This is a genomic window from Variovorax sp. GW821-FHT09B01, assembly GCF_059418345.1.
The window spans coordinates 1-56,636 of sequence record NZ_JBWKPQ010000033.1; the positions used below are offsets into that span (position 1 = coordinate 1).

The window sequence follows — 56,636 nt, forward strand, 5'->3', positions numbered from 1 at the left end:
CTCCTAGCGTGTGCGGACGCACACGCGTCGTCGCGCGCCTTGATGGGCGGGCTTTGGCGAGCTTCGCGACCCCTTGAATAGTGTTAACAGGCCCTAGTCGGCGTCTTCGTCCGACGCGTTGCGGATGCGCAGCGCCGTGTCGTAGAGCGTGTTGCGCGGCGCGCCCGTGATCTCGGCCGCGAGCTTCACGGCGGTCTTCACCGGCAGCTCGGCCAGCAGCAGGCGCAGCACGCGCTCGCCCTCGGCGCCGTCGTCGGCCGCCACCGCCACCGGATGCAGCACCAGCGCGAACTCGCCGCGCGTGCGGTCGCGCTCGGCCGCGAACCAGCCGGGCAGGGCGCTGGCCGCCAGCGTCGCGATCTCCTCGAACTGCTTGGTGAGCTCGCGGCCCACGGTGACGCGGCGCTCGCCGAGCACGGCCAGCGCGCGCGCCAGCGGCTCGATGCGGTGCGGGGCCTCGAGCAGCACCACGGCGCGCGGCTCGTGCGCGAGCGCCTGCACGGCGCTGTCGCGCTCGCCGGCCTTGCTCGGCAGGAAGCCCGCGAACACGAAGGCGCTGCTCGCGCTGTCGCCACCGCCATCGGACACCAGCCCGGCCGCGCCGACCAGCGTGGTGACGCTGCTGGCGCCCGGCAGCGGCAGCGCGCGCAGGCCGGCGGCATGCACCGCGGCCACCAGCCGCGCGCCGGGGTCGCTCACGCCGGGCGTGCCGGCGTCGCTGACATACGCGATGCGCTCGCCCTGCGCGAGCCGCGCGACCACGGCCTGCGCGGCCTCGGCCTCGTTGTGCTGGTGCAGCGCGAGCAACTGCGCGCCGGGGCGGTCGATGCCGTAGGCGCGCAGCAGGCTCTGGGTGTGGCGCGTGTCCTCGCAGGCGACGGCGTCGACCAGCTGCAGCACGTGCAGCGCGCGCAAGGTGATGTCGGCCAGGTTGCCGATCGGCGTGGCGACCACGTAGAGGGTGCCCTGCGGATAATGCTGCGCACCGGCGGCGTCGCGCGCGGCCCCGAGGGCGGCACCGAAAGAGGCGGGTGCGAGTGAGGCCAAGCGCTTTTCTCCGAGGGACGTCGACACAAGAACAAACGGGAACAGGGAGCGGTCATGAAGACCACGACGACGGCGTCGGCCGTCACGACCAAGGGCCGCGGCGACGCGGCCGAGGACGCCGCACTGGCGCACCTGGAGCGCGCGGGGCTGCAGCTGGTCGCGCGCAATTATCGGACGCCGGGCCGAGGCGGCGGCGAGATCGACCTGATCATGCGCGATCCGCGCGACCGCACGCTGGTGTTCGTCGAGGTGCGCCAGCGCAGTTCCACCGGCCATGGCGGCGCGGCCGGCAGCATCACGGCGGCCAAGCAGCGGCGCATCGTGTTCGCGGCGCGCCACTATCTCGCGCGTTTGCGCGAGCCGCCGCCGTGCCGCTTCGACGTGGTGCTGGTCGAGGAGCGCATCACGTGGCTGCGCGCGGCTTTCGACGCGGGCTGACAAGGTGTGAATAAACCTACTGCGCGCCCCGATCTCGCACCTGCGGTCCTCACCGTACGTGAGTACGGCTGCGGTCCTCGGCACGACCTCGGGGCGCTCGCTACGGTTTCTTCACACCTTGTGAGCGGCCCGCGCACCGGCGCGCGATGCATGAAGGTGTAGGGCGGATCACAGCGCGGGGTCTTTCGCTGCATCCCCGCAGTTATCATCCCGCCCCATGCTCGAGCAACGGATTCAGCAGCACTTCATCGACAGCGCCGACCTCAAGTACCAGGCCGGCCCGATTCTGAGCAAACCCATTTCGCAGGCGATGCAGGCGATCCTGGCGTGCGTGACCAGCGGCGGCAAGGTGCTGGCCTGCGGGTCGGGCGTGTCGGGCCTGCTGGCCACGCAGTTCGCCTCGCAGTTCGTCGGCCGCTTCGAGCGCGAGCGGCCCGAGCTCGCGGCTATCGCATTGCCCGGCGACAGCACCGACCCCGCGGCCGACGGCGCGAATGCCGTCGACGGCGACCGTTTCGCGCGCCAGGTGCGCGCGCTCGGCCAGGCCGGCGACGTGCTGCTCGCGCTCAGCGTCAGCGGCCAGTCGGCCCCGGTGCTCGCAGCGGTGCATGCCGCGCACGAGCGCGACATGACCGTGGTGGCGCTGCTCGGCAATGCCAACGCGGGCGCCTCGGCCGCGCCGGGCACCGGCGGCGTGATCGGCCGCGCGCTGCGCGAGACCGACGTGCAGATCAGCGTGCCGCACGAGCGCGGCGCGCGCATCCACGAGATCCACCTGCTCGCGCTGCATTGCCTGTGCGACGGCGTGGACGCGCAGCTGCTCGGCGATCCGGACAGCGACGTGCTGTCGCCGTCGAGCTGAACCCTTCACGCACGACGCTCCCCGGCGCGCGGGGGCATGCGTTTCGCTGCGCCGGGGTCTGAGTTTTTCTCAGAACGATTTCATAAATATGTTGAACAAAGTTCATGTGATTGACATGGCGGCTTCCTAGCATCGCGGCCGAGCGCGCTCGCTCCTCAACTCTCCGGCGCGCCGCCCCCCATGAAACTCCCGAACTTTCCCTCCCTGCCCGCGGTCCGCGGCAGGCTGTCATCGACCCCTTCCACGCGCCGCACGCCACGCGCCGCGCTGGCCACCCTGAGCGCCGTCTGCGTGCTGGCACTGAGTGCCTGCGGCGGCGGCAGCGGTGGCGGCGGCGGCTTCTTCGGCTTCGCGCCGCCCTCGGGCGGCGGCCCCGCGCAAGGCGACAACGGCCAGGATGGCGGCGCGCAGCCCGCGAGCTTCGCGCTGTCGCTCGCGGTCGAGGGCAGCGGCGACGTCGAATCGCTCGACGCCAGGCTGGCCTGCGGCCCCGGCAGCTGCACCGGCGCCAGCGCCGACTACGCCGAAGGCAGCACCGTCACGCTCAACGCCACGCCCGCGCACGGCTTCGTGTTCGCGGGCTGGCAGGGCACCTCGTGCGAGAGCGGCGACACGCGCTGCGTCGTGACCGTGAAGGCCGCGCAGCGCATCGCCGCGAAGTTCACGCAGGCCGCGCCGTCGATCCCCGCCGGCACCTGGCTCAAGGGCGACACGCACGTGCACGACGACCACTCGTCCGACGGCAGCGCGGCGCGCCAGCTCAACGACGACAAGGGCCCGGGCAACACCGGCATCGCCGACCAGATCGGGCAAGGCACGCGCATGGGCCTGGAGTTCATGCCGCTGACCGACCACCGCACCTACGACCAGCACTACGACTGGAACTGGGAGTCGCCCTCGCTGCTGCTGGTGCGCGGCGAGGAGGCCAACGGCAGCCCGCACGCGACGGTGCAGGGCGGCGTCGACTCGATCGTGCAGGGCGCCGCGCGCGCCGACCGCCAGCCCTTCACGCACCTGCAGCAGTCGATCTGGGACGCGCACAGCCAGGGCGCGAACTGGACCGTGGCGCACCCGAACGACGGCGAGACCAATGCCGACGGTTCGTTCAATGCCTACGCCAACGTGCAGGGCGTGGACCTGGTCGAGACCTGGAACGGCACGCCGAGCCCCGAGACCGTGCTGGCCGACGCCTATGCCGAGAAGCTGTGGAACGCGGGCTTCCGCTTCGGCATCGCGGGCGCGAGCGACAGCCACATGCGCGAGCTGTGGGACGGCGAGGGCACGGTCTATCCGATCTCGAACCCCGGCATGCCGGCCACGCAACTGCTGTCCAGGGCCTACAACGAGCGCGCCATCGTGCAGGCGCTGCAGCGCGGCCACACCAGCCTCTCGTACGACCCGAACGGCCCCTTCGTCTCGATCGCCACCGACCTGCGCGGCGGCGGCTACACCGCGATCGGCGGCGACGAGGTGTTCGTGCCGGCCGGCACCGCCGGCCACCTGCGCATCGACGTGCGCCGCGCCGCGGGCCTGGACGTGTTCGTCTACCGCGCGCCCGGCAAGAGCGCCGGCCCGCTCAAGAGCTTCAAGCCGAAGACCGATGCCGAGAGCTTCATCGTCGACATCGCTGCCGGCGACAAGCCCGACTGGTACCGCGCCGAGGTGCGCGGCATGAGCACGCCCCAGCCCTGGGCGCCGGTGTCGGTCGACGAGGTCAAGGCCACCGTGTCGCCGATCTTCGTCTCGCCCGCGCCGGTCGAGGCCAAGCCCGCGACGCCGATTCCCGCCGATGCCGGCGCCGAGGACGACGCGCTGCGCGTGGCGGGCGCGCGCGGCGGCTTCGCGGGCTTCCCCGACATCGCGGTCGCCGACGGCGCGCTGCACTTCGTGGCCGAGCTGCACGGCGCCTCCAGCAGCACCGTGGTCTATCGCCAGCGCGACGCCAAGGGCGTGTGGCGCGACGCGGGCCGCACGCTCAGCGGCCAGGGCCAGGCGCGCTTTCCGCGCGTTGCCGCGCGCGGCAACGAGGTCTGGGTGGCCTGGGAGGAGGACGCGGTGCAGGTGCCGCACCGGCCCGAGATCAAGCTGCGGCATTCGGCCGACGGCGGCGCCAACTGGGACGCCACCGTGACCGTGCGCGCGGTCGAGGGACGCGCCGAGCATCCGGCGATCGCGCTGTCGGCCGGCGGCAAGCCCGTGCTCGCATGGCAGGAGATCGCGGCCCATCAGGCCTTCGACATCCTGGCGCAGGAGATCGGCACCGACGTCCAGCCGCGCAACCTGTCGGCCGCCGGCAAGGTGACCGATCCGGGCATCGCCAGCGACACGCGCACCCCGCGCTATCCGGCCTCGGTGCTGCCCTCGGTGGCGGTGGCGGCCGATGGCCGCGTCGCCGTGGCCTGGCAGGACGACCGCGGCGACAAGGATCCGCTGTGGACCGGCGCCGCGAGCTACGGCGAGGGCACCACGCCCGACGACTGGCAGGTGCAGGTGCTGGTGCGCGAAGCCGGTGGCGCCTGGGCCGCGAAGCCGGCCGAGATCGGCACCTCGGACCGCGCCGACCGCCATCCGCAGATCGCGTTCGGCGCCAAGGGCGAGCTGGTCGCGGTCTGGGAGAGCAAGGAGCTCGCCGCGAGCGGGCGCAACCTGTCGGTGCGCGCCGCGGTCTCGGGCGACGGCGGCAAGTCCTTCGCGGCGCCGGTGGTGGTCGGCGCCGACGACAAGACCATGAGCGAGCGGCCGCGCCTGGGCGTCGATGCCGACGGTGCGGTGCGCGCGGTCTGGTACGACTCGCGCTCGGCCGACTGGCGCTGGCGCGTGATGACCGCGGTGTTCCGCCCCGACAGCGGCTGGGAGCCCGGCACCCTGCTGATGGCCCGCGGCAACAACACCTGGCCCGTGACCGCGGGCGGCCAGGTGGCGTTCGCCAGCACGCGCAACGCGCAGCGGCTGCAGCGCGATCCGACGCAGCAGGTGTTCCTGCTGTCGCTCGCCAAGCCCTGAGCTGAAGACGAACTGAAGAAGCGGCGGCGGCCGCATCCGGCGCGGGCCGCGGCGTTCCCTCGGGAACTCCGCGGCCGTCTTCATTTCTACCAACAAGCCGTAACGGAGCGGCAAATCCGCTGGGCTAAACTCGCCGCGAACCCGGGCCAGGGCCTCGCGGCAGCGCCCATCTCGCACCTCCATTCCAGGGAAATCACACATGCAGAAGACCGCCTCGACGCCTCGCGCCATGCACCGCCTCGTTCTCGCACTCGCCTCGGGCGCGGCATTGGTCGCGGGCCTCTCGGCCTGCGTGCCGCTGGTGGTCGGCGGCGCGGCGGCGGTGGGCGTGGGCATGGTGGCGACCGACCGCCGCAGCTCGGGCGCCCAGCTCGACGACCAGGGCATCGAGCTGCGCGCCGCGGCCCGCGTGCGCGACATCGCCAACGACCAGATGTACGTCAGCGTGACCAGCTACAACCGCCAGGTGCTCCTGACCGGCGCGGTGGGCAACGAGGCCGACCGCCGCCGCGTCGAGGACGTGGTGCGCGGCGCCGAGAACGTGCGCTCGGTGGTCAACGAACTCACGCTGGGCACGCCGAGCACCTTCCAGGACCGCTCCAACGACCTCTACGTCACCGGCAAGGTCAAGGCCTCGCTGCTCGACGCCAAGGACATCTTCGCCAACTCCTTCAAGGTCGTGACCGAGCGCGGCACGGTCTACCTGATGGGCATCGCCACGCGCCGCGAGACCGACCGCGCGACCGAGGTGGTGCGCAGCGTGACCGGCGTGCAGAAGGTGGTGCGCGTGGTCGAGATCGTGAGCGAAGCCGACCTGACCGGCGCGCAGCGCGGCGGCACCGGGGTTTCCGCGCCCGCGCCCGTGGTGCCGGCCTCGCAGCCGCAGCCCGGCACCTCGTCGCGCGTGCCGCTGCCGCCGATGGAGCCGCTGCCGAATTCGGCACCGGCGCCCGCGCCGGCCGGTGGCGTGACGACCAGCCCGATCCGCTGAAGCGTATCGATGCCCCAAGAAGAAAGGCCCCGTTCAGGGGCCTTTGTCATTCACGGGGCATGCGCCTTCACTTCAGCCGCGTGATCAGGCTCGAGGTGTCCCAGCGCTGGCCGCCCGACTGCTGCACGTCGGCATAGAACTGGTCGACCAGCGCGGTCACGGGCACGCGCGCGCCGTTGCGCTTGGCCTCGTCGAGCACCAGGCCCAGGTCCTTGCGCATCCAGTCGACCGCGAAGCCGAAGTCGAACTTGCCCTGGATCATGGTCTTGCCACGGTTGTCCATCTGCCAGCTCTGGGCGGCGCCCTTGCCGATGACCTCGAGCACCGCCTGCATGTCGAGCCCCGCGCGCTGGCCGAAGGCGATGGCCTCCGACAGGCCCTGCACCAGGCCCGCGATCGCGATCTGGTTGACCATCTTCGCGAGCTGGCCCGCGCCGCTTTCGCCGAGCAGCGTGACCGCGCGCGCGAAGGCCGCGGCCACCGGCTTGATGCGATCGAAGGCAGCCGCGTCGCCGCCGCACATCACGGTGAGCGCGCCGTTCTGGGCGCCGGCCTGGCCGCCCGACACCGGCGCGTCGATGAACTGCAGGCCGCGCTCGAGCGCGGCCTTGGAGAGTTCGCGCGCCACGTCGGCCGAGGCGGTCGTGTGGTCGACGAAGACCGCGCCCTTCGCCATGCCGGCGAAGGCGCCGTCGTCGCCGAGCACCACCGAGCGCAGGTCGTCGTCGTTGCCGACGCAGCAGAACACGAGGGTGGCGCCGGCCACCGCTTCGCGCGGCGTGGCCGCATGGCGGCCGGGGGCGCCGAACTCGTCGACCCAGGCCCGGGCCTTGGCTTCGGTGCGGTTGTAGACCGTGACGCTGTGGCCGGCCTTTGCCAGGTGGCCGGCCATCGGCCCGCCCATGACGCCGAGGCCCAGGAAGGCCACCGTCTGCGCGGGAGTGGATTCGTAGGTGCGGGGGTTGATGCTGCTCATGGGCCCGAGCTTAAAGCCATTCGGCGACAGCCTGCACCCCGGGGGACATGGCCGTGCCGGTCCAAACCTGTACGTGAACGTACACGTTGGAGTAGAATCGCCCCATGAGCTCCCCGGCCCCCCCGCCCAAGTCCCTCACCGTTCGCGATGCCGCGGCGCGGCTCGGCGTGACGCCGCGCACGCTCAAGTACTACGAGGAGCTGGGCATCGTGGTGCCGGTGCGCAGCGAGGGCCGCTACCGGCTCTACGAGCCGGCCGACCTCGAGCGGCTCGCGCGCGTGCTGCGCATGCGCTCGCTGGGCTTCTCGCTCACCACCATCACCGAGATGCTGCGCCAGCCGATGGAGGCGCCGGCCGAGGGCGGCCGGCCGCGGCTGTCGAATGCCTCGCTCAAGTCGCTGCGCGAAACGCTGGGCGCGCAGCTCGCCACGCTCGATGCGCGCGTGGCCCAGGTGCGCCGCGAGCTCAAGGAAGCCGCGGCCCTGCAGGCCCAGCTGCGCCGCGACCTCGACTACGTCGAACGCCGCCTGGCCGGCGAACCGGTGGAGGAGGCCCTCGCGCAGCGGCGCGCGGAGCGCCCGGTGTCATGACCGCACCGGCCCTCGCCCGGCATCCGCGCGGCCTCTCGGCCGTGGCGTGGATGCCCTGGGCGATCGGACTGGTCACGGCGGTCGACTATTTCGACAACGCGCTGTTCGCGTTCTTCGCGAGCTACATCGCGGGCGGCGTCAACGCCTCGCCCGATGAGCTCGTGTGGGCCTCGAGCGCCTACGCGCTGGGCGCGGTGCTCGGCATCCTGCAGCAGCATGCGTGGATCGAGCGGCTCGGCTACCGCCGCTACCTCGCGCTGTGCATGTTCGCCTTCGCCGCGGGCGGCCTCGGCGCCGCCTGGTCCGACAGTTCCACCCAGCTCGCGCTGGCGCGCGGCGTGCAGGGCTACTTCGTGGGGCCGATGCTCGGCGCCTGCCGCATCCTGATCCAGATCGGCATGCCGGCCGAGCGCCGCGCCAAGGCGCTCAAGGCCTTCATGGTGCTGATCGTCTTCGGCGGCGCGCTGGCGCCGGTGGCCGGTGCCTTCCTGGTCTCGAACTTCGACTGGCGCTGGCTGTTCGGCTGCACCGTGCCGGCGGCGGTGCTGATCGGCCTGCTGGTGCTGTGGGCGCTGCCCGACCTCGGCGACGTCGAGCCGCACGAGCGCACCGCGCCGCACCATGCGCCCTACCTGGTGTTCGCGCTGGCGCAGGCGGCGCTGCAGGTGGTGCTCACGCGCACCCACTTCGAGCTGTTCACCGGTTCGCCCGCGCTCGTGGGGCTGGCGCTGGCCGGCCTCGCGGGGCTTGCCTGGTTCGGCTGGCACCAGTGGCACCATCCCGCGCCGCTGGTGCGGCTGCATGCGCTGCGGCAGCCGGGCTTTCGCGTCGGGCTCGCGCTCTACGTCGTCTACTACTACCTGTCGACCGGCTTCAGCTACCTGCTGCCGCGGCTGATGGAAGGCGGGCTCGGCTTCAGCGTGGGCAACACCGGCTACTTCACGGGCGCGATGTCGCTCGCCACCGGGCTGCTGGTGTTCGTCTACCTGCGCTACTCGGCGCGCCTCGCGCACAAGAAGTGGCTGATCGTCGCGGGCTTCGCGATCGCCGCGCTGGCGTCCGCCTGGCTCGCGCGCGTCACGCCGCAGTCGGGGCGCGAGGCGCTGGTCGGGCCGCTGCTGCTGCGCGGCCTGCTGATGCTGTTCGTGGTGCTGCCGGTCGCGAACCTCACCTTCCGGCCCTTCGCGGCCGAGGACTTCGCGCACGGCTACCGGCTCAAGAACCTGGTGCGGCAGCTCGCGATCTCCTTCGCCACCTCGAACGTGATCGCGCTGCAGCAGCACCGGCTCGCGCTGCACGAAACCCGGCTCGCCGAATCGGCCAACGCCGGCAACACGGGCTTCATGCAGGCGCTCGACGGGCTGACGCGGAATTTCGCGGCGCTCGGCCATGCGGCCGGCGAGGCGCATGCGATGGCGCTCGGCACCCTGTGGCGCACGCTCGAGCAGCAGGCCACCTTCATGGCCTCGCTCGACGGCTTCACGGCGATCGCGGTGGTCGCGCTCGCGGCGGGCGTGTTCGCCGCCTGGCAGCGGCAGATCGACTGAAGGCGGCGCGCCGGCTCAGACGATCGCGAAGTGCTCCGTGCCCGCGGCCAGGTCGGTGCTGCGCGCGCGCTGGCTGTTGAGCTTGATCTGCAGCCGCAGGTCGTTGGCCGAGTCGGCATTGCGCAGCGCATCCTCGAAGCTGATCGCGTGGCCCTCGAACAGGTCGAACAGCGCCTGGTCGAAGGTCTGCATGCCGAGGTTGCGGCTCTTCTTCATGATCTCCTTGATCTCGCCGACCTCGCCCTTGAAGATCAGGTCGGAGATCAGCGGCGTGTTCAGCAGGATCTCGACCGCCGCCACGCGGCCCAGGCCGTCCTCGGTCGGCACCAGGCGCTGCGAGACCAGCGAGCGCAGGTTCAGCGACAGGTCCATCAGGAGCTGCGCGCGGCGCTCCTCGGGGAAGAAGTTGATGATCCGGTCGAGCGCCTGGTTGGCGCTGTTGGCGTGCAGCGTGGCCATGCAGAGGTGGCCGGTCTCGGCGAAGGCCACCGCGTGCTCCATGGTCTCGCGGTCGCGGATCTCGCCCATCAGGATCACGTCGGGCGCCTGGCGCAGCGTGTTCTTGAGCGCCGCCTCCCAGCTGTCGGTGTCGATGCCCACCTCGCGCTGCGTCACCACGCAGTTCTTGTGCGGATGCACGAACTCCACCGGGTCCTCCACCGTGACGATGTGGCCGAAGGAGTTCTCGTTGCGCCAGTCGATCATCGCGGCCAGCGTGGTCGACTTGCCCGAGCCGGTGGCGCCCACCAGGATGCACAGGCCGCGCTTGGTCATCGACACGTCCTTGAGCACCTGCGGCATGCCCAGGTCGTCGATGGTCGGCAGCTTGGCCGGAATGGTCCGCAGCACCATGCCGACCTTGCCCTGCTGCACGAAGGCGTTGACGCGGAAGCGGCCGATGCCGGTCGGGGAGATCGCGAAGTTGCACTCCTTGGTGCGCTCGAACTCGGCCGTCTGGCGGTCGTTCATCACCGAGCGCGTGAGCGCCAGCGTGTGCTGCGCGCCCAGCGCCTGCTGCGAGACCTTGGTGACCTTGCCGTCGACCTTGATCGCGGGCGGGAAGTCGGCCGTGATGAACAGGTCGCTGCCGTTGCGGCTCACCATGAGCTTGAGCAGGTCGTTGATGAACTGGCTGGCTTGATCGCGTTCCATGAGGGGCTCCGGAGGGCTGGGGTCAGCCGGGGAAGTTTTCGGGGATCTTCGCTTTGCTGCGGGCTTCGGCTGCGGAGATCGTATTGCGCCGCACCAGGTCCGTGAGGTTCTGGTCCAGCGTCTGCATGCCCTGGCCCTGGCCGGTCTGGATGGTGGAGTACATCTGCGCCACCTTGGCCTCGCGGATCAGGTTGCGGATGGCCGGCGTGCCCAGCATGATCTCGTGCGCCGCCACGCGGCCCAGGCCGTCCTTGGTCTTGCACAGGGTCTGCGAGATCACTGCCTGCAGCGACTCCGACAGCATGGCGCGGATCATCTCCTTCTCCTCGCCCGGGAACACGTCGATGATCCGGTCGATGGTCTTGGCGGCCGACGAGGTGTGCAGCGTGCCGAACACCAGGTGGCCGGTCTCGGCCGCGGTCATCGCGAGGCGGATGGTCTCGAGGTCGCGCATTTCGCCGACCAGGATCGCGTCGGGGTCCTCGCGCAGCGCCGAGCGCAGCGCGTTCGCGAACGACAGCGTCATCGGCCCGACCTCGCGCTGGTTGATCAGGCACTTCTTCGACTCGTGCACGAACTCGATCGGGTCTTCCACCGTGAGGATGTGGCCGTACTCGTTCTCGTTGAGGTAGTTGACCATCGCGGCCAGCGTGGTCGACTTGCCCGAGCCCGTGGGGCCGGTCACCAGCACCAGGCCGCGCGGCTTGAGCGCGAGTTCGCCGAAAATCTTGGGCGCATTCAGCTGCTCGAGCGTGAGGATCTTCGAGGGGATGGTCCGGAACACCGCGGCCGCCCCGCGCGCCTGGTTGAAGGCGTTGACCCGGAAGCGCGCCAGGCCGTCGATCTCGAACGAGAAGTCGACCTCCAGAAATTCTTCGTAGTGCTTGCGGTGGGTGTCGCTCATGATGTCGTAGACCATGGCGTGCACCGCCTTGTGGTCCAGCGCATCGACATTGATGCGGCGCACATCGCCGTGAACGCGGATCATCGGCGGCAGGCCGGCCGACAGATGCAGGTCGGAAGCCTTGTTCTTGACGCTGAACGCGAGCAGTTGGGTGATGTCCACGGGGCTCCTCGATCGGGTTTCGGTGACGTTTTGATACGAATTTGGACGATTATGACGATGATTGGCGACGACCTCCAGCACGTGCGGCAGCGGATCGCGAAGGCCTGCGCCGACGCCGGCCGCGACCCCGGCGCGGTGCGGCTGCTGGCGGTATCGAAGACCTTCGGGCCCGAGGCGGTGCGCGAGGCGCAGGCCGCGGGCCAGTCGGCCTTCGGCGAGAACTACGTGCAGGAAGGCCTGGACAAGATCGCCGCGCTGGCCGACCTGCGCGCCGGCCTCGAGTGGCACTGCATCGGCCCTCTGCAGAGCAACAAGACGCGGCCCGTGGCCGAGCAGTTCGACTGGGTGCACAGCATCGACCGGCTCAAGATCGCCGAGCGGCTCTCGGCCCAGCGCCCGGCCCATCTGCCGCCGCTGCAGGTCTGCCTGCAGGTCAACGTGGACGGCGGCGCCAACAAGTCCGGCGTGACCCCCGAGGAGGCGCTGCCGCTGGCGCGCGCTGTGGCGGCGTTGCCACAGCTGGTGCTGCGCGGGCTCATGGCGATCCCCGAACCGGCGCCCGATTTCGAGGCCCAGCGCGCGCTGTTCCTGCGCGCGAAGGCGCTGTTCGATGAAATCCGCGGCGCCGGCATCGCGCTCGACACCCTGTCGCTGGGCATGAGCGCCGACCTCGAGGCGGCGGTCAGCGCGGGCAGCACGATGGTGCGCATCGGCACGGCGATCTTCGGCGGCCGCCCGCAGAAGGCGGCCTGAGCGGCAGGGCTCAGATCCCGAGCGGGATCCGCGCGCTGCTCTTCACTTCCTCCATCACGGCATAGGTGCGCGTCTCGCGCACGCCCGGCAGCTGCCACAGCACCGTGCCCGCGAAGTCGCGGTAGGCCGCCATGTCGGCCATGCGCGTCTTCAGCAGGTAGTCGAAGCCGCCGGCCACCATGTGGCATTCGACGATCTCCTCGCGCACCTGCACCGCGGCCTTGAACTGGTCGAACACGTTGGGCGTGGTGCGGTCCAGCAGCACCTCGACGAAGACCGTGAAGCCGCGGCCCAGCCGCTCGGCGTCGAGCCGCGCCTCGTAGCCCTGGATGAAGCCCTCGCGCGTGAGCCGCTGCACGCGTGCGAGCACCGCCGTCGGCGACAGCGCCACCGCCTCGGCCAGCTTGAGGTTGGTGATGCGGCCGTCTTCCTGAAGAATCTTCAGCAGCCGGAGATCGACGCGGTCCAGGTCGGTCATGGAAGGCGGTGTGACAAGGGTATTGGTGAATTATCCGGAAATGCTGTCGAATTTTGGTGAAAGATTCGCCATAAAGGCATGGACCATAGCCAATCCAACCAAGGAGAAGACATGCGCCTGCCCGACCCCTACCGACCCGAGACCGAGGTCGTCGCCCATCGACTCGCCCTGCTCGAGGGTGCGCTCGACTGGACTGCGGCCTCGACCGTTGCCACGCCTTGGGTGCAGGCGGTGCGCGACCATCCGCCGCCGTTCTGGGCCATGGAGAGCCTGCTGCGCGAATACCCGATCTCGAGCGCCGAGGGCCTCGCGCTGATGCGCCTGGCCGAGGCGCTGCTGCGCGTGCCCGATGCCGAGACCGCCATCGCGCTCACCGCCGACCAGCTCGGCCGCGCCGATTTCGAGGGCGCGGCCGATTCCACGCTGTCGCGCCTGTCGTCGGCCGCGATCGCGATGTCGAAGCGCTTCCTGCCCGAGGCCGACCATCCGCCCGGCCTGATGGCCCGGCTCGGCGCGCGCACCGTGGTCGCCGCCACGCTGCGCGCGGTGCAGCTGCTGGGCCGGCAGTTCGTGCTGGGCCAGACCATCGCCGAGGCGATGGACGAGGCCCGTGCCGCGCACCGCAAGCAGTCCGCCCTGTGCTTCAGCTACGACATGCTCGGCGAGGGCGCGCGCACCGACGAGGACGCGCTGCGCTACCTCGAGAGCTACACCCGCGCCATCGCCGCGATCGCCCAGGGCGCCGATCCCACCGCCGCGCCCGAGCGCAACGATGGCATCTCGATCAAGCTCAGCGCGCTGCATCCGCGCTACGAGGACGCGCAGCGCGAGCGCGTGCTGCGCGAGCTGGTGCCGCGCGTGTGGCTGCTGTGCGAGCGCGCGGCCGCGGCCAACATCAACCTCACCATCGACGCCGAGGAGGTCGACCGGCTCGAGCTCTCGCTCGACGTGTTCGACGCGCTCGCGACCCGTGTCGCGGCCGAGCATCCGCAATGGCGCGGCTTCGGCCTCGCGCTGCAGGCCTACCAGACGCGCGCGCTCGAGCTGATCGAGCACGTCACCGCGATCGCGCGCCGCTACGGCCTGCGGCTGATGTGCCGGCTGGTCAAGGGCGCCTACTGGGACGCCGAGATCAAGCGTGCGCAGGAACTCGGCCTGCCGCACTACCCCGTGTTCACCCACAAGCACCACAGCGACGTCAGCTACCTGGCCTGCGCGCAGGCGCTGCTGGCCGCGCCCGACGCGATCTATCCGCAGTTCGCCACCCACAACGCGGGCACCATCGCGGCCATCCTGCAGATGGCGCAGCGCCAGGGCGCGCCGTTCGAGCTGCAGCGGCTGCACGGCATGGGCGAGGGCGTCTACCGCGAGGTCATGAAGCACACCGGCGCCTCGGTGCGCGTGTATGCGCCGGTCGGCCGCCACAAGGACCTGCTGGCCTACCTGGTGCGCCGCCTGCTCGAGAACGGCGCCAACTCCTCCTTCGTCAACCAGCTCGGCGACCCCGGCGTGCCCATCGCCACGCTGCTGGTCTCGCCGCTGTGGCTGGAACGCGAGAGCCCGCAACTGCCGCTGCCGCCGCTGCTCTACGGCCCGGCGCCCGCGCGGCGCAACAGCGACGGGCTCGACCTCACGGTCGACGCCATGCGCGCGCCGCTGTTCGCGGCGCTGGCCGCGACCGCGGTGCCGGTCGTGCCCGAGGCCGATCCCGCGAGCGCCGCGCGCGCCGTGGCCGCGAGCGCGACGGCCTTCCGCGCCTGGCGCAACACGCCGGTGGCAACGCGCGCCGCCGCGCTGCGCCGCGCGGCCGATGCCTTCCAGGCGCAACTGCCGCGCCTGTGCGCGCTGCTCGTCAAGGAGGCCTTCAAGACCTGGGGCGACGCGGTGTCCGAGGTGCGCGAGGCGATCGACTTCCTGCGCTACTACGCCGACGAGGCTGAGCGCCTGATGCAGCCCGTGCTGCTGCCCGGCCCGACTGGCGAGCGCAACGAGCTGCGGCTCACCGCGCGCGGGCCCTGGGTCTGCATCAGCCCGTGGAACTTCCCGCTGGCCATCTTCACGGGCCAGGTCGCGGCCGCGCTCGCCACCGGCAACACCGTGCTCGCCAAGCCCGCCGAGCAGACGCCGGCCATCGCGCGCGAAGCGGTCGCGCTGTTGCAGGCCGCGGGCATCCCGGCCGACGTGCTGCAGCTGCTGCACGGCCCCGGCGAGACCGTGGGCGCCGCGCTGGTGGCCGCGCCCGGCGTGGCCGGCGTGGTGTTCACCGGCTCGACGCAGGTGGCGAAGATCATCCATCGCGCGCTGGCGGGCAAGGACGGTCCGATCGTTCCGCTGATCGCCGAGACCGGCGGCATCAACGCGATGCTGGTCGACTCGAGCGCGCTGCCCGAGCAGGTGGCCGATGCCGTCGTGCAGAGCGCCTTCCGCTCGGCCGGCCAGCGCTGCTCGGCGCTGCGGCTTCTGGTGCTGCACGAGGGCATCGCCGATGGCGTGATCGAGATGATCCGCGGCGCGGCGGCCGAGCTGTCGGCCGGCGATCCCGCGCTGCTCGCGACCGACGTCGGCCCGGTGATCGACCGCGAGGCGGCCGACAACATCCGCCGCCATCTGGCGCGGCTGGACCGCGAAGCGAAGCGCGTGCTGGCGCCCGCGGCAGCGGACGACGCATCGTCCACCCTGATCGCGCCGGCGGCCTATGAAGTGGGTGCCATCGAGGACGTGCGCAGCGAGATCTTCGGCCCCGTGCTGCAGATCGTGCGCTGGGGCTCGGGCGCGCTGAGCGATCCGGCCGAGGTGATCGAGCGCATCAACGCGCTCGGCTACGGCCTCACGCTCGGCATCCAGACGCGCATCGATTCGCGCGCCCAGGCGCTGGCCGTGCGTGCCCACGTGGGCAATGTCTACGTCAACCGCAACATCATCGGCGCGGTGGTCGGCGTGCAGCCCTTCGGCGGCGAAGGCCTCAGCGGCACCGGGCCCAAGGCGGGCGGGCCGAACTACCTGCCGCGCTTCTGCGCCGAGCAGACCGTGACGGTCAACACGGCGGCCGCGGGCGGCAATGCGGCCCTGCTGAGCACGGTGGCGTAGCGCCGTCGCGCCACGCCACCGCGCGACCTCAGCGCACCGTGCTCTGGCCGTGCGCGGCGGCCTGGCGATCGAGCTGCTCGATCAGCGCGCCGTAGGCCGGGCTGGCGCGCAGCCGCGTGTATTCGGCCTGCGCCTGGCGATAGCCCGCGCGGGTCGGGTCGGCACCCGCTTCGCCCGATTGCTTCGCGGCCAGGCCCGACTGCATCCACAGCCGCGTGTCGGCGGCCACCGCGGCGCGGCTGTTGGCCGACACCGTGGCCACCTGCTGCTGCGGCGTGCCGTCGGTGTAGCCCTGCGTGGGCGCGGTCTTGAGCCATTGGCGCGCTTCGGCCGTCACGGCTTCGCGCGTCGTCGACGAGCTGAACGACGCGGGGCGCGGATCGCCCTCGGCGTAGTTGCCCGCGAAGCTCGGCGCGGCGGCGGCGGCCAGCAGCGCGGCGAAGGCGGCGGTGCCCAGCAGGCGGGTGGTGCGGACGGTGCGGTGTTGCGAAGTCTTCATGTCGTCGTTCCTTTCAGTGGTGGGACGTGGTGGTTGAACCCGGTGGGAGCGAAGCGGGCCGGTGGGCCTCGTGGTCTTCGTCTTTCCTTGCCACCGACTCTAGGGAGGGCAAACCGGCGATCGATAACCCGTTGATGACGATTTCGTCATCTGCCGCGCTGCCGCGAAAAAACCCCGCGCGGGGGCGTCAAGCGACTCTTGCATAACCGCCTGTCGCGGCATGCATAAGCCATGGCGCGGCGCGCGAGACGGGACTATCGTTCGCCCATCATTCCAACCAAGGGACTCTCATGAGCGAAAAACTCTCCTTCGTCACGCCGACGGCCAACAGCCCCTGGGGCACGTACCTGTCGCAGGTCGATCGCGTGGTGCCCTACCTGGGCCCGCTCGCGCGCTGGGTCGAAACCCTCAAGCGCCCCAAGCGCGCGCTGATCGTCGACGTGCCGATCGAGATGGACGACGGCACCATCGCCCACTTCGAGGGCTACCGCGTGCAGCACAACATGAGTCGCGGCCCGGGCAAGGGCGGCGTGCGCTTCCACCCCGACGTCACGCTCGAGGAAGTGATGGCCCTGTCGGCCTGGATGACCATCAAGACGGCCGCCGTCAACCTGCCGTACGGCGGCGCCAAGGGCGGCATCCGCGTCGACCCGAAGAAGCTCTCGCTGCAGGAGCTCGAGAAGGTCACGCGCCGCTACACCAGCGAGATCGGCATCATCATCGGCCCGCACACCGACATCCCCGCGCCCGACGTCAACACCAACGCCCAGATCATGGCGTGGATGATGGACACCTACTCGATGAACGTCGGCGGCACCGCCACCGGCGTCGTCACCGGCAAGCCGCTGCACCTGGGCGGCTCGCTGGGCCGCGTCAAGGCCACCGGCCGCGGCGTGTTCGTCACCGGCCGCGAAGCCGCGCGCCGCCTCGGCCTCGACCTGCGCGGCGCGCGCATCGCGGTGCAGGGCTTCGGCAACGTGGGCTCGGTCGCGGCCGAGCTGTTCGCCGAAGCGGGCGCCAAGATCGTCGCGGTGCAGGACCACACCGGCACCATCGTCAACGACAAGGGCCTCGACCTCGCGAAGCTGGTGCCGATCTCGCGCACCGACGGCGTGGTCGGCTTCAAGGCCGGCGGCGACATCGTGCCGAACGAGGACTTCTGGGACATCGCCTGCGACATCCTGATCCCCGCCGCGCTCGAAGGCCAGCTCACGGCCGATCGCGCGAAGAAGACCACCGCCAAGCTGGTGCTCGAAGGCGCCAACGGCCCCACCGTGCCGCAGGCCGACGACATCCTCGCCGAGCGCGGCGTGCTGGTGGTGCCCGACGTGATCTGCAATGCCGGCGGCGTGACCGTCAGCTACTTCGAATGGGTGCAGGACTTCTCGTCCTTCTTCTGGGACGAGGACGAGATCAACGTGCGCCTCGACCGCATCATGATGAACGCCCTCAACCAGATCTGGGACACGGCCGACAAGCACAAGATCACGCTGCGCACCGCGACCTACGCGGTGGCTTGCGAGCGGATCCTGATGGCGCGGCAGGAGCGCGGTCTGTACCCCTGAGCGACGCATGTCGTTCCCGAGGCCGTCGCCGGCCTCGGCGTCTGTACCCTGCGGGCTCATGAACCGTCCGCCGATCTACCTCGACCCCGCGTTCGTCGCGTCGCCCGATGCCCTGCTCGAGTGGCTCCAGGCCGCGGTGACGTGGGACGAGCGCATGAAGGCGCGCAAGACGGCCAGCTTCGGCGTGCCGTACGACTATTCGCAGATCAGCTACGAGGCGGTGCCGATGCCGTCCGAGCTGGACGATCTGTGCCAGCGGATCGAGGCCAGGCTGGGATTCCGTCCGAACAACTGCCTGCTGAACCACTACCCCGACGGGGCTTCGTCGATGGGCTTCCACTCCGACGACACCGAGGTGCTGTCTCCGGGCACGGGCGTGGCCATCGTGTCGGTGGGCAGCGAGCGCTCGATCGTCTACCGCAGCAAGGCCGACAGCAGCATCCGGCACGACTTCCCGCTGCCGCACGGATCGCTGCTGTACATGTCGGATGCGGTCCAGCGGGACTGGTTGCACGCAATCCCCAAGGCACGAGTCGTTGGCGAGCGGATCAGCCTCACCTTCAGATCCATCGCCCGATGAATCCGGCCTGAATTCGGCGGGCATCGGCGGCGTGCGACGGGCAGTGCGCTATCGTTGGCGGGTGGCGAAACCACCGAGACATCCTGCCTGAATGGCATCTCCCCCGAGGCTCTTTTCGTGAACACACTTGGCTCCGTCGAGAACGCGCGCATCCAGAAACTCCTTGCCGGCGGCCAGCGCAAGCTGCTCGGCCTGGTCGGCGCCCCCGGCGCCGGCAAGTCCACGCTCGCGGCGCTGCTGCGCGACGCGCTCGGCGCCGAGCGCGCGCAGGTGGTGCCGATGGACGGTTTCCACCTCGCCAACGTCGAGCTGCGCCGGCTCGGCCGCGCCGACCGCAAGGGCGCGCCCGACACCTTCGACAGCGCCGGCTACGTGGCACTGCTGCAGCGGCTGCGCGAACAACGGCCCGGTGGCGACATCGTCTATGCGCCCGAGTTCCGGCGCGAGATCGAGGAGCCGGTGGCGGGCGCGATCGCGGTGCTGCCGGAAACGCAGCTCGTCATCACCGAGGGCAACTACCTGCTGCACGACACCGGGCCCTGGGCCGGCGCGGCGGCGCTGCTCGACGAGGTCTGGTACGTGGACATCGACGACGCGCTGCGCGAGGCGCGGCTGGTGCGCCGGCACGAGCAGTTCGGCCGCAGCGCCGAGGCGGCGCGCGCGTGGGTGGCGCAGACCGATGCGCCGAACGCGCGGCTGATCGCGGCCACGCGCGCGCGGGCACACCACGTCGTCGTGCTTTCCTGACCGGCGCCTCATCCCGAATCGCCGAGGGAACGCGCGGCCCTCATCGCGCTCGAAGGCAGGCCGGCCGTCCGCCGGTTAGCATCCGCCACGCCATGCCGACCCTGCCTCCGATGCCCCTTCGCTCCCGCTCCTTCGTCCTCCTGCCGGTGCTGCTGTCGGCGCTGGTGCTCGCGGGCTGCGGCAGCAGCGCGCGCCGCGTCGCCTACGACACCGAGGAGTTCGATTCCACCACCACCCACACGCGCAGCTACGAGGCCACCGAGGCCCAGACCTGCGAGGCCGCGCGCCGCGCGCTGCTGAGCCAGGGCTACATGGTCACGGCCGCCAATGCCGACCTGGTGACCGGCCGCAAGAGCTTCCAGCCGGCGGCCGAGGTGCACGTGGAGGTCGAGTTCCGCGTGGTCTGCGCGGCCGAGGGCGGCCGGGGCGGCAAGGGCGCCAGGCCGAAGAGCACGGTGGCCTTCGCGACCGCGCTGCAGGACCGCTACGGCCTCAAGAAGGTCAACAACTCGGCGAGCCTGGGCGTGGGCGCCTTCGGCTCGCTGTCGCTGCCGCTGACGGGCAGCGACGACGCGATGGTCAAGGTGGCGAGCCAGACGCTGACCGACGAGCGCTTCTACGACCGCTTCTTCGCGCTGCTCGACCGTTTCCTCGAAGGGCAGGAACCGGGCGCGGAAGAGCCCGAGGACCTGCCCGAGCCCGCACCGCCGGCACCCGCCGCCACCCCGGCCCCGTCCCCGGCCCCGGCCCCGGCCACCACCTTCCCGGTGCCGACCTCGCCCAACCGCGGCTGACGGCATGGCCACCCTCCCGTTCGCGGACCGGCTGGCCTTCCTGCGCGAGCCCGGCCGCTGGCGCGCGGGCGCGCAGCTCGCGGCGGCGGTCGCCATCGCCTGGGGCGTGTCGCGCGGGATCGGGCTGCCCGAGAGCTTCTGGGCCGTGATGAGCGTGCTGATCGTGATGCGGCCGAGCGCCGGCTCCACGCTCGAGGCCGGCTGGGACCGCGTGCGCGGCACCTTCGCGGGCGCGCTGGCCGGGCTCGCGGGCGTGTGGCTCGCGCACCATGGCGTGCCGATGCAGGCCGACGCGCTCGCGATCGTGCTGCTGCTGGCCTTCGTCGGCGCCGCCGTGCCGGGCCTGCGCAGCGCGCCGGTGGCGGCGCTGATCATCCTCTCGGCCGGCAGCCTGCCGGGCCATTCGGCACTGCAGGTGGCGCTGCTGCGCATGGCGCAGATGGGCATCGGCGTGGGCGTGGCGCTCGCGATGGCGCTGGTGACGGCCGAGTACCGGGCCGGCGCGCGCTTCGACGCGGGCTGCGCGGCGCTGCTGCGCGGCATGGCGAAGCGGTTGCTGGCGCTGGCCGCGGGCGATGCGACCGAGGGCGACGGTGAGCGCGCCCGCGCCGCGCTCGCGCGGCTCACGGTGCTGGCGGGCGGTGCCGACCTCGAATCGCGCTGGCCCTGGCGCCACCGTGTGGTCGGCGCGCCGAAGGACGCGCACCGGCAGCGCGCGCGCACCATGGCGCGGCTGATGCAGGACGTGGCGCTGCTTGGCCGCGCGATCGGGCAGCAGCCGCCGGCCTCTCACGACGAGACCGCGAAGGCCGCGCGCGCCTCGGCCGGCGCGCTCGCCGCGCTGGCGGACGCGCTCGAAGGCAAGGGCATGGCGCCCGATCTGTCGGTGCTCGAGCGGCTCGCGGCGCGCCATGCGTCGCGCGACGACGCGGCCCGGCCGCTGCTGGCGGCGCCGCTCGCGCTGCTGCTCGAGGACCTGCGCGCGCTGCAGGCCACGCGCGTTGCGGCCTAACGCACCAGCGTCGACTTCCCGAACAGGCTCTCGATCAGCTCCACCGCGATCTCGGCCGTCTGGTTGCGCACGTCGAGCGCAGGATTGAGCTCGACCACGTCGACCGAGCCGAGCCGGCCCGTGTCGGCGATCATCTCCATGCACAGCTGCATCTCGCGGTAGGTCGGTCCGCCGCGCACGCCGGTGCCCACGCCGGGCGCGATGTTCGGGTCGAGGCAGTCGAGGTCGAAGCTCACATGCAGGTGAGTGTCCTCGTCCACGTCCTGCAGCGCCTCGGTCATGGTGGTGCGCATGCCGTGTTCGTCGATGTGGCGCATGTCGAACACGTTGAGGCCCAGCGTGCGGATCGCCTCCTTCTCGTCGGCATCGACGCTGCGGATGCCGATGAAGCGGATCGCCTCGGGCGGCAGCGCCGCGCGCTCGCCGCTCCAGCCGGTCAGCACCGCGGGCCCGTGGCCCAGCAGGCACGACACCGGCATGCCGTGCAGGTTGCCGCTGGGGCTGGTGGTCTCGGTGTTGACATCGGAGTGCGCGTCGAGCCAAAGCACGCGCAGCTTGCGGCCGCGCTTGCGCGCATGCCAGGCCACGGCGCTGATCGAGCCGATCGCCAGGCAGTGGTCACCGCCCAGCATCAGCGGCACGTGGCCCGCGCCCAGCACCTCGTCGACCGCCGCGTACACGGCGCGGTTCCAGGCGATCACCTCGTCGAGATGGCGCAGCCCGTTGGCCGGCGGCGCCCAGGGCGTGGCCGGGCCCGCGAGGTTGCCGCGGTCGACCAGCGCGAAGCCCTGGCGCACCAGTGCCTCCGCCAGTCCCGCCACGCGCAGCGCGTCGGGGCCCATGCCCGCGCCGCGCACGCTGGCGCCGACGTCGGTGGGCGCGCCGATCAGTTCGAGGGTGAGGTTCATGCGTGGGCCTTCATGTCCTGCCGATCCGGTCCCCGGCATCCGGGGGGCTAGCCGGACCATTGTGCCGAGGAACCGGTGACAGGCCCATGATCCGCCGCGTGCCCGACGCGGTGAAGGGCTGCGCCAGTTGCGCCAGGAAGCCGGCCGCGATCTCGCCGTCGATGCCGATGTCCGCCGGCGGCCGCCGCGCCGGGCGGTACCAGGTGCCGAACAGCAGGTCCCACAGCACCAGGTTCTCGCCGTAGTTGCGGTTGCCCTCGGCCGGCGAGCGCGAGTGGTGCCAGCGGTGCAGCGCCGGCGTGCTGAAGACGCGGTCGAGCCAGCCGGTGCGCAGCTCGATGTTGCAGTGGGTCAGCAGGCCGGTGACGGCCGTCACCGCGCCCACCCACAGGAACACCGCGAGCGGCGCGCCCAGCAGGTACAGCGGCAGTTGCCCGAGCAGGGCCTTGAAGGCGCTGTCGACCACGTGGAAGCGGCCGGTGTTCGCCACCCACAGCCGCCGCACGCCGTGATGCAGCGCATGGAAGCGCCACAGCGGCGGCCATTCGTGCGCGCCGCGGTGCGCGATGTAGAGGCCCAGTTCCACCACCGCGAGCGCGAGCACCACCTGCGCGGCCAGTGGCCAGTGCAGGGGCCAGGCCGTGCCATGCGCCGAGGGCCGCAGCGCCATCGCGCCGGCCAGCGGCAGGCTTGCCGCGAACGCGGCCACGACCTGGGCCGTGCCCTTGGTCAGCAGCGTGTGGGCCAGGTCGCAGGGCGTCTGGCCGTCATCCGCGAGCCAGCGCGGCTCGTGCGGCAGCCAGCGTTCGAGCAGCGCGATCGCCAGCGCGAGCGAGAGGTAGGCCGCGTTGAACCAGGCCAGCGGTGCCGCGCTCGCGAAGGCCGCCGCCACGGCCAGCAGGCCCGCGGCGTAGAGCACCGGCCACAGCAGCCACGGCAGCCAGCGGCGCACGGCCTTCATGCCGGCGCCCCGTCGCTTCGAGCGGACCGCAGCCGCAGCCGGAACAGCGCGCCACCGCCCGGCGCGTCGTGCACCGTGACCTCGCCGCCATGCAGGCGCGCGATCTCCTGCACCAGGCTCAGGCCGAGCCCGGCGCCGGGCCCGGTCGCATGCCCGCGGTGGAAGGGCTTGAAGATCTGTTCGCGCAGCGCGGCCGGGATGCCGGGGCCGTCGTCGATGACCTCGATGTCGCCCGGCGGCATCACCCGCACCGTCACGGCCCCCATGCCGCCCGCGTGCTCGATCGCGTTGCGCACCAGGTTGGCCAGCGCACGCGCGATCGCGTCGCGGTCGCCCTCGATCTCCACGCGCGCGGCCAGCGGCTCGAACGAGACCTCGTAGCCCGCGGCGAGCGCCAGCGGCGCCATCTCGGCCACCACCTCGCGCACCATTGCCACCAGGTCGATGCGCTGGCGCCCCGTGCCATGGACCTTCATGCGCTGCAGGTCGAGCAGCTGTCCCGCCAGCACCGACAGCCGCGCGGCATCGGCCAGCAGCCGCGTGCGTTCGGCGCCTTCGGCCAGGTTCTCGATGCGCGTGTGGAGGATCGCGATCGGCGTGCGCAGCTCGTGCGCCGCGTCGGCCAGGAAGCGCTCCTGCCGCGCATGGCCGTCGTCCAGCCGTTGCAGGGCGTCGTTGAAGGCGCCGACCAGCGTCGCCACTTCGGCCGGTACCTCGGCCAGCGGCAGGCGCACGCCGCGCTGCTCGGCATCGATCTGGCCGGCGCGCGCCACGATGGCGTGCAGGCCCGAGAGCGTGCGCCGCACCACCACGTGGCTGGCCAGCAGCGTGGCCGCCACGGTGATCGCCAGGATCGGCAGCACCACCTCGAGCAGCACCAGCAGCAGCGACAGGCCGAGGTTGCGCCAGGTGATCGGGCTGTCGGCGCCGGTGAGGATCTGCACCGGGCCGGCGGCGGAATCGACCCAGCGCATGCGCGCCGACTGCCGCGGCGGATCGCCCATGTTCCAGCCCAGCCGGGCCTGCCCCACGCCGTCGAGCGTGGCGCCGATGTCGGCGAATTCGTCCGGGATGCGGCCCTCGACCAGCCGGCCGCCCTGGCGATCGCGCACCGAGAACCACAGCGGCGGCTGTGCCTCGCGCAGCGCAGCGAGCCGCGGCGTCGCGCGCATCGCGAGGCGGCCGTCGGCCCCGCGCATCACCGCCTCCTGCAATATCTCGACGGTGTTCTCGGGCGAGCTGAAGTTGATCAGGTGCCCCGTGGCCACCAGGGCGCCGATCACCAGCAGCTGGATCGCCGCCTGCAGCAGCACCAGCCGGCGGACCAGGCGGCGCTTCAGCGAGGAGGGCGAGGAGGGCGCTGCGTTCGTCGCTGTGCTCATGGCACGGCCCGCAGCAGGTAGCCCACGCCGCGGATGCCGCAGATCTCCACGCCGGCGCCGGTGTCCGCGAGCTTCCGGCGCAGCCGCGAGACGTGGGTGTCCAGCGCGTTCGACTGGATCTCGACGTCGAAGCCGAACACCGCGCGTTCCAGCGCCTCGCGCAGCACGGTGCGGCCGCCGCGGCGCATCAGCAGCTCCAGCGCCAGCAGCTCGCGCCGCGGCAGCTCCATGCGATGCCCCGCCACGCTGGCTTCGCGGTGCGCGAGGTCGAAGCACAGCCGCGCGACCTGCAGCAGCTCCTGCCGGGTCTCGGCCGGGCGCCGCAGCAGCGCGCGCAGCCGCGCCAGCAGTTCCTCGACCGCGAAGGGCTTGCCCAGGTAGTCGTCGGCGCCCGCGTCGAGGCCGCGCACGCGCTCGTCGAGCGCATCGCGCGCCGTGAGCATCAGCACCGGCACGGGATCGCCGGCGGCGCGCAGCCGCGCCACCAGCGCGAGGCCGTCGCCGTCGGGCAGCCGGCGGTCGAGCACCAGCGCGTCGTAAGGCGTGGCCTCGACATGGCGCGCGCCGTCGGCCAGCGTCGCGGCATGGTCGACCAGGATGCCGCGCCGGTGCAGCGCGGTGAGCAGCACCGAGGCCATTTCGGGTTCGTCTTCCAGCAGCAGGATGCGCACGCGCGTGTTCCTTTCAGGGCGGCGCCGGAGCTCCGGCGTGCCGCACTGTAGGGAGGCTGGATTGCGCGAGTGTTGCGTGCGCGCGCCCCGCGCGACGCAATGCTGGCTCCATGTTGGCGGCCGATGCTGGCGTCAGGCCCGCGGTCGCGGGTCATCTGCCAAGGAGCACCGCATGCATGTCCTTCATGTCCAGACCACCCTGCTGCCGGAGGCGATCGTCCTGGCGCTGTCGCTGATGCTCGCGTCGGTCGCGGCGGCCGAGGTGGTGTCGGGTTTCGACGCGCCGCCGCCCGTCCACGACCCCTGCCACGATGGCCGCTACAGCCAGGGCCGCGCGATGAGCTGCGGCGAGCTGTTGCGCCAGCTCGACCGCGAGGAAGCGTTGCGCCGCTCCGAGCGCTGGCGCAGCGATCCCTGCCGGGATGGCCGCTACAGCACGGGCCGGCCGATGACCTGCGCCGAGCTGCGCGAGCGGCTGGACCGCCGCGAGCGGCGCCTGCCCCCGTGGCGCGACGAACGGCCCTACGGCCTGGGCGAGCCGCTGCGCGACAGCGGCTGACGCGCGCCGCCGCTCAGCCGATGTGGTCCCACAGGTAGGCGTAGCCCAGCGCGTCCATGAAGGCGGACTGCTTGTTGTCCGAGGCCGCGCTGTGGCCGCCCTCGAGGTTCTCGTAGAAGGCCGTGTCGTGGCCCTGCGCGGCCAGCTTCGCATGCATCTTGCGCGCATGCACCGGGCCCACGCGGTCGTCGCGCGTCGAGGTGGTGAACAGCGAGGGCGGGTACATGGCGTCGGGCTTCGCGTTCTCGTAAGGCGAGAAGTGGCGGATCCATTCCCACTCCTCGGGCACTTCGGGGTCGCCGTACTCGGCGATCCACGAGGCGCCGGCCGACAGCTGCGTGTAGCGGCGCATGTCGAGCAGCGCCACCTCGCTCACGATCGCGCCGTAGAGCGCCGGATGGCGCGTGAGCATGTTGCCCATCAGCAGGCCGCCGTTGCTGCCGCCCATGGCGCCCAGGTGCGCGGGCGAGGTGATGCCGCGCGCGATCAGGTCCTCGGACACGGCCGCGAAGTCCTCGCTGCTGCGCAGGCGGTTCTGCTGCAGCGCGGCCTGGTGCCAGCGCGGGCCGTACTCGCCGCCGCCGCGGATGTTGGCCACCACGTACACGCCGCCCTGCTCGAGCCAGGCGCGGCCGATGCCGCCGCTGTAGCTGGGCGTGAGCGAGATCTCGAAGCCGCCGTAGGCGTACTGCAGGGTCGGGTTGCGGCCATTGGCCACCAGGTCCCTGGGCGCGATCTCGAAGTAGGGCACGCGCGTGCCGTCCTGCGAGCGCGCGAAGTGCTGGCTGACCGTGTAGCGCGAGGCGTCGAAGAAGCCCGGGCTGTGCTTGAGCGGCTCGGCCTCGCCCTGGCCCAGGGTGCCGATGTAGAGCGTGGTCGGCTGCAGGAAGCCGCTCACGGTGAGGAAGTAGTCGTCGCTCTCGTCCTCGTCGATGGCACCGGCCGCGATAGTCGACAGCGCGGGCGCGCCGCCCAGGCTCTCGCGTTGCCACGGGCCCTTGCCGTCGGCCGGTGGCGTGAGCACCTCGATGCGGTTCACCACGTCGTGCATCGCGTTCACGATCAGGTGATGACGCGTCCATGAATGGCTGTCGAGCGCGCTGGTGTCGGTGGGTTCGAACAACAGCGTGAGTTCGCGCGCGCCGGCCATGTAGTCGTCGAAGTTCGCAGCCAGCAGCGAGCCGGCCTTGTAGCTCGCGCCGCCCACCTCCCAGTCGCTGCGCGGCTCGATCAGCAGCCATTCGCGCGTGATGTCGGTCACCGCGTCGTCGGGCACGTCGATCTTGGCGAGCGTGCCGTCGGCCGCGCGCACCCAGGTCTCGCTGTCGTAGAAGTCGATGGCGCGCGAGACGAAGTCGCGCTCGAAGCCCGGCGTGGCGTCGCGCCAGCCCGAGGCCGAGAGGTCCTCGGTGTCGGCCTCGTAGACCGTGACGGCCTCGGCCAGCGGCGTGCCGCGCTTCCACTCCTTCACGATGCGCGGATAGCTCGAGGTGGTCATCGAGCCCGGGCCGAAGTCGGTGGCCACGTAGAGGTGGTCGATGTCCTTCCAGGCCACGGTGTTCTTGGCTTCCGGCAGCGCGAAGCCGCCCTCGACGAAGGCCTTGCGCACCGGGTCGAACTCGCGCACCACGTCGGCATCGGCGCCGCCGCGCGAGAGCGACAGCAGGCAGCGGCCATAGCCGGGGTAGAGCCAGTCGGCGCCGTGCCAGACCCAGTTCTCGCCCTCGGCCGCGGCCAGCGCGTCGAGGTCGAGCACCGTCTCCCAGGCCGGCTGCGGCTTGCGGTACTCCTCGAGCGTGGTGCGCCGCCACAGGCCCTTGGGATGGGCCTTGTCGCGCCAGAAGTTGTAGAACAGCTCGCCGGCCTTGTAGACCATCGGAATGCGGTCGTCGGAGTCGAGCACCTCGAGCAGGCCCTGCTCGATCTGCTTGAAGCGCGCCGACTGCGCGTGGCGCTGCACCGTCTCGGCGTTGCGGGCCTTGGCCCAGTCGAGGGACTGCGTGCCGTCGATGTCCTCGAGCCAGAGGAAGGGGTCTTGGTCTTGCGCTTGCGGGCGGGGGGAAGAGGTCATGGACACAGTGTACGAACGCACCGTGACGCACATCGATCCATGGACTTTCGCATTACCCGCGGCCGGTCCCAGAACATCGCTCGGGGCAAACCCGGGTGCGCTCCCCGGTGGAAACACTGAAGGGCGCGGCCCCCCGGCGCAGCGGCCGCACGGTATCCTGCCGAAGCCGAATGCGACGGCATTCCCCGACCTAGGAGACACAACACATGAAACACCTGAGCGGTCTCGATGCCACCTTCCTGCATCTGGAAACACCGGAGATGCCGATGCACGTGGGCTCGCTCAACGTGCTCGACCTGCCCAAGGGCTACAAGGGCGACTTCTACGAGGACGCCAAGCAGTTCATGGCCAGCCGCATCCACCTGGCCGACGTGTTCACGCGCAAGCTCGCGCTGATGCCCTTCGACATGACGAACCCGGTGTGGGTGGAGGACGACGACATCGACCTCGACTACCACGTGCGCCACATCTCGCTGCCGCGGCCCGGCACCAATCGCCAGTTGCAGCAGTACGTCGCGCGGCTGCATTCCTCGCTGATCGACCGCAGCCGGCCGATGTGGGAGTTCTACATCATCGATGGCCTCAAGAGCGGCCAGGTCGCGCTCTACACCAAGGTGCACCACGCGGGCATCGACGGCCAGGCCGGCGTGGAAGTGGGCAAGGCCATCTTCGACCTCGAGGCCACGGGCCGCGTGGTGAAGCCGCCGCGCTCGCGCCCGCGCAACAGCGGCTACCAGCTCGGCATGGCCGAACTCGCGAGCGCCGCGCTGCGCAACACGGCGCAGCAGTACGTCAAGCTGTTCAAGATGGCGCCGGCCATCGTGCGTGCCATCAGCGGGCTGGCCAAGCCCGACGAGAAGGCGGCCGAGAAGCTCACGACCACGGCGCCGAAGAAGTTCAACCTGTTCGCGCCGCGCACCTCGCTCAACGTCTCGATCACCAACCAGCGCACCTTCGCGGGCCGCACCATCTCGCTGGCCGAGACCAAGTACATCGCCAAGCACTTCGGCGTGTCGCTCAACGACGTGGTGATGGCCACGGTGGCCGGCGCGCTGCGCCACTACCTGGCCGACAACAACGAGCTGCCGGCCAAGCCGCTGGTGGCGGGCGTGCCCGTGAGCCTGCGCGAGGCCGGCGACGACACGGCCAACAACCAGGCCAGCATGATCCTCGTGAGCCTGGCCACCGACATCACCGATCCGCTGCAGCGGCTCAAGGCCATCAATGCCTCGTCGACCTCCTCGAAGTCGACCATGAACCGCTTCAAGGCCGTGATCCTCGACGACTTCCCGACCTTCGCCGCGCCCTGGCTGGTGTCGGGCATCGCCTCGATGGTGGGGCGCTCGGGCCTGGTCAACATGCTGCCGCCGGCCGCCAACGTGGCGATCTCCAACGTGGCGGGCGCGCCGTTCCCGATGTACTTCGCGGGCGCGCTGGTCACCTGCTACTACCCGGTGTCGATCGCGAGCCACGGCACCGCGCTCAACGTCACGGTGCAGAGCTACAACGGCCGCATGGACTACGGCCTGATCGCCTGCCGCCGCGCCGTGCCCGACATCACCGAGATCGGCGACTACCTGCTGGCCGAGCACAAGCTGCTGATGGAGCTGACGCAGAAGCATCCGTCGGTGGCCGGTGCACCGGCGCCGAAGCCCGCGGCCGTCGTCGAGGCGCCTGCCGATGCGGAACCCGCGGCCAAGGCACCTGCGAAGAAGGCTCCGGCGCGCAAGGCCGCGGCGAAGAAGACGCCGGTGCCGGCGGCCACGAAGGCGCCAGCGAAGAAGGTGGCGGCCAAGACTGCAACCAAGGCGGCCACCAAGACCCCCGCCAAGGCCGCGCCGAAGCCCGCTGCCAAGACCCCCGCCCGAAAGGCCCCCGCGCGCAAGAGCGCGCCACGTGCCGCGGCCGCCGCCGCTTGAGGACCGCCCGGGTCCGGAAAATTGGGGCAGTTGGACTAGTTTTCCGACGCTTCTAGTTTTCCAGGCCTAGGCCCTTGGGAAGAAGATCACCCCATCGCGAATCCCGCGACCGATCAACTTCCAGGAACAACCCATGTCCACCTCGCAAACCTCCATCGCTTCCGCCGCCGTCCACGTCATCGGCCAGTACAACGACGCCGGCAAGACCCTGGTCGGTGCCTACCGCACCGGCGTGCAGCGCCTGCTCGACGGCGCCGCCTCGCGCTACAGCGACTTCCTCGGCCAGCGCGAGCTGCCGCTGGTGAACGACAAGATCAAGGCCAACCTGATCGGCGCGCAAGCCAAGGTCAACGGCTTCCTGGCCAACCGCCTCGAGATCGACACCGGCCGCATCGTCTCGGTGATGGACCGTGTCGCCACCGGCACCACCAGCGGTATCGAATCGGTTGCCAACCGCGTGGCTCAGGTCGAGTCGCCGGTCGCCACCTCGGTGATCAACGCGCTGTCGGCCGTGAACCAGCCCTTCGCGACCGTGTCGGTGCAGATCGCCGACCGCATCGCCGCCGGTGCCAAGCAGATCGAAGTCCGCGTCGCGGGCAGCGAGGAAGCCAAGCCCGTGCGCACCGTGAAGGCCAAGGCCGCCGCGGTCAAGAAGCCGGTTCGCCGCGCTGCCGCCCGCAAGGCGGCCTGAGTTCCGCAGGCGCCTTCGGGCGCCTTTTTCTTTTGCGGTACCTTCGAAGGTACCGAGTTCCCCTGGAGTGATGCATGGCGACCCGCCGCGATGAACCCGCAGAACTGAAGAAGAAGGCGACGCCCGCGAAGAAGACCGCCGGCGCCAGGACCGCCGCGAAGAAGGCCGCGGCGCCGCGCAAGCGCAGCGCCGCCAAGGCCAAGACAGGCACGGCGGGTACGGCGGGTACGGGCACCAAGCCCGCGTCCTCCGGCGAAGGCCTGCTGCGCGCCGGCCTCAAGGCGCTCGACACCGTGCGCAACGACGTCGCCAAGCGGCAGGCCAGCGTCACCAACGTGATCGAGGGCCTGCTGGGCATCGGCGGCAAGGGCGGCGAGGAAGCGAGCGGCGCCAAGGCCGTGCTGACGCGCGGCTTCCCGGGCCTCGACAGCTTCGGCATCCGCAAGTTCGAGGACGTGTTCGACCAGCGCGTGGCCACCGCGCTGCAGCGCCTGGGCATGCCCACGGCCGAGGAGGTGCAGGCGCTGCAGTCGCAGATCGCGGCGCTCGCCGAGCGGCTCGACCGCCTCGAGCAGGCCGCGCGCGGCGGCAAGCGCTGATCGATTCCCGAACGACCCGCAAGATCCGCCAGTGGCCGGCTCCAACACCACGCGCGACCGCATCCTGCTGACCAGCCTCGCGCTGTTCAACGCGCAGGGGCTCGCGGCGGTGTCCACCCACAAGATCGCGGCCGAGCTCGGCATGAGCCCGGGCAACCTGCACTACCACTTCAAGGCCAAGCAGCTGATCGTGGAGTGGCTGTTCCGGCGCTTCGAGCAGCGGCTCGAATCGCTCAACGGCTCCTCGGCCGGCATCGCGGCCATCGACGACCTGTGGCTTGCGCTGCACCTGCGCTTCGAGGCGATCAACGAGTACCGCTTCATCTACCGCGACATGGCCTTCCTCGCGAGCGAGTACCCGGTGCTGGGCCAGCGCGCGCAGGCCCTGACCGCGCAGAACCTGCTGGCGGCCCAGTCGCTGTGCGAAGGGCTGGTGGCCTCGGGCGTGATCGAAACGAGCGCCGAGCAGGCGCGCATCCTGGCGCTGCAGATGGTGTTCACCACCACCTGCTGGCTGTCGTTCGAACGGCTGGTGCCGGGCCGTGACGCGCTGGCGCAGGCCGATCCGGGATTGGCGGCTTTTTACACGCTGACCCTGGTTTCTCCTTATGTTTCGGGCGAATCGAGGGCTTACCTCGATTACCTGAGGGCGAAATACCTCGGATAACAGACGACACCGTCCGACGGGGGGCCTCGCGGCGGAACCCGAGACTGGCAACGAAGAACCAACAGAAGCGCAGAGACACGCAAGAAAGGACCCGCTCATGACCACCGCCACCCGTGAACACATCTCGCCGCCTTCGCGCCTGCTGCTGCTGGCCGAAGGCCGCGCGCTCTGGGAAACCGGCGCGGGCCTCGCCATGTGGCCGCTGCTGCAGCTCACGCCGCGCGGCGACGGCCATCCGGTGCTGGTGCTGCCGGGCCTGGTGGCCGGCGATGCCTCCACGCTGGTGCTGCGCCGTTATCTCGCGAGCCGCGGCTACGACGCGCACGGCTGGGGCCTGGGCCGCAACTTCGGTCCGCGCGAAGGCGTGGAGGACGGCATGGTCGAGCTGCTGCACAAGCTGCACGACGACAGCGGCCAGAAGGTCAGCCTGGTCGGCTGGAGCCTGGGCGGCGTGTATGCGCGGCTGCTGGCGTCGGCCCATCCCGGTGTGGTGCGCAGCGTGGTCACGCTGGGCAGCCCGTTCTCGGGCAGCCCGCGCGCCACCAATGCCTGGCGCGTCTACGAAGGCGTGAGCGGCCAGAGCTCGCACGACCCGCGCCGCATGAAGTTCGTGCAGCCCACGCCCTCGGTGCCCACCACCTCGATCTTCAGCCGCACCGACGGCGTCGTGGCCTGGCGCTGCAGCATCGAGAAGACCGGACCGAAGTCCGAGAACATCGAGGTCATCGCGAGCCACCTGGGCCTGGGTGCGCACCCCGCGGTGCTCTATGCGCTGGCCGACCGGCTGTCGCAGCCCGAGGGCGGCTGGAAGCCGTTCAACCGCGGCCTGCTGGGGCCGCTGGTCTATCCCGATCCCGATCGTCAGAACTGAAGTGCGCCGCCGGGGCCTTCAGGCCTCGGCGTAGCCGGCCGGCTCGCAGGCGAACTCCGCCTGCGAGCGCACTTCCTGCAGCATGTAGCCGCGCCCGTAGGCGGCGCGCAGCACCAGCCCGCCATCCTCCTGCAGCGCCAGCTTCTTGCGCACGCTCGCCGCGGCGATGTTGAGCGCGCGGGCGCCCTCGTGCGGCGGCCGCTTCCACAGCGCGATCCAGAGGAACTCGCGCGTCAGCAGCTGGCCCAGGTGGCGGAACAGCATCAGCGCCAGGTCGAACTCGCGCGGATCGAGGCGCACCTCGCGCCCGCGCCGCAGCACCAGCCGTTCGTCCCTGAGAAAGCGGTAGTCGCCGCAGACCAGTTCCTGCGCTTCGGCGCTCGGCCGCGCCGGCGTGCGCGAGCGCGACAGCAGGGCGCGCAGGCGCCATTCGAGTTCGTGGTCGGCCAGCGGCAGCGGCGCGAAGTCGACCAGGCCGTGGCCATGGCACAGCGCCTCGACCGCGGGCGGCGTACGCCAGGCCGAGTCCTCGGCGAGCAGCAGCATCGGCATGCGCTGCAGCCGGCAGGCGGCCGAGAGGTCGGCCCAGGCGGTTTCGTGTTCGGGATGGAGCAGCAGCAGGTCGAAGCGCCAGCCGCCCTGCAATGCCTTGAGCAGGCCGGTGGCGCCGTGGAACGGCATCGCGCCGTAGCCGCGCCGCGCCATGCGCTGCGCGAGCGCCGCGCCCCGGACGGCATCGCCGTCCACCACCGCCGCGCGCAGCGGTTCGTCTGCCCTGAGCATTCGCCATGCCTCCCGGTTGTTGATCGGATCGCGGATCCCGTGGATCTCGCGAGAGGCCGATCTTCGGCGGGAGGGTCTAGGCGTGAAAAACCAGAACCGGCGGAAAGTTAGTCCAATTGCTCCAACTTTTTTCGCGCGGCGACGGGCGCGTCAGCTGCCGGCCCAGACGTCGAGCACGTAGCGCTGGTCCGCGATCATCCGGTCCATCCAGGCGGCGCTGTCCTGGCCGTGCTCGCGCGCGATGTCGGACAGTGCGCGCCGCACGTCGGGCTCCATGCGCGAGCCGTCGCCGCAGACGTAGACCACGGCGCCGGCTTCGAGCAGCGCCCACACCTGCACCGCCTGTTCGCGGATCAGGTCCTGCACGTAGACCTTGCGCTCGCCCGCGCGCGAGAAGGCGGTGTGCAGCTTCATCAGGCCACGGTGCGACCAGGCCTTAAGCTCCTCGGCATAGATGAAGTCCTGCTCGGGATGGCGGCAGCCGAAGAACAGCAGCGCCTCGCCGAGCGCGGTGCCGGCCTCGGCCTGCGCCGCGCGCTCCTGCAGGAAGCCGCGGAACGGCGCCAGCCCGGTGCCCGGGCCGATCATGATCAGCGGGCGCTGCGTGTCCTCGGGCAGGCGGAAGCCCTCGGCCGTGGTCTCGCGCACCACGCCGTGCACCGTGTCGCCGGCCTCGGCGCGCGCCAGGAAGTTGGAGCACACGCCCTCGAAGGTGCCGAGGCCCGACTTGGCCGGGCCGCTGACCACGCCCACCGTCACGCTGCACTTGCCGGGCGTCATCGTCGGCGAGGAGGAGATCGAGTAGTAGCGCGGCGACAGCGGCGACAGCATCTCGAGGAACACGGCGAACGGCACCTGGCAGGCACGGTGCTCCTCGAGCAGGTCGAGCAACGACTTGCGCTTGTGCAGCACCTCGGCCTTGTAGGCCGCCTGCGAGGCCTCGTCGCTGCCCGACAACGCCACCAGCTTCGGCTTGGTGAACGGGCATTCGGTGTAGGCCGCGAGCGTGGCGATCTGCTTGCGCGTGGCCACGTCCTGCAGCTCGACGTAGTCGCCCAGCAGGCGGTCGACCGCAATCACCTGCTCGACCGGCAGCGCTGGCTTGCGGCCCGCGATCGCATGCAGCCGCACATGGGCCGTGCGGTCGAAGCCGAAGCGCGCCATCGTGCGCTCGACCTGCTTCGGGCTGTTGCGCGGCACCACGCTCAGGTGGTCGCCGGCGCGGTAGACCAGGCCCTCGGGCAGCATCAGCTCGACGTGGCGCGTGGAACGGCCGGCCTCGCCGCCGGCGTGCTGCAGCTCGCGGTTCTCGATCACGCGCAGCGCCACCGCGCCCAGCGCGTCGACGATGGCGTTGTTCTGCGGCGGCGGCAGCTCCTCGAGCGTGTAGAGCGGTTCGCTCTGCGCGGGCGTGTCGGCACCGGTCTTGATGTCGAAGGCCTTCACCAGCTCGGGCCACAGCGCGTCGCTCCAGTCCTGGAAGGCGCCGTCCATGTCCTCGCGCGCATCGCCCTCGCCGCGCGGATGCACGCGCGTGGCGCCCAGCGCCTCGAGTCGCTCGTCGATGCGCCGCGGCACCGCCTGGTAGGTGGCGGCCCAGTCGGTGTTGCCGCAGCCGAACACGCTGAAGCGCACGCCGTTGAGCGCGTCGTCGGCCTTGTCGAGCCAGCGGTGGAACTCGGCCGCGTTGTCGGGCGCCACGCCGTTGTACGAGGCGCAGACGATGGCCACGGCGCCGTTGGCCGGCAGCCGCTCGGCGTAGTCGTCGAGCGAGGCCAGCTGGGTCGAGAAGCCGCGCGCCTCGCCGGCCTCGGCGAGCTGGCGCGCCAGGTCCTCGGCGGTGCCGAGGTTGGAGCCCTGCAGCACCAGCAGCGAGGTGCCGTGGCGCGCGGCCTGCGGCTTGCGCGCCGCCGGTTGCACGGGCTGCACCGGCGCGGCCGCCGCGTCGTTGATGTTGCCGCGCGGGCGCGTCGCGGGGTCGCGCAGCAGCGCCTTGATCCTGAAGCCCTCGGGCTTGATGGTCAGCGCTTCCTTGATCTTGAGCTTGTAGCCGGTGTGGTCCACCAGGGTGAAGCGCTGCAGGATCATGCCCAAGGTCAGCACCGCCTCCTGCAGCGCGAACTGGCGCCCGATGCAGGCGCGCTGGCCGTTGCCGAAGGGCTTGAAGGCGTTGACCGGCCGCTCGCGCTCGGCCTCGCGGCTGAAGTTGTCGGGATCGAACTGGTCGGCGTTCTCGCCCCAGATGCCCTTGTCGCGATGCAGCGCCAGCGCATGCATGATGACCATGTTGTTCTTCTTGATCGTGTACTGGCCGCCGATCTGGGTGTCTTCCTTCGCGCGCATCGAGATCGCGGGCGCGGTCGGGAACATGCGCAGCGACTCCTTGAGCACCTGCATCACGTACTGCAGCCGGTTGACCTGCGCGTAGGTGGGCTTGAGCGAGGTGTCGGGCCCGAACACGTTGTCGACCTCGGCCTGCGCCTTGGCCAGCGCCTCGGGGTTCTTCAGCAGGAAGTAGATGGCGAACGAGAGCAGGCCGCTGGTGGTCTCGTGGCCCGCGATGAGGAATTCGATGCACTCGTCGCGGATCATCTTGTCGGTGAGCTGCTCGCCGCTCTTCTTGTCCACGCCCGCGATCATGTAGCTCAGCAGGTCGGGCTTGGTCGCGATGTCGGCACCGCTCGCGCGCCGCTCCTCGATGATGTCCTCCACCATCTTGTGCATGTAGCGGATGTCCTTGCGCTGCTGCGCCAGCTCCTTCTTGAGCATCAGCTCCTCGAGCGGCAGGCCGCGCCGGTTCTGCACCGTCTCGAGCGTGCGCACCATCGCGTCGACGAAGGGATGGAAGCCCTCGCGGTAGAAGGAATTGAAGCGGTAGCCGAAGCCGCACAGGCCGATGGTGTCGAGCGTGAGCGCGGTCATGTCGCGCACCACGTCGACCTCCTCGTCGAAGTTCAGCCGCTCCCACTTGGTCACGAGCTGCCCCGCGATGTCCAGCATCATGGGGTGGTAGGCCTGCATCGCGCGCTGGCTGAAGTTGGCCAAGAGGATGTTGTGCGGCTTCGACCAGGTCTCCTCGTGGGTGTCGGAGGTGAACAGGCCGTGCGAGGCGGCGCGCAGCCGGCGCAGCGCGCCGCGCGTGCTCTTGTCGAAGCGCGCCTCCTCGCAGAGTTCGTCGACCAGCGCGGGCGACGACACCACGATCACCGGCATGCCCGGCATGTCCAGCCAGTAGATGCCGCCGAGCTCCTGGGCGATCTTCCACATGTCCAGCACCGGGGAGTCGGAGCCGATCGACAGCAGGTTGCCCACGAAGGGCTTCTTGGCGGGATGGGGGATCGGGTGGAGCGAGTTCTTGCCTGCCATGGTCTGGATGTTGTGCTTCTGCGGGAGACGGCCGCGGGGCGCGCCGAGGGGGAACGACCACTGGAGTATCGAAGCGGCTCCCCCGGCGGCAGGACGGGGTTTCCCTTAGCAAATGTCAGGGCCGCGGCCGAAGCGCCGCGGCATCCCTTGCGCACGTATTCGGGTTTTCAGCATGCATCATTGTTGGGCATGCGCACTAGCATTGTTCAACAATTCGTGTGAACGGCATGCCTTGGTAGTTTGAAATTGTTCATCTATTTGGCACGGGGCTTGCATCGGGATGTGCAGGCCGGGGGACTGCGCCCGGATCACGCCGCACCGTTTTCCATCAACCCGGCCATGCCACTTCCTGGAGGATCTTTTTTCATGTTCCGAACGTCTCTTGCCGCCGTCGCGCTTTCCTGCCTGGCCGCCTCCGCGCTCGCGCAGACCAAGTGGGATCTGCCCACCGCCTATCCGTCCAACAACTTCCACACCGAGAACATCGCGCAGTTCGCCAAGGAGGTCGACACGGCGACCGGCGGCAAGCTCAAGATCACCGTGCATTCGAACGCCTCGCTGTTCAAGGCGCCCGAGATCAAGCGCGCGGTGCAGGGCGGCCAGGCGCAGCTCGGCGAGATCCTGCTGGTCAATTTCCAGAACGAATGGCAGGTCTTCGGCACCGACGGCATCCCCTTCCTGGCCGACAGCTACGACGCGGCCTGGAAGCTCTACCAGGCGCAGAAGCCCGTGCTCGACAAGAAGCTCGCCGAGCAGGGCATCCAGCTGCTCTACACGGTGGCCTGGCCGCCGCAGGGCATCTTCGTGAAGAAGCCGATCGCCTCGGCCGCCGACCTCAAGGGCGTGAAGTGGCGCGCCTACAGCCCTGCCACCGCGCGCATCGGCGAACTGGTCGGCGCGCAGGCCGTGACCGTGCAGCAGGCCGAGCTCTCGCAGGCCATGGCCACCGGCGTGATCGAGTCGTACATGTCCTCGGGCTCGACCGGCTACGACACCAAGACCTACGAGTACATCAAGAACTTCTACGACACCCAGGCCTGGTTGCCGAAGAACGCGGTGCTGGTGAACAAGAAGGCCTTCGAAGCGCTGGACAAGCCCGTGCAGGAAGGCCTGCTGAAGGCCGCGGCCGAGGCCGAGAAGCGCGGCTGGGAGCTGTCGAAGAGGAAGAACGTCGAGTACCTCGACCTGCTCAAGAAGAACGGCATGACCGTGCTCGCGCCGTCCGAGCAGCTCAAGAACGACCTCAAGAAGGTCGGCGACACGATGCTCAAGGAATGGGTCGAGAAGGCCGGCCCCGAGGGCCAGGCCGTGGTCGACGCCTACCGGAAGATGTGAGCGCGCGCGGCTGCACCGATGAATGCGAACACCATGCAGGCGAGTGTCCCGGCCTCCGGGGCAGCCTCGATGCGCAGGTCCCTGGACTTCCTCTACGACAGCGCCGCCGCCCTGGCCGCGTTCTTCCTGTTTGCCTTGCTGGTGATGGTGCTGCTGTCCATCCTCGGCCGGCAACTGAACTTCAACGTGCCCGGCATCGATGCTTACGCGGGCTACATGATGGCGGCCAGCGGCTTCCTGGCGCTGGCCCACACGCTCAAGCGCGGCGAGCACATCCGCGTGACGCTGGTGCTCTCCAGCCTCGGCGCCGGCGTGCGCCGTTGGCTCGAGCGCTGGGCCATGGGCGCCGGCGCGCTGCTGGCGGTGCTGTTCGCCTTCTACTGCGTGCGGCTGGTGTGGCAGTCCTGGGCTTTCCACGACATCTCGACCAGCAACGACGCCACGCCGCTGTGGATTCCGCAGCTGTCGATGGCGCTCGGCGCGCTGGTGTTCGCCGTCGCGGCGGTGGACGAGTTCTTCATCGAATGGAACGGCCGGCCGCAACGCGCCGACGGGGAGGCCTTGCGCCATGAGTGACATCGCCATCGCCGGCTTGCTGATCCTCTCGCTGTTCCTGATCCTGGGCAGCGGCGTGTGGATCGGCCTCACGCTCTCGGGCGTCGCATGGATCGCAATGCAGGTCTTCTCCTCGCGCCCCGCGGGCGACGCGATGGCCGTCACCATCTGGGGCTCGGCCTCGGGCTGGACGCTCACCGCGCTGCCGCTGTTCGTATGGATGGGCGAGATCCTGTTCCGCACGCGGCTGTCGCAGGACATGTTCAAGGGCCTCGCGCCCTGGATGCAGGCCCTGCCGGGCCGGCTGCTGCACACCAACGTGGTGGGCTGCGCGATCTTCGCGGCCGTCTCGGGCTCGAGCGCGGCGACCTGCGCCACCATCGGCAAGATGAGCCTGCCCGAGCTCAAGCGACGCGGCTATCCCGACGACATGGTGATCGGCACGCTGGCCGGCGCGGGCACGCTGGGGCTGCTGATCCCGCCGTCGATCATCATGATCGTCTACGGCGTCAGCGCCGACGTGTCGATCGCGCGGCTGTTCATCGCGGGCATCGTGCCGGGCATCCTGCTGGCGCTGCTGTTCTCGGGCTACATCGCGTTCTGGGCCCTGCGCCATCCCGAGCGCGTGCCGCCCGCGGACGCGAAGCTGCCTTTCGCCGAGAAGCTCAAGGCCTCGATGTCGCTGATCCCGGTGGCGCTGCTGATCCTCGGCGTGCTGGGCTCGATCTACGCCGGCATCGCCACGGCCACCGAGGCGGCGGCCGTCGGCGTGGTCGGCGCGCTGATCATCGCGGCCTCGCAGGGGGCGCTGAGCTGGACCACCTTCAAGGAAGCGCTGCTGGGCGCCACGCGCCTGTACTGCATGATGGCGCTGATCCTCGCGGGCGCGGCCTTCCTCACGCTGGCCATGGGCTACATCGGCCTGCCGCGCCACCTGGCCGAATGGATCGGCTCGCTGGGCCTGTCGAAGTTCCAGCTGGTGGTGATGCTCGCGCTGTTCTACATCGTGCTGGGCTGCTTCCTCGACGGCATCTCGATGGTGGTGCTGACCATGGGCGTGATCATGCCGACCGTGACCGCGGCGGGCATCGATCCGATCTGGTTCGGCATCTTCATCGTGCTGGTGGTCGAGATGGCGCAGATCACGCCGCCGGTGGGCTTCAACCTGTTCGTGCTGCAGGGCATGACCGGCAGGGACCTGCTGTACATCGCGCGCGTGACGCTGCCGATGTTCTTCCTGATGGTGGCCGCGGTGCTGCTCATCTACTTCGTGCCGCAGCTCGTGACCTGGCTGCCGCTGCAGATGACGCCCTGATCGGCTGACGCACGCCATGCACCGTTCCTCGCAACCGCGCACCGGCCACAGGCGACCGCGCGTCGCGCAGCTGCACGCGGCGGAGCGCGCGCCGCCCGCGTTCCCCGCGTCCTGATTCCTCGCGCTCCGCGACGAGCACCCGCCCCCGGGGCGGCGTGCGGGACGCGCTCGTCCCGTGCCCCCCAAAAAAACAAGTGCAACGCAAAAGGGAGTCTGTTTCACGTACCGCCGCGCGGTGCGGCCAGGCCGGAGGGATTGCCATCGAGAAAGCCATCGACGACCCATCGCAGAACGACCAGGGAATGAGAAGGCGCCGCAGTGCGCCATGCCCGGACAGTTTTCAGAAGGAAATCGAATCATGTTGACACGACACAGAATGAAGCTTTCGGCCGTTTCGGTCCTCGTTGCAGCCGTGGTTGCCGCGTGCGGCGGTGGTGGAGGAGGGGACAGCGTCGTCTCCATCGTTCCGCCCGCCACGGGCAATCCGCCACCGTCTTCCATGACCAAATGCAGCTGGGATGCCAGTGCCAAGCTTGCCTACGAAGAGCGCCGGCTCGCGACGCCGCTGCCCTACAGCACCGCCTCCGTGGTGGGCATCGACGAGCGGCCGCTGGCCGACCGCATCGTGAAGGACACCGGCTTCGACCAGTTCGCGCCGAACTTCTCGGCCAAGCTGTGCGGCAGCGATGGCCGCACCAGCGTCGCCGGCTATGACGCCGCGGTGACGCTCGTCAAGTCGGAGGGCGCGGCCCTGTGGCGCGCGGCCGTCGACCGGGTGCAGGGGCGTCGCGCCTCGCCCGCGGGCAGCCAGTTGCCCAACAGCGACGACCGGATGCTGTACTGGGCCCGCGTGCAGATGACCAAGGTGCTGCGCCAGTGGGCGCCCGAGTTCGCGCTCTCGGATGCGCAGAAGGCCTCGCTGCAGTGGGAGTTCGAGCGCGCCTCGCGCGGCCAGTACGACATCGAACTGCCCGAAGGCAATGCACCGAGTGGCGGCAAGTACCGCCGCATGATCGTGAGCGGCTTCGATACCTTCACGCTCGGCGCGCTGGGCACGCCCAACACCGGCCTGCGCAACGGCAACCCCTCGGGCGCCACGGCGCTCGAGATGGACGGCCGCGAGATCACGCTCGACGACGGCAGCGTGCTGCACGTGGAGAGCTACGTGCTGCCGGTGAGCTACGACCCGTTCCACGCGGGCATGCAGGAGGACACGCTGGGCCCGTGGTTCAAGGCCGGGCCGAAGCGCGTCGATGCCTCGATCACCATGAGCCAGGGCAGCGCCAACGTCTTCAACCTCGAGCAATGGAACGCCCGCTACCACGGTCCCTCGGCGGGCAACGACGGCATCATCTATTGCCCGGTCGGCAACAGGCTGCCGAAGTACGTGCTGCCGATCGGCACCATCACCGTGCCGAACACCGCGCCGATCTCGATGCCGGGCTCGGGCTGCGACACCAACCCGCAGTCCCGCTGGCTTGGCTACGACGCCATCAGTGCCTGGCTCAAGGAAGCACCGCCGCAGTTCACCACCTCGTCGCTGCCGATCGCCGCGATGGTGACCGGCAAGACGGGCGCCGGCGTTGCGCGTCCGCCGGGTGCCACGAGCGAGGGCACCGACGGCTTCGACGTGACCTGGCACACCAACTACGCGTACTTCGCGGACTGCGACAACGAGGCGGGTACCTCCGTGGCTTCGAACGGCGTGATGAACGCCATGCCCGACCCCTCGCTGGTGAAGGCCCCGCCAGCCACCGCCTGCGCGCAGTCCGGCGGCGGCGGCAACTACCTGTCGAACGAGAGCGCCTACCGCAACACGCTGCTGCGCGATACCTTCAAGCTCGACATCCCGGCGGGCCATATCCACGTGCCGGTGATGACGAACTTCTTCACCGCCGCCACCGGCGGAGTGCCCGACGACAACGCCATGACCGACGCCCGTTTCGAGGCCTACCGCACGGCGATCGTCGCGCAGACGAAGAAGCTGCTGGTGGTGATCGGCAACAACCTCAAGTGACGGGGCACGGCATTCGCTTATCTTCACGAACACACGAAAGCATCACCATGAAACTCAAGCTCACCCTCGCCGCCGCCTCGCTGCTGCTGGCCGGCCTCGCCATGGCGCAGCCCAGCGAGTACTACCTCTGGAAGAACAACAGCACGGGCAAGACCGTCTGCGAGCCCGACATGCCCGCCGACAAGTGGACCAAGCAATCGGGCCCCTACGAGGACCCGAACTGCAAGATCCGCCTGCCGGGCTGAGCTCGACAGAGCCGCGCCGCGCTTCCTGGCGCGGCGCGCGTCGGACCTAGACGCTCCAGCCCGAATCGTTGATGTGCCGCGCGTACACCGCGAGCACGATGCGTTCGGAATGCACCAGGTAGTCGTTGAGCGCCGCGGCGGCGCGGGCGAATTCGCCGGCCTCCGCGAGCTCGAGGATGCTGGTGTTCATCTCGACGTAGGGCGCATGCAGAAACTCGGCGTCGCGCAGCAGGCCGAAGGCCAGCCGCAGTTCGGCCAGCACCGAACCGAAGAGCTGGTTGAGCCGCTCGCTGTCGGCGAGTTCGACCACGGCCATGTGGAAGGCCATGTTCGCCGTGCCCACGCCGAGCCAGTCGCCGCTGTCGCGGCAGCTCTTCGCGGTCTCGACCGCCTCGCGCATCTTCTTCTTCGCGGGATGGCGCGGGTAGGCCTGCGCGAGTGCCTGGCACTCGATCAGGCGGCGCACGCGGTAGATGTCGATGATCGACGCGATGCTCGGGATGACCACGAACACGCCGCGGTTCGGCGCGTGCTTCACGAGGCCGTCCTTGGCGAGCATGCGGAACACCTCGCGCAGCGTGTTGCGCGAGATGCCGAGGCTCTCGCTCAGCGACTGCTCGGACAGGCGTTCGCCGGGCATGAACTCGCCCTGCGTGATCTTCTGCCGCAAGGCTTCGGCCATGCGTTCGCTCAAGGCCTGGGCAGGGGGAGTCAGCGGTTCGGAAGCGGCGGAGGTCATGCGGATGGGGGATTTCAGGGGTGAGGGGTTGTAGCAGATTCCGTTCCTCGCGCCGCAGCGCCCGGTGCATGGAATCAGGGTTTGCCCCTGTGAGTCGGCATGCATATTGCTCAACTGATTGATTGAATTGTTCAACAATCAAATAAACTTCGTTCCAACAAAACGGCCAGATTCGAGTCGATCCCATGTTCTTCATGCGCCTTCCGAAGCCCTCCCTCCCGCGCCCGGCCCGGCGTGCCCTTCTGTCGGGCACCGCAGCGTGAGCGCCGCGCCGGGCCGCCCCAAGCAAGCTCGCACCGCGGTGCGAAGCACGAAGGTATTCCAATGAGCGCGCTGGATCTCAACAGCGACCTGGGCGAGAGCTTCGGCGCCTGGCGCATGGGCGACGACGCGGCGATGCTCGGCATCGTGAGCAGCGCCAACGTGGCCTGCGGCTTCCATGCCGGCGACGCGGCCGGCATCCTCGACACGCTGCGCCATGCCAAGGCCCATGGCGTGGCGGTCGGCGCCCATGTGTCCTATCCCGACCTCGCGGGCTTCGGTCGCCGCGCGATGGCAATGGGCAGCGCCGAGCTCGTGGCCGACGTGATCTACCAGATTGGCGCCCTGCAGGGCCTGGCCCGCGCCGCAGGCACCTCGGTGCGCTACGTCAAGCCGCACGGCGCGCTCTACAACGCCATCGCGCACGACGAGCGGCAGGCGCGCGACGTGATCGCCGCCCTCCGCGCGATCGACGACCGGCTCTGGCTGGTCGGCCTCGCCGGTTCGCCGCTGCTCGGCTGGGCGCGCGCGAGCGGGCTGCGCACCGTCTCCGAGGCCTATGCGGACCGCGCCTACCGCGCCGACGGCACGCTGGTGCCGCGCAGCGAGCCGGGCGCGGTGCTGCACGACGCGCAGGCGGTGGCGCGGCGCATGCTGCGGCTGGCCACGCATGGCGAGGTCGAGGCCATCGACGGCAGCACGCTGCGCCTGCAGGCCGATTCGGTCTGCGTGCATGGCGACAGCCCGGGCGCGGTGGCGATGGCGCGCGAGGTGCGCGCCGCCTTCGAGCATGCGGGCGTCGCGGTGCGGGCCTTCGCGCGCGAGGAAGACGAGCCGGCGGGAGCGCCGCGATGATGCGTTTCCTGCCGGTCAACCTCGACGCGCTGCTGGTCGAGCTCGACGACCTCGCGCAGACGCTCGCGCTGCTGGCCTCGCTGCAGGCCGAGCCGATCGAGGGCATCGAGGAACTGGTGCCGGCCGCGCGCACGATCCTGGTCCGCTTCCGCCCCGGCGCGGTCACGCACGAGGCGCTCGTGCGGCGCATCGGCGAGCGCCGCCTCGACGGCACGGTCGAGCGCGCGGGCCGGCGCATCGAGATCCCGGTCGACTACGACGGCGAGGACCTCGACGAGGTCGCGCGGCACCTGGGCCTCGCGCGCGAGGAGGTGATCCGCCGCCACACCGGCCATGACTACACCGTGGCCTTCACCGGCTTCGCGCCGGGCTTCGCCTACCTGAGCGGCGGCCACCCCAGCCTCGACGTGCCGCGCCGCGCCACGCCGCGCACCCGCATCCCGGCCGGCGCGGTCGCGCTCGCGGGGCGCTTCAGCGGCGTCTATCCGCAGGCCAGCCCCGGCGGCTGGCAGCTCATCGGCGTGACCGCCACGCCGATGTGGGACCTGGGCCGCGCGCAGCCGGCGCTGCTGCAGCCGGGCTACACGGTGCGCTTCGTCGATGTCTCGGGGCAGGCCGTGCCAGCCATCGCACCACCCGTTCCGGCCCCGGCGCCATCGGCCACGCACGCAGGGCCGGCCCTCGAGGTCCATGCCACCGGCCTGCAGGCGCTGTTCCAGGACCTGGGCCGCCACGGGCTCGCGGGCCAGGGCGTCTCGGCCTCGGGCGCGATGGACCGCGGCGCGCTGCGCGCGGCCAACCGCCTCGTGGGCAATGCCAGCGACGCAGCCTGCATCGAGATCGTCGGCGCGGGCTTCCGCTTCAGCTGCCACGGCGATGCGGTGGTGGCCTTCGCGGGTGCCGACGTGCCGCTGCAACTGCGCAGCGCCGGCGGCGCGCGCTGGACGGTGCCCACGCACGAGGCGATCGCGCTGGCCGATGGCGACAGCCTCACGGTCGGCGAACCGCGCGCGGGCCTGCGCAGCTACCTCGCGGTGCGCGGCGGCTTCGAGCTCGCGCCCGTGCTCGGCAGCGCCGCCACCGACACGCTGGCGCACATCGGCCCGCCGCCGATCGCCGCCGGCGATCGTCTCGTGTTGCGGCCGGTGGCGCGCGGCGCCATCGTCGGCCTGCCCGACGCGGCGCCGCCCGCGCTGCCGACGCTGCACGAGGAGGTGGTGCTCGACGTGGTGCTGGGTCCGCGCACCGACTGGTTCACCCCCGAGGCGGTCGCGCTGCTCGCGAGCCAGCGCTGGACCGTCACGCCGCAGTCCAACCGCGTCGGCCTGCGGCTCGCGGGCGAGACACCGCTGGCGCGCCTCGACACCGCCGAGCTGCCCAGCGAGGGCACCGCGCTCGGCGCGATCCAGGTGCCGCCGAGCGGGCAGCCCGTGCTGTTCCTCGCCGACCATCCGCTGACCGGCGGCTACCCGGTGATCGGCGCCGTCGCCACCCACCACCTCGATCGCGCCGGCCAGATCCCGGTCGGCGCGCGCCTGCGTTTCAACCCGGTGCGCGCTTTCGACGCGCACTGCCTCCCCGTTCCTTCCTCCGACACGCCATGAAGAAAGTCCTGATCGCCAACCGCGGCGAGATCGCCGTGCGCATCGCGCACGCCTGCGCCGACTACGGCGTGCGCTCGGTGGCCGTCTATGCCGACGCCGATTTCGATGCGCTGCACACGCGCGTGGCCGACGAGGCCCATGCGCTCGAGGGCACGCGCCCGGCCGACACCTACCTGGCCATCGACAAGCTGCTGGCCGCGGCCGCGCGCAGCGGCGCCGACGCGGTGCATCCGGGCTACGGCTTCCTCTCGGAGAGCGCGGCCTTCGCGCGCGCCGTGATCGAGGCCGGCCTGTGCTGGATCGGCCCGCCGCCGTCGGCCATCGAGGCACTGGGCGACAAGGTGCAGGCGCGCCGCATCGCGCTCGAGGTCGGCGCGCCGCTGGTGGCCGGCACGCCGGCGCCGGTGCGCGACGCGCAGGAGGTGCTGGCCTTCGCCGAGGCGCACGGCCTGCCGATCGCGATCAAGGCGGCCTTCGGCGGCGGCGGCCGCGGCCTCAAGGTCGCGTGGCGGCTCGACGAGGTGGCCGAGCTCTACGAATCGGCGGTGCGCGAGGCCGTCACCGCCTTCGGCCGCGGCGAGTGCTTCGTCGAGCAGTTCCTCGACCGGCCGCGCCATGTCGAGGCGCAGGTGATCGCCGACACGCACGGCCGCGTCGTGGTGCTCGGCACGCGCGACTGCTCGCTGCAGCGGCGCAACCAGAAGCTGGTGGAGGAAGCGCCCGCGCCCTTCCTCAGCGAGGCGCAGCGCGAGCGCATCCATCGCGCCGCGCACGACATCTGCGCGCGCGCCGGCTATGTCGGCGCCGGCACGGTCGAGTTCCTGCTCGGGCCCACGGGCGCGATCTCCTTTCTCGAGGTCAACACGCGGCTGCAGGTCGAGCATCCGGTGACCGAGGAAACCACCGGCATCGACCTCGTGGTCGAGCAGCTGCGCATCGCCGACGGGCTGCCGCTGTCGATCGCCGAGACACCCACGCCGCGTGGCCATGCCTTCGAGTTCCGCATCAATGCCGAGGACCCGGGCCGCGGCTTCCTGCCCACGCCCGGACCGGTGCGCCTGTTCGAGCCGCCGTCGGGGCCCGGCGTGCGCGTCGACACCGGCGTGGTCTCGGGCTCGAGCGTGCCGGGCAGCTTCGATTCGCTGATGGCCAAGCTGGTCGTCACCGGCGCCACGCGCGCCCAGGCGATGGCGCGCGCGCGCCGCGCGCTGCGCGAGTTCCGCATCGAGGGCGTGGCCTCGGTGCTGCCGTTCCACCGCGCCGTGGTCGAGGCGCCCGACTTCGTGGCCGAGGACGGCTTCAAGGTCCACACGCGCTGGATCGAGACCGACTTCGCGCAGCCGCTGGCCGCGGCCGTGCGCGCCGAGCCCGTGCGCGATGCCGCGCTGCTGCGCACGGCGGTGGAGATCGATGGCCGCCGCGTGACGCTGGGCCTGCCGCCGGCGCTGCTGCGCGGCATCGGCGATGGGCCCGCCGCGCCGTCGTCGTCGCCATCGTCGTTGTCTTCGCCCGAGGAGGCCTCCGACCCCGCCGCCGTGGCCGCGCCCATCACCGGCACGCTTCAGGCGTGGACCGTGGAGGAGGGCGCGCTGGTCGCGCAGGGCGACCCGATCGCGGTGATGGAGGCGATGAAGATGGAGGTGCAGGTCGTGGCCCATCGCGCGGGCCGGCTCGCGCGGCTGGCCGCGGGCGCGGCGCCGGTGGTGGCGGGCACGACCATCGCGCGCATCGGCTGAGCGTTCAGGGGCGGACCATCTTGCAGTCGGTGCCCTGCGCCAGTTCGTTGCCGCTGTAGACCGCGTCGGTGCGGAAGCCGTAGTTCGTGCCTTCCCAGCCCAGCTTCACGGCCTTGCCGTCGACCGGCGCGATGGTGTTGACCACCTGCGGCAGCAGCAGCTGGTGGTCCTCGCCGCGCATGCGCACGGGGCCGACCACCGAGTCGTAGCTCAGGTCCTCGAGCGCGCGCGCCACCTTCACGGTGTCGGTGCTCGCGGCCTTCTCGATCGCGGCCGCGAGCAGGCGCGGCGTCATGTCGATGCGCGGCGCGAGGAAGTCCTTGCCGGTCTTGGCCTTGTAGGCCTTGGCCAGCGCATCGACCTTCGGCGTGCCGGCCTGGCCCGGATGCCATTCGGCGACCCAGGTCAGCTGGCCCAGCTTCGCCTGCGACACCGCCGTGACCGTGCCCGGCACCGAGCCCGCGCTGTGGTTGAAGTAGCGCAGGTCGTAGCCGGCATCACCCGCGGCCTTGAGCAGCAGCGTCATGTCCTGGCCCCAGTTGCCGGTGATGACCGAGTCGGCGCCGCTCTGCTTGATGTTGGCGATGTAGGGCGAGAAGTCCTTGACCCGGCCGATCGGATGCAGCGCCTCGCCGACGAACTGGATGTCGGGCCGCGCCAGGCCCACGAGCTGGCGTCCGTAGCTGGCCCACTGCTTGCCGTGCGCATAGTCCTGGTTCAGCAGATAGACCTTCTTCACCTCGGGCGTCTTCTTGATGTAGTTGGCCAGCGCCTTCATCTTCATCGCCGTGTTGGCCTCGGTCTGGAAGTGCCAGAAGCTGCAGGCCTTGCCGGTCATCTCGGGATCGATCGACGAGTGGTTGAGCACCAGCAGCTCCTTGCCCGGGTTGCGCTGGTTCCAGCGCGCCACCGCCTGCACCAGCGCCGTCACCACCGAGGAGCCCGAGCCGCCGGTCACGATGGCCTTGGCGCCCTGGTCGATCGCGGCCTGCAGCGCGCTCTGGCTCTCCTGCGCCGAGAGCTTGCTGTCGAACTGCAGCAGCTGCAGCTTCGTGCCGCCGAGCACGCCGCCCTTGGCGTTGATCTCCTCGATCGCGTACTGCGTGTGCATCAGCATCAGCTCGCCGACGTTGGCGAAGGGGCCCGAGAGCGGATCGATGTAGGCGAGCTTGTAGGTCTGCTGGGCCTGCGCGGCGCCGGCGGCACCGGTGGCGATCAGGCAGGCGAGCGCGATCCGCGCCAGGGGCGCCGGGTGGAACTTCATGGTGTGTCTCCTGGGATGGGTGGTCAGTGGCCGGTGCGCAGCCCGATCACGCGGCTCGCGAGCTTCGTGAGCTCGGCCACCACTTCGTCGGGCGAGAGCCGTCCGCCCGGGCGGTACCAGCTGTAGAGGAAGCCCGGCAGGCTGCAGGCCGCGAGCGCGGTGATCTTGGTCTCGTCGAAATCGAGGTCGCCGTCGCGCCGCGCCTGTTCGAGCAGCGGGCACAGCAGGTCGTAGAAGTGGTGCGCGAGCTTCTTCTGCGCGGCCAGGTATTCGGGTCGGTAGACCTGCGGCTCGCGGTAGGGGAAGAAGGCGGCCGGATGGTGCGCGACGGTGGCGCGGATCAGCCGTTCGATGCCCTCGAGCACCTTCTCGCTCGCGCGGCGCGGATCGTCGGCCGCGAAGTCGAGCGCGGTGAAGCAGTCGACCGCGGGGCGCCAGGAGATGGTCTCGAAGATCTCCTGCTTGTCGCGGAAGTAGTAGTAGACGAAGGGCTTCGTGACACCGAGCGCGCGCACGATCTGCGCCATGGTGGTGTTGGCGTAGCCCTGCGCCGCGAACAGCTGCGTGGCGGCCTGCAGGATGCGCTCGCGCTGCAGGTCGGTGCCCTGCGTGGCGGCGCGCTGGCGGCCGGTGCCCTGCGGCAGGTCGGGGCGCGCCGTGAGGGCCGTGGCCTCTGTCGCATGCGCCTCATGCATGTCCTGCATGCCTGGCACGCGGGGAGGATCGTCCTGCTCCGCGCGCGCCTTGCGCCCAGAGGGTTTGTGCCGTGTCGCGGAAGTTATACCCATGGGTAGGATTGTTCGTGCACCATCCGGCGATGGCAAGCGCCCGCCAGGCGCGAGCGGCTATCGATAACCCTGAGAAAGTGACGCCATGGAGACAACCGACGAACCCTTGCTGCGCGCGCTCCCGCCGCGCGCGCAACAACCGCTGCACGACTACCTGCGCGCCCATGCGCGCGAGCGCGGCGAGCATCCGGCCTGCCACTGGTACGGCCATGCGATGAGCTGGCGCGAACTGGACCGCGCGAGCGACGCCTTCGCCGCGCGGCTGCAGGCCCTGGGCGTGCGCAAGGGCGAGCCGGTGGTGCTGTTCCTCAACAACTGCCCGCAGTACCTGGTGGCGCACTTCGGCATCCAGAAGATCGGCGCCATCGTCTGCCCCAGCGGCCCGCTCAACAAGGAGCACGAGCTCGCCTACCAGGTCAACGACCTGAAGGCGCGCGTGATCGTCGCGGCCGCGCCGCTGCTGCCGGTGGTCGAGAAGGTGAAGCCCGGGAGCGCGCTCGAACACGTGTTCGTCGTGCACTACGCCGACCTCTTGCCCAAGACGCCCGAGACGCCCGCGCTCGACCTGCCGGCCGAACTCGTGGCCGAGCGCAACGCCGCACGCACGGTGCCCGCGGGCTGCGAGGACTTCCTTGCCGTCATGAACGCCGATGCGAAGCCGCGGCCGGTGGCGATCGCCATGGACGACGTCGCGCTGATGACCTACACCTCGGGCACCACCGGCCTGCCCAAGGGCGCGATGCTCAGCTACGGCAACGCGCTGTTCAAGACCCGCGCCGCGGCCGACTGCAACGGCGTCGGGCCCGACGACGTGCTGCTGTCGATCGCGCCGCTGTATCACATCGCCGGCATGCTGATGGGCGTCAACGTGCCGGTGCTCACGGGCGCGGCCTCGGTGCTGCTGCACCGCTTCGATCCGCGCGCGGCGCTGCAGGCCATCGCGCGCCACGAGGTGAGCTGGTGGTACAGCATCGCGCCGATGAACGTGGCCTGCATGCAGCTGCCCGACATCGCGGGCTTCGACCTCGCGAGCCTGCGCATGAACCCGGTCACCAGCTTCGGCATCGCCTTCACCGAGCCGCTGGCCGCGCAGTGGCGTTCGCATGCGCCGAACTGCACCTCCTTCGAGGCCGCCTACGGCTTGAGCGAAACCCACACCTGCGACACCTACACGCCGCGCCATGCGCCGCGCTGGGGCACGCAGGGCGTGGCGGTGCCGGGGGTGACGATCCGCATCGTCGACACCGACACGCAGGCCGACATGCCCACCGGCGAGGTCGGCGAGATCGTGCTGACCAGCCCGGGCTCCTTCAAGGGCTACTGGAACAAGCCCGAGGCCACGGCCGCCACGCTGCGCGACGGCTGGGTGCACACCGGCGACATGGGCAAGCTCGATGCCGATGGCTACCTGACCTTCATCGGCCGCTTCAAGGAGATGATCAAGGTCTCGGGCTACAGCGTGTTCCCCGAGGAGGTCGAGACCATCCTGATCAAGCATCCGGCGGTGGCGCAGGCCGCGGTGATCGCGCAGCCCGATCCCGAGAAGGGCGAGGTGGTCAAGGCCTTCGTGGTGCGCAGGCCCGGCGCCGGGATCGCGGCCGAGGCGCTGATCGCCTGGTCGCGCGAGAACATGGCGAGCTACAAGGCGCCGCGCTTCGTGAGCTTCATCGATGCATTGCCCACCACCGGCGCCGGCAAGGTGCTGCGCCGGCTGCTCAAAGACAAGAACTGAAAGACCCCGCGTGTTTTCCAAAGTCCTGATTGCCAACCGCGGCGAGATCGCCGTGCGCCTGGTGCGCGCCCTGCGCGACCTCGGCATCGCCAGCGTGGCCGTGCATGCGCGCGACGACGCCTCGGCCCTCCACGTGCAGCTGGCCGACGTGGCGCTCGCGCTCGACGCGACCGGGCCCGCGGCCTACCTCGACATCGGCGCGCTGATCGCGGCCGCGAAGGCGCAGGGTTGCGACGCGGTGCATCCGGGCTACGGCTTCCTCAGCGAGCGCGCCGACTTCGCGCAGGCCTGCGCCGATGCGGGCCTGGTCTTCATCGGGCCCACGCCCGAGCAGCTCGCGCTGTTCGGCGACAAGGCGCGCGCGCGCGAACTGGCCACGCGCTGCGAGGTGCCCGTGATGCCCGGCAGCGCGGGCGCGGTGACGCTCGCGCAGGCGCAGGCCTTCTTCGCCGAGCAGCAGGCGCAGGGCGCGGGCGTGATGGTCAAGGCCATCGGCGGCGGCGGCGGGCGCGGCATGCGCGCGGTGCACGAGGCGGGCGAACTGGCCGAGGCGCATGCGCGCTGCATGTCGGAAGCGCGCGCGGCCTTCGGCATCGAGGGCGTGTACGTCGAGCGGCTGATGCGCGATGCGCGCCACATCGAGGTGCAGGTGCTCGGCGACGGCCGGGCCGTGGCCAGCCTCGGCGAGCGCGAGTGCACGCTGCAGCGGCGCTTCCAGAAGCTGGTGGAGATCGCGCCCAGCCCCTCGCTGCCCGAGGCGCTGCGCGCGCAACTCACGCAGGCCGCGCTGCGCATGGCGCGGGCCGTGGACTATCGCGGGCTCGGCACCTTCGAGTTCCTGGTCGACGCGGCCTCGGCCACGCTGCCCTATGTCTTCATCGAGGCCAATCCGCGGCTGCAGGTCGAGCACACGGTGACCGAGGCCGTGACCGGGCTCGACCTGGTGCAGCTGCAGATCGCGGTGGCGGCCGGCGAATCGCTGGCCGAGCTCGGCATCGAGGCCGAGCGCACCGCGGCGCAGCGCGGCTTCGCGCTGCAGTGGCGCATCAATGCCGAGACCCTCGATGCGCAGGGCCAGGCGCGGCCCTCGGGCGGCACGCTGGCGCGCTTCGAGCTGCCCGCCGGGCCCGGCGTGCGCGTCGACACGCATGGCTATGCGGGCCTGGCGCCCTCGCCGCACTACGACACGCTGCTGGCCAAGCTGATCGTGCATGCGCCCTCGGCGCGCTTCGTCGATGCGCTGCGCCGCTCGCTGCGCGCGCTCGACGAGTGCCGCATCGAGGGCATCGCCACCAACCTGCCGCTGCTGCGCGCGATCGCCGCGCGGCCCGAGTTCGCGACGCAGGCGGTGCACACGCGCTTCGTCGAGGCGCACCTGGGCGATCTGCTGGCGGCCGCAACGGCGTTCGAAAAACGCGCGAAGGAGATCGTGCCGGTCGTCGCGCGGGCCGCAGCCCCCGCGATCGATGAAGCCGACGATGGCCTCACGGTCAAGGCCCCGATGCCCGCGAAGCTGGTGCAGTTCGAGGTCGCGGTCGGCGACGTGCTGCCCGCGGGCGCGCAGCTCGGCGTGCTCGAGGCCATGAAGATGGAACACCTGCTGCACGCGCCCACTGCGGGCCGCGTGGTGGCACTGCTGGCCGCGCCCGGCGACTACCTGGTCGAGGGCCAGTCGCTGCTGCGGCTGGAGGCGGTCGACGCGCAGGCCGTGGACACCGAGGCGCGCGCCGCGCACGACCTCGACGCGATCCGGCCCGACCTGAAGAAGGTCATCGACCGCCATGCGTTCACGCTCGACGAGAACCGCCGGGCGGCCGTCGACAAGCGCCATGCGCAGGGCGGGCGCACCGCGCGCGAGAACATCGCCGACCTCTGCGACAGCGCGTCCGATCCCGGCAATTTCATCGAGTACGGCGCGCTCGCCATCGCGGCCCAGACGCGCCGCCGCACGCTCGAGGACCTGGTCGCCAACACGCCGGCCGACGGCATGGTGACCGGCATCGGCAGCATCAACGCGAGGCAGTTCGGCTCCGAGAAGTCGCGCTGCGCCGTGCTGGCCTACGACTACACGGTGCTGGCCGGCACGCAGGGCATGCGCAACCACCACAAGACCGATCGGCTGCTGGCGGTGGCGCACCAGCTGCGGCTGCCGGTGGTGCTGTTCGCCGAGGGCGGCGGCGGCCGGCCCGGCGACACCGACATGCCGATCGTCGCGGGCCTCAACAACCACACCTTCAGCCAGTTCGCCGCGCTCTCGGGCAAGGTGCCGGTGGTCGGCATCGTGCATGGCCGCTGCTTCGCGGGCAATGCGGCCTTGCTGGGCTGCGCCGACGTGATCATCGCGACGAAGGGCAGCAACATCGGCATGAGCGGCCCCGCGATGATCGAGGGCGGCGGCCTCGGCACCTTCGCGCCCGAGCAGATCGGGCCGAGCAGCGTGCAGTCGCGCAACGGCGTGATCGACATCCTGGTGGAGGACGAGGCCGCGGCCGTGGCAGCCGCGAAGCAGTACCTGTCGTACTTCCAGGGTCCGGTCGCCGACTGGCAGTGCGCCGACCCGCGCGCCTTGCGCCACGTGGTGCCCGAGAACCGGCTGCGCGTGTACGACGTGCGCGCCGCGATGCGCGGCGTGGCCGACACCGGCTCGCTGCTCGAGCTGCGCGCGGGCTTCGGCGCGGGCATCGTGACCGCGCTCGCGCGCATCGAGGGCAAGCCCGTGGGCCTGATGGCCAACAACCCGCACCACCTGGGCGGCGCGATCGACGTGGAGGCGGCCGACAAGTCGGCGCGCTTCATGCAGCTGTGCAATGCGCACGGCCTGCCGATCGTCTCGCTGTGCGACACGCCGGGCTTCATGGTCGGCCCCGAGATCGAGGCGCAGGCGCAGGTGCGCCATGTCTGCCGCATGTTCATGGTGGCCTCGCACCTGCGCGTGCCCTTCTTCGCGGTGGTGCTGCGCAAGGGCTACGGCCTGGGCGCGCAGGCGATGACGGCCGGCGGCTTCGACGCGCCGGTGTTCACCGTGGCCTGGCCCACGGGCGAGTTCGGCGCGATGGGACTCGAGGGCGCGGTGCGGCTGGGCTTCCGCAAGGAGCTCGCCGCGGCGGCCGAAGGGGCCGAGCGCGATGCGCTGTTCAAGCAGCTGGTGGCGCAGCAGTACGAGAACGGCGAGGCGATCCACATGGCGCAGACGCTGGAGATCGACGCCGTGATCGATCCCGCGCGGACGCGCGACTGGCTGGTGCGCGGGCTGGCCTCGGCCACGCGTCCCCACGAGGCGCCGGCGCCCTACGTAGACACCTGGTAACCAGGCGGCAGACCCTGCCGCGCGAAGTGACACGGTGGCTCCGTACACTTTGGCGCTTTTGCGCGAGGGGCATGACGCTGGTTTCATATCGATTCGCCGGGATCGGCGCCAGGCTGGCGACGGGCATGCTGTGCCTGGCGCTGTTCGCCGCCGTCGCGCACGCCGCGACCCCCTCGGGTGCGCCCGCTGCCCCGATCGCCGGTGAGCACTGGGTCGGCAGCTGGGCCGCCGCGCCGCTGGATTTCCGCCAGCTCTCGCCGCTGGGCACGCCGCCGCCGGTGGCGCCCGAGGACCGCGCCTTCCCCGGCCTCACGCTGCGCCAGCAGCTGCAGCCCAGCGTGGGCGGCACGCGTCTGCGCGTGCGCTTCTCCAACCGCTTCGGCACCGCGCCGCTGGCCGTGGGCGCCGCGAGCGTGGCGCGCGGCACGGGTGGCGGCGCGATCTCGCCGGCCTCGCTGCAGCCCTTGCGCTTCGACGGCCGCCCGGGCATCACGATCGCGCCGGGCGCCGATGCCTGGAGCGACGGCATCGACTTCGCGGTCGAGGCCGGCCAGACGCTGGTGGTCAGCAGCTACTTCGAGCGTTCCACGCCGCTGTCGACGGTGCACCTGCAGCCGAGCAACGCGACCTGGATGTCGAACGGCAACGCGGTGTCGGCGCCGCGCCTGCCCGATGCGCAGCGGGTGCCGGTCAATGCCTTCGTGACGGGCGTGGACGTCTGGGCCGCGCGCGCGATCCGCACGGTGGTGGCCTTCGGCGATTCGATCACCGCGGGCGGGCTCGACGGCGACGGCGGTGGCAATTCGTACCCGCAGCAACTGGCCACGCTGCTGCGCAAGAGCCCGGGCCCGGGCGCCGCGCGCGAGGTGGCGGTGCTCAACGTCGGCATCGGCGGCAACCGGCTGCTCTACGGCGGCGCGGGGCAGAGCGGCCTCGCGCGCTTCGGCGCCGACGTGCTGGGCCAGAGCGGCGTCACGCACGTGATCGTGTTGATGGGCACCAACGACATCGGCCGCACCGCCTTCATCGGCGCGCCCGGGCAGGTGGTGCCGGCGAGCGAGATCCCCACGCCCGAGCAGTTGCAGGCCGGGCTGCAGCAGCTGGTGCGGCAGGCGCGCGAGAAGGGCCTGAAGGTGCTGCTGGGCACGATCCCGCCGTTCGGCGGCTCGTCGTACTGGAACGAGCACACCGAGGCGCTGCGCGGCGCGGTCAACCGCTGGATCCGCGGCCGGCAGGACGTGGACGCGGTGGTCGATTTCGACGCCGCGGTGCGCAACCCGGCGCAGCCGCTGGCACTGCTGCCGGCCTACGACAGCGGCGACCACCTGCATCCCAATGCCGCGGGCCTCGCGGCGATGGCTGGCGCGGTCGATCTGCAGGAATTGCGGGAATAGGCCTACGCGCGTCGGCCGCCGCCTGCAGGCGGCGTGCCGGGCGCCGCGACACAGCTCTACACAAGATTTCGCGTGGCGCTTACAGGCGCTTCACAAGGCACCGGCAGCATGAAGGCTCCTCCAACAACTCATGGAGCCTTGCCATGAAAAGACTCGCAGCCATCGCTTTTTCCGTCGCCGCCACCTCGCTGTTCTCGGTGGGCGCGCTCACGCTGCCGACGGCCGCCCAGGCGCAGCCGGTGGTCATGATCCAGGTGCCGCCTCCGCCGCCGCGCTACGAGCGGGTGCCGCCGCCGCGCCGCGGCTATGTCTGGGCACCGGGCCACTACGAGTGGCGCGGCGGCCGCCATGTCTGGACCAACGGCGTCTGGGTGCGGGCCCGCCCGGGCTATGCCTACCGCGCGCCCGAATGGCGCCAGGAAGGCGGCCGCTGGGCCTACAGCGCCGGCCGCTGGGACCGCGACGGCGACGGCGTGCCCAACCGCTACGACCGCCGCCCGAACAACCCGAACCGCAACTGACGCGGCCGGCATGAAAAAGCCCCCGGGGCGACCTGCAAAGGCCGCCCCGGGGGCTTTGTTCTTTCCGGCCGACGCTCGCTCAGCGGAACACGACGGTGCGGTGCCCGTTGAGCAGCACGCGGTGCTCGCTGTGCCACTTCACCGCGCGCGCCAGCACCTGGCTCTCGGTGTCGCGGCCGCGGGCCGTGAGGTCCTCGACGGTGTCGGTGTGGTCGGCGCGCGCCACGTCCTGCTCGATGATCGGGCCTTCGTCGAGGTCGGCCGTCACGTAGTGGGCGGTGGCGCCGATCAGCTTCACGCCGCGGTCGTGCGCCTGGTAGTAGGGCTTGGCGC

48 protein-coding genes (1 of these 48 running past the window's edge) are annotated in these 56,636 nt (G+C 71.0%); 31 read left to right on the forward strand and 17 right to left on the reverse strand.

The genetic code is table 11. The features are described 5' to 3' along the window. Window positions 1–93: 93 nt before the first annotated feature. Entirely contained in the window at window positions 94–1,047 is a 954-nt protein-coding gene (gene rsmI / locus AC07RV_RS42105) for a 16S rRNA (cytidine(1402)-2'-O)-methyltransferase (RefSeq protein ID WP_296787356.1), read from the reverse strand. Between the two features lie 54 nt (window positions 1,048–1,101). Here rsmI and AC07RV_RS42110 point away from each other — a divergent pair, with 54 nt between their 5' ends. The 4 genes from AC07RV_RS42110 (at window position 1,102) to AC07RV_RS42125 (ending at window position 6,341) form a co-directional block, all read left to right on the forward strand. Then, on the forward strand, window positions 1,102–1,485 hold the full coding sequence (locus AC07RV_RS42110) for a YraN family protein (RefSeq protein ID WP_093354381.1): 384 nt from the start codon (window positions 1,102–1,104) through the stop codon (window positions 1,483–1,485). 217 nt (window positions 1,486–1,702) lie between these two features. Further along, on the forward strand, window positions 1,703–2,347 hold the full coding sequence (locus AC07RV_RS42115; RefSeq protein WP_057594006.1) for an SIS domain-containing protein: 645 nt from the start codon (window positions 1,703–1,705) through the stop codon (window positions 2,345–2,347). 180 nt (window positions 2,348–2,527) lie between these two features. Further along, window positions 2,528–5,350, forward strand: coding sequence for a CehA/McbA family metallohydrolase (locus AC07RV_RS42120; RefSeq protein WP_296787358.1), 2,823 nt, complete (start codon window positions 2,528–2,530; stop codon window positions 5,348–5,350). Between the two features lie 229 nt (window positions 5,351–5,579). Further along, a complete protein-coding gene (locus AC07RV_RS42125; RefSeq protein WP_296787360.1) occupies window positions 5,580–6,341 on the forward strand; it encodes a BON domain-containing protein in 762 nt (253 codons plus the stop codon). A gap of 67 nt (window positions 6,342–6,408) precedes the next feature. On the opposite strand, the gene AC07RV_RS42130 is transcribed toward AC07RV_RS42125, so the two are convergent. Next, window positions 6,409–7,317: an NAD(P)-dependent oxidoreductase gene (locus AC07RV_RS42130; protein ID WP_296787362.1), complete on the reverse strand. Its 909-nt coding sequence runs from the start codon at window positions 7,315–7,317 to the stop codon at window positions 6,409–6,411. A 104-nt stretch (window positions 7,318–7,421) separates the two neighbouring features. Here AC07RV_RS42130 and AC07RV_RS42135 point away from each other — a divergent pair, with 104 nt between their 5' ends. Both AC07RV_RS42135 and AC07RV_RS42140 read left to right on the forward strand, forming a co-directional pair. Next, window positions 7,422–7,907, forward strand: coding sequence for a MerR family transcriptional regulator (locus AC07RV_RS42135; RefSeq protein ID WP_296787364.1), 486 nt, complete (start codon window positions 7,422–7,424; stop codon window positions 7,905–7,907). Further along, window positions 7,904–9,454, forward strand: a complete 1,551-nt coding sequence (locus AC07RV_RS42140) for an MFS transporter (protein ID WP_296787366.1) — start codon at window positions 7,904–7,906, stop codon at window positions 9,452–9,454. The genes AC07RV_RS42135 and AC07RV_RS42140 overlap by 4 nt, the downstream gene beginning before the upstream one ends. A gap of 15 nt (window positions 9,455–9,469) precedes the next feature. Here AC07RV_RS42140 and AC07RV_RS42145 read toward each other — a convergent pair whose 3' ends face one another. Beyond that, entirely contained in the window at window positions 9,470–10,606 is a 1,137-nt protein-coding gene (locus AC07RV_RS42145; protein WP_057594011.1) for a PilT/PilU family type 4a pilus ATPase, read from the reverse strand. Between the two features lie 22 nt (window positions 10,607–10,628). Next, a complete protein-coding gene (locus AC07RV_RS42150; protein WP_093354394.1) occupies window positions 10,629–11,672 on the reverse strand; it encodes a type IV pilus twitching motility protein PilT in 1,044 nt (347 codons plus the stop codon). A gap of 51 nt (window positions 11,673–11,723) precedes the next feature. Between AC07RV_RS42150 and AC07RV_RS42155 the strand changes: the two genes are divergently transcribed. Next, window positions 11,724–12,425 (forward strand): YggS family pyridoxal phosphate-dependent enzyme, encoded by a 702-nt coding sequence (locus tag AC07RV_RS42155; protein WP_208509852.1) that lies wholly within the window; start codon window positions 11,724–11,726, stop codon window positions 12,423–12,425. Window positions 12,426–12,435: 10 nt separating this feature from the next. On the opposite strand, the gene AC07RV_RS42160 is transcribed toward AC07RV_RS42155, so the two are convergent. Beyond that, on the reverse strand, window positions 12,436–12,903 hold the full coding sequence (locus tag AC07RV_RS42160) for an Lrp/AsnC ligand binding domain-containing protein (protein ID WP_057594014.1): 468 nt from the start codon (window positions 12,901–12,903) through the stop codon (window positions 12,436–12,438). Between the two features lie 111 nt (window positions 12,904–13,014). Between AC07RV_RS42160 and AC07RV_RS42165 the strand changes: the two genes are divergently transcribed. Continuing rightward, entirely contained in the window at window positions 13,015–15,990 is a 2,976-nt protein-coding gene (locus tag AC07RV_RS42165; RefSeq protein WP_296787370.1) for an L-glutamate gamma-semialdehyde dehydrogenase, read from the forward strand. A 28-nt stretch (window positions 15,991–16,018) separates the two neighbouring features. On the opposite strand, the gene AC07RV_RS42170 is transcribed toward AC07RV_RS42165, so the two are convergent. Then, on the reverse strand, window positions 16,019–16,489 hold the full coding sequence (locus tag AC07RV_RS42170) for a hypothetical protein (protein WP_093354401.1): 471 nt from the start codon (window positions 16,487–16,489) through the stop codon (window positions 16,019–16,021). 290 nt (window positions 16,490–16,779) lie between these two features. Here AC07RV_RS42170 and AC07RV_RS42175 point away from each other — a divergent pair, with 290 nt between their 5' ends. The 5 genes from AC07RV_RS42175 to AC07RV_RS42195 all read left to right on the forward strand — a co-directional run bounded on the left by AC07RV_RS42175 (window position 16,780) and on the right by AC07RV_RS42195 (window position 21,187). Beyond that, window positions 16,780–18,054 (forward strand): Glu/Leu/Phe/Val family dehydrogenase, encoded by a 1,275-nt coding sequence (locus tag AC07RV_RS42175; protein ID WP_296787372.1) that lies wholly within the window; start codon window positions 16,780–16,782, stop codon window positions 18,052–18,054. Window positions 18,055–18,112: 58 nt separating this feature from the next. Continuing rightward, the gene (locus AC07RV_RS42180; protein WP_296787375.1) at window positions 18,113–18,634 is read left to right on the forward strand and encodes an alpha-ketoglutarate-dependent dioxygenase AlkB family protein; all 522 of its coding nucleotides are present in this window, start codon (window positions 18,113–18,115) and stop codon (window positions 18,632–18,634) included. 117 nt (window positions 18,635–18,751) lie between these two features. Continuing rightward, window positions 18,752–19,381 carry a nucleoside/nucleotide kinase family protein gene (locus AC07RV_RS42185; RefSeq protein ID WP_296787376.1) on the forward strand — a complete coding sequence of 210 codons (630 nt, stop codon included), beginning with the start codon at window positions 18,752–18,754 and terminating at the stop codon, window positions 19,379–19,381. A 110-nt stretch (window positions 19,382–19,491) separates the two neighbouring features. Then, window positions 19,492–20,175, forward strand: coding sequence for a DUF2242 domain-containing protein (locus AC07RV_RS42190; RefSeq protein WP_296787378.1), 684 nt, complete (start codon window positions 19,492–19,494; stop codon window positions 20,173–20,175). A gap of 4 nt (window positions 20,176–20,179) precedes the next feature. Then, on the forward strand, window positions 20,180–21,187 hold the full coding sequence (locus AC07RV_RS42195) for an FUSC family protein (protein ID WP_296787380.1): 1,008 nt from the start codon (window positions 20,180–20,182) through the stop codon (window positions 21,185–21,187). Here AC07RV_RS42195 and rocF read toward each other — a convergent pair. Genes rocF through AC07RV_RS42215 form a run of 4 tightly spaced genes read right to left on the reverse strand, consistent with a single transcriptional unit; the run spans window position 21,184 to window position 25,109 of the window. Beyond that, the gene (rocF, locus tag AC07RV_RS42200) at window positions 21,184–22,095 is read right to left on the reverse strand and encodes an arginase (RefSeq protein WP_057594021.1); all 912 of its coding nucleotides are present in this window, start codon (window positions 22,093–22,095) and stop codon (window positions 21,184–21,186) included. The genes AC07RV_RS42195 and rocF overlap by 4 nt on opposite strands. A 10-nt stretch (window positions 22,096–22,105) precedes the next feature. Continuing rightward, a complete protein-coding gene (locus AC07RV_RS42205; RefSeq protein WP_296787382.1) occupies window positions 22,106–23,056 on the reverse strand; it encodes a sterol desaturase family protein in 951 nt (316 codons plus the stop codon). Next, a complete protein-coding gene (locus AC07RV_RS42210; RefSeq protein ID WP_296787384.1) occupies window positions 23,053–24,438 on the reverse strand; it encodes a sensor histidine kinase in 1,386 nt (461 codons plus the stop codon). Before AC07RV_RS42210 ends, AC07RV_RS42205 begins: the two co-directional genes overlap by 4 nt. Further along, window positions 24,435–25,109, reverse strand: a complete 675-nt coding sequence (locus AC07RV_RS42215; protein WP_261212433.1) for a response regulator transcription factor — start codon at window positions 25,107–25,109, stop codon at window positions 24,435–24,437. Before AC07RV_RS42215 ends, AC07RV_RS42210 begins: the two co-directional genes overlap by 4 nt. 172 nt (window positions 25,110–25,281) lie before the next feature. Here AC07RV_RS42215 and AC07RV_RS42220 point away from each other — a divergent pair, with 172 nt between their 5' ends. Next, a complete protein-coding gene (locus AC07RV_RS42220) occupies window positions 25,282–25,668 on the forward strand; it encodes a hypothetical protein (RefSeq protein ID WP_296787387.1) in 387 nt (128 codons plus the stop codon). Between the two features lie 13 nt (window positions 25,669–25,681). Here the strand turns inward: AC07RV_RS42220 and AC07RV_RS42225 are convergent, their stop codons facing one another. Next, a complete protein-coding gene (locus AC07RV_RS42225; protein ID WP_296787389.1) occupies window positions 25,682–27,739 on the reverse strand; it encodes a prolyl oligopeptidase family serine peptidase in 2,058 nt (685 codons plus the stop codon). 206 nt (window positions 27,740–27,945) lie between these two features. Here AC07RV_RS42225 and AC07RV_RS42230 point away from each other — a divergent pair, with 206 nt between their 5' ends. From AC07RV_RS42230 to AC07RV_RS42250, 5 genes are all read left to right on the forward strand, one after another. Then, a complete protein-coding gene (locus AC07RV_RS42230; RefSeq protein WP_296787391.1) occupies window positions 27,946–29,658 on the forward strand; it encodes a WS/DGAT/MGAT family O-acyltransferase in 1,713 nt (570 codons plus the stop codon). A 133-nt stretch (window positions 29,659–29,791) separates the two neighbouring features. After that, entirely contained in the window at window positions 29,792–30,349 is a 558-nt protein-coding gene (locus AC07RV_RS42235) for a hypothetical protein (RefSeq protein ID WP_296787393.1), read from the forward strand. A gap of 74 nt (window positions 30,350–30,423) precedes the next feature. Next, the gene (locus AC07RV_RS42240) at window positions 30,424–30,948 is read left to right on the forward strand and encodes a phasin family protein (protein ID WP_296787395.1); all 525 of its coding nucleotides are present in this window, start codon (window positions 30,424–30,426) and stop codon (window positions 30,946–30,948) included. A gap of 31 nt (window positions 30,949–30,979) precedes the next feature. Then, window positions 30,980–31,615 (forward strand): TetR/AcrR family transcriptional regulator, encoded by a 636-nt coding sequence (locus AC07RV_RS42245; RefSeq protein WP_057594029.1) that lies wholly within the window; start codon window positions 30,980–30,982, stop codon window positions 31,613–31,615. Window positions 31,616–31,712: 97 nt separating this feature from the next. Further along, window positions 31,713–32,486, forward strand: coding sequence for an esterase/lipase family protein (locus tag AC07RV_RS42250; RefSeq protein WP_057594030.1), 774 nt, complete (start codon window positions 31,713–31,715; stop codon window positions 32,484–32,486). Between the two features lie 18 nt (window positions 32,487–32,504). Here AC07RV_RS42250 and AC07RV_RS42255 read toward each other — a convergent pair whose 3' ends face one another. Together AC07RV_RS42255 and AC07RV_RS42260 are read right to left on the reverse strand one after the other, a co-directional pair. Continuing rightward, window positions 32,505–33,269, reverse strand: a complete 765-nt coding sequence (locus AC07RV_RS42255) for a winged helix-turn-helix domain-containing protein (RefSeq protein WP_296787397.1) — start codon at window positions 33,267–33,269, stop codon at window positions 32,505–32,507. A 150-nt stretch (window positions 33,270–33,419) separates the two neighbouring features. Continuing rightward, on the reverse strand, window positions 33,420–36,635 hold the full coding sequence (locus AC07RV_RS42260) for a bifunctional cytochrome P450/NADPH--P450 reductase (protein ID WP_296787399.1): 3,216 nt from the start codon (window positions 36,633–36,635) through the stop codon (window positions 33,420–33,422). Window positions 36,636–37,001: 366 nt separating this feature from the next. Here AC07RV_RS42260 and AC07RV_RS42265 point away from each other — a divergent pair, with 366 nt between their 5' ends. The 5 genes from AC07RV_RS42265 (at window position 37,002) to AC07RV_RS42285 (ending at window position 42,102) form a co-directional block, all read left to right on the forward strand. Then, window positions 37,002–37,970 (forward strand): TRAP transporter substrate-binding protein, encoded by a 969-nt coding sequence (locus AC07RV_RS42265; protein WP_093354446.1) that lies wholly within the window; start codon window positions 37,002–37,004, stop codon window positions 37,968–37,970. A 69-nt stretch (window positions 37,971–38,039) separates the two neighbouring features. Continuing rightward, entirely contained in the window at window positions 38,040–38,546 is a 507-nt protein-coding gene (locus AC07RV_RS42270) for a TRAP transporter small permease (protein ID WP_296787402.1), read from the forward strand. Then, window positions 38,539–39,840: a TRAP transporter large permease gene (locus tag AC07RV_RS42275; RefSeq protein ID WP_492716137.1), complete on the forward strand. Its 1,302-nt coding sequence runs from the start codon at window positions 38,539–38,541 to the stop codon at window positions 39,838–39,840. Before AC07RV_RS42270 ends, AC07RV_RS42275 begins: the two co-directional genes overlap by 8 nt. Before the next feature lie 499 nt (window positions 39,841–40,339). Further along, window positions 40,340–41,857: a PA0049 C-terminal domain-containing protein gene (locus AC07RV_RS42280; protein WP_296780344.1), complete on the forward strand. Its 1,518-nt coding sequence runs from the start codon at window positions 40,340–40,342 to the stop codon at window positions 41,855–41,857. A 47-nt stretch (window positions 41,858–41,904) separates the two neighbouring features. After that, window positions 41,905–42,102: a hypothetical protein gene (locus AC07RV_RS42285; RefSeq protein ID WP_057594440.1), complete on the forward strand. Its 198-nt coding sequence runs from the start codon at window positions 41,905–41,907 to the stop codon at window positions 42,100–42,102. A 46-nt stretch (window positions 42,103–42,148) separates the two neighbouring features. On the opposite strand, the gene AC07RV_RS42290 is transcribed toward AC07RV_RS42285, so the two are convergent. After that, complete coding sequence (locus AC07RV_RS42290) at window positions 42,149–42,841, reverse strand: GntR family transcriptional regulator (RefSeq protein WP_296780342.1); 693 nt, start codon at window positions 42,839–42,841, stop codon at window positions 42,149–42,151. 324 nt (window positions 42,842–43,165) lie between these two features. Between AC07RV_RS42290 and AC07RV_RS42295 the strand changes: the two genes are divergently transcribed. The 3 genes from AC07RV_RS42295 to AC07RV_RS42305 are packed head-to-tail and all read left to right on the forward strand — an operon-like array spanning window position 43,166 to window position 47,297. Beyond that, window positions 43,166–43,957, forward strand: coding sequence for a LamB/YcsF family protein (locus AC07RV_RS42295; RefSeq protein WP_296780339.1), 792 nt, complete (start codon window positions 43,166–43,168; stop codon window positions 43,955–43,957). Beyond that, window positions 43,957–45,561, forward strand: a complete 1,605-nt coding sequence (locus AC07RV_RS42300) for a 5-oxoprolinase subunit B/C family protein (RefSeq protein WP_296780350.1) — start codon at window positions 43,957–43,959, stop codon at window positions 45,559–45,561. Before AC07RV_RS42295 ends, AC07RV_RS42300 begins: the two co-directional genes overlap by 1 nt. After that, window positions 45,558–47,297, forward strand: coding sequence for an acetyl/propionyl/methylcrotonyl-CoA carboxylase subunit alpha (locus tag AC07RV_RS42305; RefSeq protein WP_296780337.1), 1,740 nt, complete (start codon window positions 45,558–45,560; stop codon window positions 47,295–47,297). Before AC07RV_RS42300 ends, AC07RV_RS42305 begins: the two co-directional genes overlap by 4 nt. Before the next feature lie 4 nt (window positions 47,298–47,301). Here the strand turns inward: AC07RV_RS42305 and AC07RV_RS42310 are convergent, their stop codons facing one another. After that, a complete protein-coding gene (locus AC07RV_RS42310) occupies window positions 47,302–48,561 on the reverse strand; it encodes a branched-chain amino acid ABC transporter substrate-binding protein (RefSeq protein ID WP_296780334.1) in 1,260 nt (419 codons plus the stop codon). A gap of 23 nt (window positions 48,562–48,584) precedes the next feature. Next, entirely contained in the window at window positions 48,585–49,256 is a 672-nt protein-coding gene (locus tag AC07RV_RS42315; RefSeq protein WP_444814358.1) for a TetR/AcrR family transcriptional regulator, read from the reverse strand. 178 nt (window positions 49,257–49,434) lie between these two features. Between AC07RV_RS42315 and AC07RV_RS42320 the strand changes: the two genes are divergently transcribed. The 4 genes from AC07RV_RS42320 to AC07RV_RS42335 all read left to right on the forward strand — a co-directional run bounded on the left by AC07RV_RS42320 (window position 49,435) and on the right by AC07RV_RS42335 (window position 56,303). Further along, entirely contained in the window at window positions 49,435–51,081 is a 1,647-nt protein-coding gene (locus AC07RV_RS42320; RefSeq protein WP_296780329.1) for an AMP-binding protein, read from the forward strand. 10 nt (window positions 51,082–51,091) lie between these two features. Next, on the forward strand, window positions 51,092–54,388 hold the full coding sequence (locus tag AC07RV_RS42325; RefSeq protein WP_296780327.1) for a carboxyl transferase domain-containing protein: 3,297 nt from the start codon (window positions 51,092–51,094) through the stop codon (window positions 54,386–54,388). Between the two features lie 71 nt (window positions 54,389–54,459). Next, window positions 54,460–55,782: a GDSL-type esterase/lipase family protein gene (locus AC07RV_RS42330; protein ID WP_296780324.1), complete on the forward strand. Its 1,323-nt coding sequence runs from the start codon at window positions 54,460–54,462 to the stop codon at window positions 55,780–55,782. 143 nt (window positions 55,783–55,925) lie between these two features. Further along, window positions 55,926–56,303, forward strand: coding sequence for a YXWGXW repeat-containing protein (locus AC07RV_RS42335; protein ID WP_208513612.1), 378 nt, complete (start codon window positions 55,926–55,928; stop codon window positions 56,301–56,303). 79 nt (window positions 56,304–56,382) lie between these two features. Here the strand turns inward: AC07RV_RS42335 and purU are convergent, their stop codons facing one another. Continuing rightward, a protein-coding gene (gene purU, locus AC07RV_RS42340; RefSeq protein WP_057594448.1) for a formyltetrahydrofolate deformylase crosses the window boundary here: on the reverse strand, window positions 56,383–56,636 show its final stretch. 601 nt of this gene lie beyond the right edge of the window; only the last 254 of its 855 coding nucleotides appear in the window; its start codon lies beyond the right edge, outside the window; it ends in the stop codon at window positions 56,383–56,385.

Coding starts and splice junctions, on each gene's coding strand:
- AC07RV_RS42190 (WP_296787378.1), top strand. CDS start 19,492: ATGCCCCTTCGCTCCCGCTCCTTCGTCCTCCTGCCGGTGCTGCTGTCG.
- AC07RV_RS42330 (WP_296780324.1), top strand. CDS start 54,460: ATGACGCTGGTTTCATATCGATTCGCCGGGATCGGCGCCAGGCTGGCG.
- AC07RV_RS42225 (WP_296787389.1), bottom strand. CDS start 27,739: ATGACCTCTTCCCCCCGCCCGCAAGCGCAAGACCAAGACCCCTTCCTC.
- AC07RV_RS42280 (WP_296780344.1), top strand. CDS start 40,340: ATGACCAAATGCAGCTGGGATGCCAGTGCCAAGCTTGCCTACGAAGAG.
- AC07RV_RS42265 (WP_093354446.1), top strand. CDS start 37,002: ATGTTCCGAACGTCTCTTGCCGCCGTCGCGCTTTCCTGCCTGGCCGCC.
- AC07RV_RS42120 (WP_296787358.1), top strand. CDS start 2,528: ATGAAACTCCCGAACTTTCCCTCCCTGCCCGCGGTCCGCGGCAGGCTG.
- AC07RV_RS42165 (WP_296787370.1), top strand. CDS start 13,015: ATGCGCCTGCCCGACCCCTACCGACCCGAGACCGAGGTCGTCGCCCAT.
- AC07RV_RS42310 (WP_296780334.1), bottom strand. CDS start 48,561: ATGAAGTTCCACCCGGCGCCCCTGGCGCGGATCGCGCTCGCCTGCCTG.
- AC07RV_RS42260 (WP_296787399.1), bottom strand. CDS start 36,635: ATGGCAGGCAAGAACTCGCTCCACCCGATCCCCCATCCCGCCAAGAAG.
- AC07RV_RS42295 (WP_296780339.1), top strand. CDS start 43,166: ATGAGCGCGCTGGATCTCAACAGCGACCTGGGCGAGAGCTTCGGCGCC.
- AC07RV_RS42195 (WP_296787380.1), top strand. CDS start 20,180: ATGGCCACCCTCCCGTTCGCGGACCGGCTGGCCTTCCTGCGCGAGCCC.
- rocF (WP_057594021.1), bottom strand. CDS start 22,095: ATGAACCTCACCCTCGAACTGATCGGCGCGCCCACCGACGTCGGCGCC.
- AC07RV_RS42305 (WP_296780337.1), top strand. CDS start 45,558: ATGAAGAAAGTCCTGATCGCCAACCGCGGCGAGATCGCCGTGCGCATC.
- AC07RV_RS42160 (WP_057594014.1), bottom strand. CDS start 12,903: ATGACCGACCTGGACCGCGTCGATCTCCGGCTGCTGAAGATTCTTCAG.
- AC07RV_RS42240 (WP_296787395.1), top strand. CDS start 30,424: ATGGCGACCCGCCGCGATGAACCCGCAGAACTGAAGAAGAAGGCGACG.
- AC07RV_RS42205 (WP_296787382.1), bottom strand. CDS start 23,056: ATGAAGGCCGTGCGCCGCTGGCTGCCGTGGCTGCTGTGGCCGGTGCTC.
- AC07RV_RS42175 (WP_296787372.1), top strand. CDS start 16,780: ATGAGCGAAAAACTCTCCTTCGTCACGCCGACGGCCAACAGCCCCTGG.
- AC07RV_RS42220 (WP_296787387.1), top strand. CDS start 25,282: ATGCATGTCCTTCATGTCCAGACCACCCTGCTGCCGGAGGCGATCGTC.
- AC07RV_RS42135 (WP_296787364.1), top strand. CDS start 7,422: ATGAGCTCCCCGGCCCCCCCGCCCAAGTCCCTCACCGTTCGCGATGCC.
- AC07RV_RS42115 (WP_057594006.1), top strand. CDS start 1,703: ATGCTCGAGCAACGGATTCAGCAGCACTTCATCGACAGCGCCGACCTC.
- AC07RV_RS42125 (WP_296787360.1), top strand. CDS start 5,580: ATGCACCGCCTCGTTCTCGCACTCGCCTCGGGCGCGGCATTGGTCGCG.
- AC07RV_RS42250 (WP_057594030.1), top strand. CDS start 31,713: ATGACCACCGCCACCCGTGAACACATCTCGCCGCCTTCGCGCCTGCTG.
- AC07RV_RS42155 (WP_208509852.1), top strand. CDS start 11,724: ATGACGATGATTGGCGACGACCTCCAGCACGTGCGGCAGCGGATCGCG.
- AC07RV_RS42230 (WP_296787391.1), top strand. CDS start 27,946: ATGAAACACCTGAGCGGTCTCGATGCCACCTTCCTGCATCTGGAAACA.
- AC07RV_RS42145 (WP_057594011.1), bottom strand. CDS start 10,606: ATGGAACGCGATCAAGCCAGCCAGTTCATCAACGACCTGCTCAAGCTC.
- AC07RV_RS42130 (WP_296787362.1), bottom strand. CDS start 7,317: ATGAGCAGCATCAACCCCCGCACCTACGAATCCACTCCCGCGCAGACG.
- AC07RV_RS42180 (WP_296787375.1), top strand. CDS start 18,113: ATGAACCGTCCGCCGATCTACCTCGACCCCGCGTTCGTCGCGTCGCCC.
- AC07RV_RS42235 (WP_296787393.1), top strand. CDS start 29,792: ATGTCCACCTCGCAAACCTCCATCGCTTCCGCCGCCGTCCACGTCATC.
- AC07RV_RS42110 (WP_093354381.1), top strand. CDS start 1,102: ATGAAGACCACGACGACGGCGTCGGCCGTCACGACCAAGGGCCGCGGC.
- AC07RV_RS42290 (WP_296780342.1), bottom strand. CDS start 42,841: ATGACCTCCGCCGCTTCCGAACCGCTGACTCCCCCTGCCCAGGCCTTG.
- AC07RV_RS42255 (WP_296787397.1), bottom strand. CDS start 33,269: ATGCTCAGGGCAGACGAACCGCTGCGCGCGGCGGTGGTGGACGGCGAT.
- AC07RV_RS42320 (WP_296780329.1), top strand. CDS start 49,435: ATGGAGACAACCGACGAACCCTTGCTGCGCGCGCTCCCGCCGCGCGCG.
- AC07RV_RS42315 (WP_444814358.1), bottom strand. CDS start 49,256: ATGCATGAGGCGCATGCGACAGAGGCCACGGCCCTCACGGCGCGCCCC.
- AC07RV_RS42285 (WP_057594440.1), top strand. CDS start 41,905: ATGAAACTCAAGCTCACCCTCGCCGCCGCCTCGCTGCTGCTGGCCGGC.
- AC07RV_RS42270 (WP_296787402.1), top strand. CDS start 38,040: ATGCGCAGGTCCCTGGACTTCCTCTACGACAGCGCCGCCGCCCTGGCC.
- AC07RV_RS42210 (WP_296787384.1), bottom strand. CDS start 24,438: ATGAGCACAGCGACGAACGCAGCGCCCTCCTCGCCCTCCTCGCTGAAG.
- AC07RV_RS42335 (WP_208513612.1), top strand. CDS start 55,926: ATGAAAAGACTCGCAGCCATCGCTTTTTCCGTCGCCGCCACCTCGCTG.
- AC07RV_RS42300 (WP_296780350.1), top strand. CDS start 43,957: ATGCGTTTCCTGCCGGTCAACCTCGACGCGCTGCTGGTCGAGCTCGAC.
- AC07RV_RS42275 (WP_492716137.1), top strand. CDS start 38,539: ATGAGTGACATCGCCATCGCCGGCTTGCTGATCCTCTCGCTGTTCCTG.
- AC07RV_RS42140 (WP_296787366.1), top strand. CDS start 7,904: ATGACCGCACCGGCCCTCGCCCGGCATCCGCGCGGCCTCTCGGCCGTG.
- AC07RV_RS42170 (WP_093354401.1), bottom strand. CDS start 16,489: ATGAAGACTTCGCAACACCGCACCGTCCGCACCACCCGCCTGCTGGGC.